The sequence below is a fragment of the Thalassotalea sp. SU-HH00458 genome (assembly GCF_040362795.1).
GTDB classification, from domain to species: Bacteria; Pseudomonadota; Gammaproteobacteria; order Enterobacterales; family Alteromonadaceae; genus Thalassotalea_H; species Thalassotalea_H castellviae.
Genome location: NZ_BAABWW010000007.1, coordinates 57,672 through 115,342, shown reverse-complemented (window position 1 = coordinate 115,342; position 57,671 = coordinate 57,672). Strand labels below are relative to the sequence as shown.

The following is a 57,671-nucleotide window of genomic DNA, read 5'->3' as shown; positions in this document are numbered from 1 at the left end:
TGATACAATCAATCACCATTGCAGATCAGCGGTTTGATTACTACAAAAATAATGTAGATTTTATCCAAAGATATATATTCCCTGGCGGCTTTTTACCTTCGGTTAATGTTTTAACTGAGCACATCACTAAGCATAGTGAATTAGTTATAGAAACATTAGACGATATAGGGTTGGACTATGCTAAAACACTCGATGACTGGCGGAAAAACTTCTTAGCTTCATGGTCAGAATTAACATCACTAGGTTACGATGAAACATTTAAACGATTATGGCTGTATTATTTTGCTTATTGTGAAGGGGCATTTTTAGAACGATCAACCAGTACCATTCATTTAGTGGCAAGAAAGTAACATTTCATACATATAAACAGTCTCATAATTGAGGCTGTTTTAAATTCAACATTTTATTTTTCGTTAAACCCAGTTAAAACTGACAATGAAGCTGATAAAAACAATTTAATTAACTGCTAACCACCCTCCTAAAATCAATAAAACGTAATTCATCACTTTTTCAAATAATTGCTTATCTAAGTTTTGATTGATTTTTAAACCTAACCAATTACCCACCAAAGCCAACGGGAAAAACGCCAGCGCAGTAATAACGGTTTCAATAGATAATAATCCTAATGACAATACCCCCATTAGTTTTATGATATTCATCACTGCGAAAAATGCGGCAGCAGTTGCAACAAATTGGGTTCGAGGCAAACCTATTGCAGTAAAATATATGATTAATGGTGGGCCTCCAGCATGGACTAAGGTACTTGAAATCCCAGAACATGCAGACATAAAATAAGCCCCGACACGATTTTGTATAAAACTAAGTTGTAACCGTTGAAAGAAAATATTTTTAAGCGCAAATATTATACAAATATAGGCAATTATATTTCGTAAATACCCTGAATTTATATAATCTATCAGTAAATTGGCAATAACTATTCCGACGACCGCCCCTGGGATAAGTAAAGCCAACAACTCTTTATCCCATTTTTTCCAAAAGCTTTTTATGCTCATCGTATCGGCGATAATCAACAAAGGTAACATCAAAGTAATCGCTTCAATTGCCGTGAACTTAAACATTAATAATGGCACAGCAAATACACCTAATGCGCCTGCAAAAGCTGATTTTGAAATACCAATAAGTAAAACAACAATCGCGATAAGCAATGCCGCAGAAGGTTCCATGACTACTTCACCTAAATTTATCTTTCTCTTGGTGCCATATAACTTAACGTTTTTAACTACCACGAAAAACAGCTTAAGAATTACAGCAAGAAGTTACTATGTTTCAGTCAAGTAAGAGATAATAAATTCGAGCCTGTTGTTACGAGGCTCGAATTTTACATGCTACTTTTTGACCTTGCTTTGATTGGACATGTGGGAGGATAAATAAGTCGGTCCTATATATGCTCTGCATCCAGCCTCCCAGTAACTTACTTATGATGGATTAAAAAAAATAAGTTGGTCCTAGCAATATATTTAACTAAATGTAGCTGGATAATTAAGTCAGTCCTAACAAACCACTCTAACTTTTCAAACCCCATAACCTCATCAGATTCTCATCTAACCTATTAATAAATAATATGAATTATTAAGTACGTGATTTGAAATGAGTAAATTTAGTTAGCCTTTTTTTGTTATTGTGACTTCAATCTCTTTGGCATCTCCAGCATACCACTTTTGAACATAGATACTTCCTATTACTGGCGGCATATCACCTTTAGGCACTTCTTTGTACCTAACGCTATTCTTATTCTGTTTTTCAAATTCAAACTTGACTGTTTGTTCACCCATATCATTGCCTCATTAACTAAAGTTCATTTTATTTAGCTAATCTTATTATGAAATCAAAAGAACACATTCAAAGATAGATGTACCTTAAATAATAGGTGTCCTTAGCATATATACCCTATCTCGGTTTCGCCCCCAATATAACTTCAATTGTCTACATAACAGTCAATTACTATAATGTGTAGACATGCACTCATTTTGTACGAATCGTGCCCCTAAACACTCGATGTTTTTCGCTTTGCTTTCGACATTATGAGTGTCTCAAACTCATTAACGAATACTCAGGGCTTGCTTAAACCGCTCATTATATTGCTTTCGAAGAGTTTGGGAGCGCATGTATAAATGAATCAGGAGATTGGCATGAACTCACATTTAAATAGCATTAACTATAAGGCATTTGTTGGCATTGATTGGGCAAATGATAAACATGACCTCTGCATTCAGGATCCCCTCACTGGTAAACGCGAGTTTTCTGTTATTAAGCATGACGTCGATGAAATTGATAAATGGATCAAAGGGCTTAATAAAAGGTTTGGCTCACCAATTGCCGTTGCCGTTGAGTTAACAAAAGGACCTATTGTATATGCCCTACAACGGTATGAATTTGTTGTAATAGTCCCTATTAACCCGACAACAATTGCAAAATACCGAACAGCTTTTAAACCCAGTAAAGCAAAAGATGATCCTACTGATGCAGAGTTTGCATTAGATCTTATGCTTCGTTACCCAAATCATTTCCCTCCTTTAAGCCAACAAAGTGTCAATATGCGTAAATTGATGTTTTTAGTGGAGCACCGTAGAAAAGTAGTTGATGATAAACAGCGAGTGGTGAATCAAATGATTAATACAATCAAGCAGTATTACCCTCAAGCTAATGAATGGTTTTGTAAAAAAGATACGCATATCTTTTGTGATTTCATTGCTCGATGGCCAACCATTCAGCACGCTAAAAAAAGCCAAACCTCTCACGGATGATAAAGCAGTTATTGATAGCCATACCAAGCTAGTGATTTTCTATGTAGAACGCATAGTAAATTCAATGAAGTGCATTCAAGAATACAATAAGTCGATATCAAAATTGATGGATAAGCTACCGGACGCTCCTATATTCAATAGTTTACCTGGCGCAGGTGCAGCCCTATCCTCACGGTTACTTGCAGCATTCGGAGAACAAAGAGGTAGATTTAAATCAGCCAACGAAGTTCAACAATATGCAGGTATAGCACCTGTAACAGAACGAAGTGGTCAAAAATCTTGGGTTCATTGGCGTTGGCAGTGCTCCACCTTTTTACGACAAACGTTTATTGAATGGGCAAGCCATTCTCGCCTAAAGTCTTACTGGGCTAATTTATATTATTTACAACAAAGAGAAAAAGGTAGCTCCCACCAAGCAGCTATACGAGCACTCGCGTTCAAGTGGATAAGGATCGTCTACAAGTGCTGGCAAGATGGAAAACCATATGATGAAACTCAATACTTACGCGTTTTAAAAGATAGAGGTTCGCTATTGATTTCAGGTTAAATTTAACTTGATCTCAGGCTCAGGGCGTGAAGTGAGATAGAAATTATATTATCGTTCTTTAAATATAGTTTTTTGCTTTAAGTTCGTTGCACCTTGAAGCTACATAACTTTTGTCTATAGATTGCAAAAGACTTATTGCTATTAATCCCCTTAAAAGTATCAGAAGATAAAGCCCTCAATAACGTTATATGGAATAAACATGAACATAAGCCACTCCCAAGATGCCGAATTGACATTAGATGAAAATTTCAATTACATCACATTAAGAACAGCTATCCAGAAAAATAATAAAGACAATAACGTCCAATTAGATTCAACTTTACTTTATGATACAAAAACAAATGAAGATACATCAAGTTTCATTTTGGGGTATAACTAAAGCTAAAGCTAAGTTGAACTACTGAACAATTGATGTAACATTCATTTCCGCATAATGATTCAGACGGATGTTTAGAAAGTCTTTATTATTAACTACATCCTCTACTATTTGCTCTAGCTCACCTAATCGTACATTTAAAGCTGAACTTTTTGAAATCGCAATATAATGTCGTATTTCTATATTAGGTTGGTAAACGGATTTAACTACCTCATCACTTAAACCCAATTTATCTAATAAAGGTGTAGTACTTTCTTCATAATGCATGAAAGCATCAATTCGGTTACGTTTTAATAATTCAATATTTTGCAACACTCCACGGGCTTTAAACTTTACTACGGACTCATTGTTGTCAAAGGTTTTAAAATATTTAGAGTTACGGTTCACTCCAATTATTTTTCCAGATAAATCCTGATATGTTTGAATGAGGGCTCTTTTATTTTTTAATGTGAAAATTCTATATGAAAGTAACTCATAATGAGGAAATATATATATAAATTCATCTTGACGATCTTCTGTTTTTTGAATGCCTACAATTAGATCTAATTGCCCATTTCTAATTTGCAACAAACGGCGGGCAAATGACATAGTAGATAACTCAAGAGTTAAATTTAATTTACCTGCCAAATACTATAAATATTTGCTATGTAAGCCATGACTAAACTCTTCTGCTACTGCGACTTTCATTACAGTTTGCTTTATTTTCTCACCATATGTTTGCCCACAGAATAATAGAACTAAGACAAAAATCAAACATTTCATAAGATTTAAAATTCCTCTCGAGAGACCTTAAATAGTTTACTATGAGTGATATTGGCAATTTTACAACTTTAATTAATGAACAAACTTACCTGCAAGTTTTTGTTGATACTTACCATCTTTAATAACATTTTGCCCATTAAGCCAAACTTGTTCAATGCCTGATGAATATTTATTCCAGTTGGAAAAATCAGCATTTGGGGAAAAATTGTCGGCATCAAAAATGATAATATCGGCTTTATAGCCTTCGGTTAGTTGGCCACGATTCTTCAAACCCAATAGATTTGCAGTTTGCCCTGAGCTTTTATTGATAAATTCACCTAAAGTTAATAGGCCTTTTTTAATAGCATATTGCTGGTATTTTTGTGGAAAGCTAGCAAACTTTCGAGGGTGCCCATTAGTTCCATCTGATGAAGTTACTACCCATGGCTGTATCATAAAAGCTTCAACATCTGTAGGTGACATATTAAATGACGCCACGCGCACTTCACCTTCTTGTACAAGCTCAATAGCTGTAGTTACTGCATCTTGTTGTCGCATTTTGGCCACTTCAGCCAAGTTTAATCCAACCAATTCTGAGTCTTTAAATGCCGTGATCAACAGTGACGTTGGCCCACCACGGCGACGAACATTTTCTTGAATCTCCGCTCTTAGCTTATCAGCCAAGCTAACATCATTTAAACGTTGATGAAAAGCTTGTTTAGAATCTGCCATTACCCATTTCGGCATTACTGCACTGCGTAACTTAGTGCCGGAGGCTAGCCACGGATATTGATCAGCAGAAATGCTAACCCCCTTCGCCTGTGCTTGATTTATTTTTTCAATCGCTTGACTACTTTGCCCCCAAACATCCACACCAAGAGCTTTAATATGCGCAAGATGTAAGTGAATATCAGCAGTATCAGCGATATGAATTGCTTCATCTAAAGCAGCTAGAAAACCAATATTAAAAGTGCTTTCATCACGCAAATGGGTGTCATAGATGCCATTATATTTGCTAGCAATTTTTGCCAAAGTAATAACTTCTTCGGTGTTGGCAAAGCTGCCGGGAACATAATACAAACCGCTTGATAAACCTAATGCGCCAGCTTCCATTGCTTGTGTTAGTAATTGTGACATTTCCTTTAGTTCTTCAGCACTAGCATAGCGCTGAGCTCGCCCCATTACTTGTTCACGTATACTGCCATGCCCCACTAACAAGGCGACATTAGTACCTATACCATTTGCTTCAAGCTCTAGCGCCGTTTTCGCAACATCAACAGGCCCTTCGCCGTCATTACCATTTACAACGCTAGTCACTCCTTGCGTTAAATAATTAAGATTATGGTTTTTGTCGTTACTATATAATTCTTCTAATGTGTGAGTATGAGGGTCGATAAATCCTGGGCTGACAATTTTACCCCTGGCATCAATTATATTTTTCGCTTGTACGTTATGCTGACCTTGTCGATAAATACCACATATGTCGCTACCACATATAGCTACATCGATTGTCTGAGCTTCAAGATTAATACCGTCATAAGCAGTGCCGTTAATTATTAAGGTATCAATCGGCGTTGGCTTTTTTGTTACTGCTTTAGGCTTATGCTCAGAACAAGCATTCAACATTGATAACCCCAGCATTGTTAGGCCTATAACGACAGCCCTATTAAAATATCTCATCGACAAATTTACTCTTTATTATGATCAGCACCTGACATCATTGTTTGCATTAATGTTATAGCTGCATTATTAGCAATTACTTTAATAATATCACGATTAGTTTCATCACCCATTTCGTAAGTGATGGCATGCACTTGATAATTGTCAGCAAAATATTGTTTTGAAACACCATTATTAGGCTTGTTTCCTGGCTTTTGAACTACCTCAAAATTTGGCATAGCTTGATTTAGTGCGCCTAGCCAGTGTTTTACAAAGTAGGGCTCTTCAACGCCGTAATATACAGGCATAGTATAAAAAACATCATGTTGTGTAGAGTGAAAATCAACAGCAAACTTTACCTTTTCGCCATTGGCAACAAGCGCTTGCAAGTATTGATGTACTTGGGTAGTTTCAGGTTGTTTAAAGGTAATCCAATCACGATTTAAATCAACACCGTTAGCATTATGACGCCAATTGCCCATGGCAACTCCATCAGGGTTTAAATTGGGAATAATAAGTAGGTTATATTTTTTGCGAAAACTCTCGGCGAATGAATTATTCGCTAAAAGTGTTTCTACAAATGGAAACAAAGCTAATGCTCCTGTTATTTCTGGCGGGTGCAAACGGCCAAGAATCACCAACCACTCATCACTATTGCCTTTACTTTCAATCTTGTAAATTGGCCTACCCAGAATTGATTCGCCTAATTTACTTTGCTTCACTTGGCTAATAGCTTCTAAGTGTTTTGCCCAATCAACGTAATATTGGTTGTTAATCACCTCTTGAGCAGCAATATATGTTGGTTTTGGGGCTGCATTAACATTAATAGTTAAGGTTTTTTTACGGTACCTATAATCATGTACCCGCCAAGATTTCATATCGTCACTAATTTTTGGTAAGTAGCGATTATCTCTTTTACCAGCTATCCGTATGGAGATCCGTACTGCTGTCGGCTTTTCTGCCAATACTTTAAAGGCATACCATGGGCTTAAGTTTATTGGTGAATTTTCGGGCTTTATTACAATTTGGAAATTATTAGCACCTACATTCTTGCACTCGTCCATTCTGCTAGCTTCAAAGTCGGCAAGCAAACGCACAGGACCAATATTACACGCTTGCGCATTGTTACTTTTCGTAGCAACAACCGTTCCTGCACACGAGGTAAGAAATATAGTTGAAAATAACCATGAGCAAATTAATAGTGATTTTTTCATAACAGCATCTTAAAAATTAAATAAATTTTAGAAAAATAAGGCTCGGCTAGCATTGCAGTCGAGCCTTCGATGTCAACTAATGTCATGATGAGCTTAAAAAGCTTTTCTTAAACTCATGTAGAAATAACGACCACGATTCGAATGTAAAGCTCCAAAATAACCATGTGCCAATTCATCTGCTAATGGCGGCTCTTCATCGGCAATATTTCTAATACCAAAACGGATCTTAGTACCATCTAAGGCGCTATCATCAGCAAAGCGATAATCAGCATAAACATTTACTCGAGTGAAGCTATCTACTGGCAACATAATGACTTCGTCATTAACCGTAGCTGTAGTACTAGTATCAATGACTTCACTCACATAATTTGCATTAATACCTGCCCCCCATTGGTCGTAATCCCAATCAAGTGAAACTCTTGCCCGCCATTCTGGACGACCATTTTGCTTGATTAAGTCACCTGCTCCTGCAACTGTTCTGTCAGCTGGTACGGCTGAGTTTCCTGATTCTTGAGCAGCAATGAGTTGTGCTGAAATTGAATCGGCTTCTTGTTCGAATTTATTCAATTTCGCGGCATTGGCAGTAAATTCAAACTCACCAAAATCTGTTTCCCAATCATAGATTAGGCTAAAGTCGATACCTTCAATATTACGAACACCTAAATTCAAATAGTCATTATTTATTTGTATCACTTCATTGGTATTAGGATCTCGAATAACAGCACTATTGCTTGAACCTTCACTTCTCAATAATGAATCATAAAGTAAGTGGGATGAGCCAGGTAAAATACCCACAAGATCTTTCTGCTTAATCTTCCAAGTATCTAATGTAAACGTTAAGTTTTCGGTTGGTTCAAATATTAAACCAAATGAAGTATTTTCATCATCTTCTGGTTTTAAGTCTGTGGTACCACTACGAATATCAACAATGCCATAGGTTGAATCGAGTACTGGGTCATACAAACTATTTGAACGCGGTACACCTTCTGCTGATACTTGTGGTAAACCTGGTGCTCGGAAGCCTCCAGCATAAGAAGCTCGGAAACTTATCCATCCTGCTGGTTCCCAAAATAAAGCAACCTTAGGTTTAACTGCACTACCAACATCTGAAAAGTTTTCATAACGACCGGCAACTTGTAATTCAACATAATGAGAATCAGAATCGATCAAAGGCACTAAAAATTCTGCATAAGCTGAAGTAACATTGCGAGAGGCTTTTGAATCCGGCGTTGGACTACTACCCAAAACATCACTTCCTGATAATTCAGCCCCTGTTATTGCATCAACAAAAGGATTGCTGCCATCAAGTAATGGGTCACGATCATCTTCAAAAGTTTCACGTCTAAACTCTACGCCCATAGCAATACCTACATCACCTGCTGGTAATGTCCAAAGCGCGCCATTACTCACTTTAAAGTCAACCGAAGCTAAGCTAGTTTTGGAATCACGATTAACGTTCACCATAAATTGGTCAATCACACTTTGTGGATTTAACGTTGAATCACCACTATTTGGATTATTGACGTCACCGCCAGTAAAGATGTTATAGGCTAATGTTGGATCTGTGCTATTGATTGATGCTTGAAATTTGCTTGCTTGAATACGATTCGCAGAATCATTAGTTTCCGCAGCGGTATAAAATGCTGCGGATTCCCAATCCCAATCGTTATATGCACCTTTTAAGCCACCTAATACACGATAGCTAGTATCATCAACTTCGACATTTCGAGGACCAGTATCAATTGCTCGGTAACTACGTAATAGAACTTCTTCACCAAATGGATTATGCGCAGCATCGGCAGAAATACGGAAACGTTGTGCCGTTAGGTTATGTGTTTGTTCTCGAGTTCGCTCAGCTTTCGCATTGTAATAGGTAACTTCTGAGAAAAAATCTAAATCACTGTTAATCTCATGCGTAAAATAGCTGTAAAAATTTAGCCGCCTTACATCCGAAACTAATGAGCGAGTAGTGCCTCGATCAAAGCGCTGGTCTCTTGGGAAGCTACCACTATCAGCACAAATACCACCATCTAAATTCACAACACAACCTGAGTTGGTATCTGGCTGTAAATGGAAACGACCTAAAGCGTCTGATTGAAAATCCCCCCATGGCGTTGCCGTAGAACGATTATCTAATTGAGTATCACCAATAAATTCTTCAGGTAAGCCTGAATATTCACGTAAGTCATGGCTTGCTGAATAGGGGCGTTCGCTTGCCATCATGCCATTGCGATCATAGTAGCTAAATGACGCTGTTAAGTGAGAGCGACCTTCATTTAAATCAAACCCCGTTAAATAACTAAAAGTAGTTTCATCTAATGATGTTCCTTCAGAGCCGCCATACGATAATTTAACCTGATTGCCTTCAAAGTCATCTTTAAGTTGGTAGTTGACTACGCCGGCTACGGCATCAGAGCCGTAAATAGCTGCAGCGCCATCGCGTAATACTTGCAAAGATCGTAAGCCAGAAACCGGCAGAGTATTAGAATTTGATGTTGAAACAGGAACAAAGTTTTCTGACTGTGTACCCGGGTGAGTTACCAGTCGGCGTCCATTTAACAAAGTTAGGGTATTCCCTGAGCCTACGCCACGTAAGTTAATTGAAGCAACGTCACCACGAGCATCATTTACGCCACCATTACCTGTTGCAGCACCGAAGTTCACAGCGCCAATTTGTGGTATTGAACGTAACAACTCATCGCCTGACATTGCTGCGGTATTTTCAATATCTTTTTCTGTTAATGCGGTAACAGGTAAGGCGCCAATATCTGAGGCACGTTTAATATTCGAACCAACAATGCTAATTCTTTCTATCTCTTCTTCTTTTGCTGTCGTTTCTTCAGCATTAGCTTGTTGAATAATAGTTGATTGGGCTGTTAAGGCGGCTAATACACATAGACTTAGGCGCTTTAACTTATGCTTATACATCGCTTGTTGTTTCATCACTCTCACCATCATAAGTTGCATTTATTATGTTATATTTATCGAATATTTTTATATTCATTTTTGTTGTTAGGTTCACCATGCCGAATTAACAAACGCAATACCATTGACTGTTCGTTTACAACCCATAACCTAAAGTTATAGCAAAGTTACAAATTCAGCCAATTTTTAATGGCAATCAGCTAATACCCGATATTTCTATTCTAAGCTCCAACGCACTTTCGCTCGGTACAAAGGCAATACATCCAGCGAGCATGTAAAACCTTTGGTTATGACTCACTTAAAATTTTGAACTGCTGATCGAATGATTATCTCTTTACAATCGAATTACGATGCATTGTCCATATAAGAATCATGCGATGACGAACAAACGCCAAATAGAAAAAGGTTAAATGCTCATATGAATATTGAAATATCTACCGCTGAAACTCTGCTAGTTTCACTTGTCATTCTTTTTTCTGGTTATTACTTAAATAGCAAAGTTGCTTTTCTAAAAAATAACAACATTCCAGAACCTGTGGTTGGTGGTATAGCTTTTTCTATACTCTCTGCAATAGCACATATCTATTTTGATGTGAACTTTCAATTTGATATGGCGTTTAAAAATCCATTAATGACCATGTTTTTTACTACTGTCGGTTTAGGGGCAAGCTTTACCTTATTACTTAAAGGTGGCCCGAAAGTAGCCCTCTTTTTAGGTGTTGCAACCTTGTACTTGCTTCTACAAAATGCCGTAGGTGTTTCCATTGCCGCAGCGACTGGCATGGAACCCTTGATGGGGCTCATTGGTGGTTCAGTGACACTTTCTGGTGGACACGGCAATGGTGCAACTTATGCCGACCTATTTATTAATGAATACGGTATGCACAGCAGCGTTTTTGAATTAGCCATGGCAGCAGCAACTTTAGGGCTAATTTTAGGTGGTTTAGCGGGCGGACCTGTCAGTAAAAAATTGATCACGAAATATAACCTCAAAGCGGATACTTCTTACCATGAAGAATTAGATGACACCATTACCTTTGACCCAGAAGATCACGACTTAGTTACCCCAAAGAAAATGATGGAAACCTTGTTTGTAATTCTACTATGTATGTATTTAGGACGTATGGGTTATGAAGCCTTAAAAGTCATAGAAGTAGTGTTGCCAGCTTTTCTAATTCCATTGCTGTTTGGTGTTGTCATTACCAACCTGACAGAATTTACTAAAATTTATAAAGTCAGCCGAGCGTGTGTCGATTTGTGGGGTACTATGTCTCTATCAATATTTCTTGCTATGGCGCTGATGTCATTAAAAATATGGGAGCTGGTGAGTTTAGCTGGCCCAATGATTTTTATGATTTTAATACAAGCAGTCACGCTGATGTTATTTGCTTATTTCATTACCTTTAGAGTGATGGGTAAAAACTATAATGCCGCAATTATGGCAGGTGGACATTGTGGTTTTGGCTTAGGTGCCACACCAACAGCGGTTGCTAATATGGAATCACTCGTTTCTCGCCACGGTCCGTCACCACAAGCATTTTTAGTAGTGCCATTAGTTGGGGCATTTTTTATTGATATCACCAATGCTTTGATTATACAGTTATATTTAAGCTTGCCATTTCTGAGTGATTAACTCACTTTAGCTAACAAACTTTACTGAGGACGTAAAATGCGCTTACGACACATTGAAATTTTTCACGCCATTTACACTACGGGTTCAATTACTAATGCAGCCAAAATACTGCATGTATCGCAACCATCGGTCAGTAAAGTATTGTCACATGCCGAGCTACAACTCGGCTTCAATTTATTTGAACGTGTTAAAGGTCGGCTTATTCCAACCGATGAAGCAGAGATGCTTTTTGACGAAGTTGATAAGATTTATCAGCAAATGCGTTCAATTAAAAATACCGCACAAAATATTAAAAAATCAGAGTTTGGCAGTATCGCTTTAGGCGTAACACCAGCGTTAGGATTTGATGCCATTCCAAATGTTATCGCTAATTATCATCAAGATTATCCAAATGTCACTTTCGATATTCAAACCATTCATAACGATGCTGTCATGCAGTCATTGCTTGAGCATAAGTGCGACTTAGCGATTTTATTCTCGCCACATAGCATGCCAGGTATTACCTCAATTCCTTTAGCAGAATCTGAACTAGTAATTGTTTATCCAAAAGACAAGTTTCCTGATTGCCCAGATAAATTAACCTTATCCCAAGTTTGCGATTTAGAGTTTATCGACATAAGCGACAGCGGTCCCTTGGCTGATATGTTGTGGGCACGGGTGATGGAAGAAAATATTGGTATTATGTCATCGATCAAGGTGCAAACCTACTTTATTGCTGCTAGATTAGTCGCCAGAGGACTTGGGGTCTGTGTTGTTGATCGCTACACCGCAGAAGGAAATTTGTCTGACAATGTTGCTATCGCCTCGTTTGAGCCTGCGCTTACTTTTAACATTAATGCCGTACAATTAGAAAACAGAGCTAAATCTAAAGTAATTGATGAATTCATACCATATTTAACCCAAGGAATTTCAAATAGTTAAATAGAATCATAACCACAGGTTATGATCGATAAAAGCCTTCTCACTTTTAATGTTTGCTCACTAAGTTAAGCTCGGAATTAGAAAAACTCTGCTATCCCAGCATTTAAATTTAGGAACTTCATTATGAAAATTGCTTCTCCTTATCTGTTATTTATTGGTGACGCCACCGACCAGCTTTCAATTAAAATGGCACGTGGTGCAGCAGATTGGCGCCCTGAACTTTGTGTTGGTGAATACAGCGTTAACGGTTGTACGGTTAGCACCGGCATTGATAAAATGGACATTGCACAAGCAGCAGCTAAAGGGGCTAAGTCATTCATATTAGGTTTTGCCAACAGTGGCGGTGTACTTGATCAGAAATGGTTACCTTATATTCTAGAAGCAATGAACAACGGCATGGATATCGTTTCAGGTTTACACGATAAATTAAGTGATTTTCCAGAAGTCGTTGAAAAGGCACAACAAACCCAGCAGCGATTGCTCGACATTCGTCATCCTAAAGCCGAATTTGTTACCGGTACCGGCGTAAAGCGCACGGGTAAACGCTTACTTACTGTTGGTACTGACTGCTCGGTGGGTAAAATGTACACCTCATTAAGCCTTGAAAAATCGATGAAAAAGCTTGGTTTTGATGTCGATTTTCGTGCTACGGGACAATGCGGTATTTTAATTGCTGGGCAAGGTGTCGCAATTGATTGTGTTATTTCTGACTTTTTATCCGGGGCTACAGAATCACTTTCTCCTGATCATGATAGCGAACATTGGGACATTATTGAAGGTCAAGGCTCATTATCACACCCTGCTTTTGCTGGTGTAAGTTTAGGCTTATTACATGGTTCACAACCTGATGCTTTAGTAGTTTGTCATGATATAAACCGTAATCACATGCGTGGCCTACCTAATAGTCAATTTCCAAGTATAGAGGAGACTATATCGTTGAACTTGCAAGCAGCTAAACTCACTAATCCTAATGCAAAAGTTGTAGGTATTACAGTGAATACTTCAAGCGTTAGTATTGAGGAAGGGTTACGAATTTGTACCAAACTAAGCGAAGAATTTTCTCTGCCGTGTGTTGACCCATTACGTGATGGTACTGACAGTATCGTCTCAACTTTGAAATAGGCAAAAATCAATGAACTTAACTATTCGTGTTGTTCATCAACAACTGCCTTTAAAAAATGTTTTCCGCATCGCCCGAGGTGCCAAAACACAAGCAGACGTTGTTGTAGTCACCATTAGTGACGGTAAAAATACCGGTTGGGCTGAAGCAGTACCTTATGCACGCTATCAAGAATCTGTAGATAGTGTTAGTCAGCAGGTTCGCTCTTTGCCTGAAAAAAGTATCAGTAGTGACAATATCAATGAATATATAGAGGCTTTACCTTCAGGAGCAGCGCGTAATGCACTTGATTGTGCTTGGTGGGACTTACAGGCGAAACAACAGCAAACCTCAGTAGCAAAACTACTACAACTTCCACAAGCAAAGCCTTGTGTTACGGCGCAAACATTAAGTATTGATATCCCAGAAGCAATGGCAAATGCGGTGGCTAAACTCAATAATCCGCCACTCGTTAAAGTTAAACTTGATAATCAAGATATCATCAAGAAGATGACTGCAATTCAACAAGCAGCCCCTAACAGTGAGTTTATTGTTGATGCTAACGAAGGTTGGAGCATTGAAGATTTAACTCAATGTTGCCTGCAATTAAAAGCACTAAATGTGGTACTTATTGAGCAACCATTGCCAGCTGGTAAAGATCAGGAGTTAATTAATTTTTCGTCGCCTGTACCGCTATGTGCCGATGAATCATGTCATACCCGGGCAGAACTCGAATATTTAATAAACCGTTATCAAGTTGTAAATATTAAGTTAGATAAAACCGGCGGTTTAACAGAAGCAGTTTTATTAGCTCAAGCAGCCAAAAAACAAGGTTTTGAGCTTATGTTAGGCTGCATGGTTGGTAGTTCATTAGCCATGGCACCTGCCGCACTATTAGTAAATGAAGCCAAATTTGTTGATTTAGATGGCCCACTCTTAATTAGTGATGATCGTCAACATGGCTTTGAGTTTGAAAAAGGTGTTATGCAACCGTTATCTGAAAAACTTTGGGGTGGCAACAACACACTTTTAGCTGCGACTACGATTACCTGCTAACCACATTTCCCCCTGTTTCCTTGACATTATGTCATAAATGTCTTGCCCTGCTTGCAGGGCTTTTTATATGAATATTTCCAAATAAATATTTGGAACGTTAAGCTACTAATCATCAAAGATTAACATCCAAGTATTCAATAATCGTGTTAGTTATTTGCTGAATTTGATCAATCTCTGTAGGAATAATTAAAATGGTATTGTCGCTAGACATACAGCCTAATATACCAGCCTGCTCACCAAGATTTTCAATCATTTTAGAGATTAAAATAGCCGCACCAATCACTGTTTTAATAATAATATGCATATTATTATGCTTTATATCAAGAATTACAGAATCAATTGCTTGTTGTCCTGTTGGAACCTGTTGTTTTTCTGGTAATGTATAGATAACATCGTTCCTGTGATTACGAATTTTTATTGCTCCGATTTTATGGAGTAAACGCGAAACACGGGTCTGTGTAACGTTTTCAAAGCCATGCAACGATAAAGCTTTAACTAATTGTGATTGCGATCCAAACACCTTTCTTCGGATCAATGATTTTAGGGTGCATATCAATTCAGGTTCGGTAACAATCATTTACTTAATCACTTCTAAAGACTTATTTATTAAGATTAAAATGTCAGTATTATTGGCTTCGAAACATTTTTATCAACACCCAAATATGAAGCTTGATAACTCAAAATATTATAAAAATTAGGCTTTACTTGCTTACTAAATGCGCTTTGCCATTCAATTAAGGCAAAATCGTCAATATTTACTTTAGTCACTTTTCCATCTAATGACTCCATCTCAGCTAAAACTCGAAAACTTTTATAGCCTATACGTGGTGAATTGAAATCTATCTCAACGTTTTGCCAGTCATTATTTGGTGATAACTCAACAGCTCTGATTAAATGTTTAGGACTATTTTCGAAGGCATCAAACAGCTTTTGACGATTTTTTCGGCCTTGCCAGTAAAAATTAATTTTTACTGGTGTTTCTACCTTGAATTTTGCTTTAATCGTCATAACACTACTAGCTTTATAAACTCGTCTAAAACTTTGCATGCCAAAATTACTCTGCGACTTCGGTTCAATTTTTATTGCTAAGCTATGGCTACCACTAGCACCAAAGTTATTCAATGTCGTTGCACTATGATCAAATAACCAACCACGTTCAGGACTATCGAATAATGCAAAACTTTCAAAATCACTACCGTTAATTAAATTGGTACCTAAACGGTATGCAACACTTGAATTCGGCATTTGCACATGGGTAATACTACGATTCCATGGCAATTGATAAAGCGGGATAGTTTTTTCATTGCTAGCAATAGCAAGTTGCATTTTTCCCGCCGGCTTTTCTTGCTCTGCTAATTGCTGACTATGTGATTTGATAACACCATGGCCGCCTGAAATTGAGATAGTAGTATTTCGTTTTTTTGAAAGCTCCGTTAGTCTTTTCATTACGGTATAGCGATGCATGCCTGTTGCAGGTGTTGGCTTGTAACCTTTGACGTATAAAGGAACGATTTCTGCACGATGAAATTCTCCATCATCAAGCCAGACATAAAGAATAAGACTATGCTGAGTGGCGCTAAAATTTTGATCAAAAATAAAATTACCCATTGAGTAAGCAATTAACTTATTATCATATAACTCAAGTCCTTGAGTAACATGAGGGTGATGAGCTATTGCAAGTGATGCTCCTGCATCGAGAGCTGATTTTAAACGCTGCTCTGTAACACCAGTAGGGTTGTTGGCGTATTCTTGGCTGCCATGATATTGCACAATAGTTACCCTATCTTCTACTACTTGTTTAACAACAGATTTATGGATATTTTCCATTGAGCCGTAAGCAGCACCACCATGTTGATAATTTGCAGTTTGAGTGGGATTAGCACTCCCTTCCCAGCCAACATAGCCTAGCATAGAAAATTTAATACCTTTTATGATTTCTGTATGTGCCTTAAGTGCTGTTTCTTCGTTAATGCCGGCCCCAGAATATGCTAAAGCGCTATCATCTAAATACGCTAATGTAGAATGTAAACCCGAGTCCAAATAATCATAAGTATGATTATTACCTAAAGACACATAATCAATACCAGCCCAAGCTAACGCATCTAATGTTTCCGGCTGAGAGTAAAAAGTAACTGATTTAGGTGCTCGCTCAGTTGGCTTTTCCTTTGCAATTTGTGTTTCTAAATTAACTGCGGCGTAATCTGCCAAACTCATGTATGGTTTTATGTGCTCTACAATAGCTTTACTACCAGCAAGTTTATCATCTGACTCAATAAGCACATCATCACCAAAGTAAGGTTTATAGTAGCGACGCCCCATCATTACATCACCAGCAAATGCCATCATGACTCTACCTTTTTGTTTTTCAACTAAATAGATGTCATTAACACTTGTAGATGCAGAATTAGTTGGAGTTAACTCATAATGGCTAAATGTTTGAATACTCGGATAGTAATGTGGGTGAGCCAATTTAAGTTGATATATTTCAGTAATCGAAGTTGTTAATTTAAAATTACCTCTTTCATCTGTTTTAGACTTTGTATCTAACAAAGAGATTACAACACCATCAATAGGGTGACCTTTTGCATTCAGTATTTTCCCTTTAATTGTAAATAATTCGCTTGCTTGACAAGCTACGCTACCAAGAATAAACGTTATCACCCAGAGTAACTTCATAAATCCCTATCTATATTGATTTTTTATACAATTATTATAATAGATAATTTCAAATACCATTTATTCTTATATTTTGCCGTAACATAACCTATAGCTATACAAAATATATACACTACTTTAATTGTATTTCCACTCTAAGGTATGTTGATAAAAATTCTAAGGCGCTAAGTACCCCATAACGAGTTAGTGCTAACTATCATTTTTACCACAAAGCCGACCCTTTTCATGAGCCAAAACCATCGTTCCTAATGATCACTTTGATACGAAAGCGGAAGTTAGCTTTGGCCTGTCTAAGGACAAATGTTGCGACAAAGCAGTCATGACTATTAGTTATATTGTTAAATATAATCTTTGTTCTAGCGCATATGCACACGACTAATCCCACGCTAAACGTGACTTTAGCGTGGGGTTAGAGGTCTCAGTTATTTTATCTGGATAGCTCTTCTATTTTTTTCCTTGAAAACCAGCTATATAAAACAGGTAATACGAACAGTGTTAACAGCGTGGCCGTTACCAAGCCACCTACAATAACACTGGCAAGTGGACGTTGTATTTCTGCACCTACACCATTCGACATTAGCATTGGGATTAAGCCTAATGCAGATGTTATAGCAGTCATTAGTACAGGTCTTAATCTTGAAGTAGCACCTTCAAAAACGGCTTTAGATGCGTCAAGTCCGTCTTTAATACGTTGGTTGATACTTTCTACCATAACGACCCCATTCAATACCGCTACACCAAATAAGGTAATAAAGCCAACGGAGCTTGGTACGGATAGATATTGTCCTGATATGTACAAAGAAAATACGCCACCAATAACGGCAAGTGGCACATTAACTAAAATCAGCATAGCTTGACCAACAGAGCTAAAAGCAAAGTAAAGTAACAATGCAATTAGCGCTAAAGATAAAGGTACAACGATAGCTAGTCTTTTTTGAGCACGCTGTTGGCTTTCGAATTGTCCACCTATTGCTACCGAGTAGCCTGAAGGTAGGTCAACTTTCTCAGCAATAACTTTTCTGATGTCGGCTACTACACTACCCATATCTCTATTCTGAACGTTTGCTTGAATAACGACACGCCTTTGAACATCATCGCGCCTTACTTGAGGAGGACCTGATTCAAATGAAACAGTTGCAACATCACCTAAGCGTACCCAGGCGCCTGTTGGTGACTGAATTCGAATATCTGAAATAGCTTCCTTATTTTGTCGGTACTCTTCTTCAATACGCACGTAAATATCATAACGTTCATTGCCTTTGATGATTTGTCCAGCTTCAACCCCTCCAATACCATCTCGCACAACTTCCATTATATCAACAACTGAAAGTCCAAAGCGCGATAGCTCTTGCCTATTAGGTTTTACGACAAGTTGCGCTTCACCTGCAATTTGCTCAAGAGCAACATCTCTTGCACCATCAACACTCTTTATAGCCGCTTCGATCTCTTGTCCTTTAGCTGCTAAAACGTCTAACTCAGGGCCAAATAACTTTATCGCCAACTGAGCTTTTACGCCAGATAGTAACTCATCAACACGAGTCGCAATAGGTTGAGAAAAGTTTAGTAGTAAGCCAGGAAACTCCTCTAAAGATCTCTCCATTTTCCCTTGAAGTTCATATCGATTAGATGCACTGGTCCACTCAGAAACAGGCTTCAACCCTATGTAAATTTCTATGTTATTCACAGGCTCTGGATCTCCACCTATTTCGGCTCGACCAATTCGGCTTAATGCATAGGTTACTTCAGGAAAAGCCATTAGTTTTTCTTCTAGAATTGGTGCCACAGTGAGCGCGGTATCTAAACTGGAAGAAGGTGCCAGCGTTGCTCTTAAGTTTATCGTCCCTTCTTCTAACTCAGGTACAAATTCAGTACCAATTAATGGAACTAATGCAAAGGCAGAGAAAACTAATATAAGTGCGGCTGAAATGACTAACTTGGTGCGTTTTAGTGCGAATGTAAGCCCTTTTCTGTAGAGTTTGTCTAATGGCCTAAGAACAAAGCTTTCCCTCTCTTTTACACCTGACTTAAATAAATAAGTTGCCAGTGCAGGTACGATAAACAACGCAACCACAATCGCAGATACAACGGCTAAGATGATGCTTATTGCCATAGGTTGGAATAACTTTGCTTCAACCCCTTCAAAGCTGAACAATGGCGCAAATACGACTAAAATAATCGAGGCAGCAAAAAAGACGGGACGAGCCACTTCTTTACCTGCATTTTGCAGACGTAATTTAATGCCGTGCTCATCGTGTTCTACATCGTGCGGATCTGCGTCAGAAGTTGGAACACGTTCCTTTACCGATTTCGAATGTGTCGCGTCAGGTCTATTTAAATGTTTAAACATATTTTCAACCATAACCACTGAGCCATCTACAAGCATACCAATAGCGACCGCTATGCCACCCAGTGACATAAGGTTTGCAGAAATGCCCCACCAAGCCATGATCATTAACGCGATACCAATTGAAATTGGAATAGATATTAATACCAAGAAGGTTGCACGTAAATTCATTAAAAATAGTGCTAATACAATACAGATGAAAATAAATGCTAGTAATAGTGCATCAACCACTGTATTTACCGCTTTTTCAATCAAATCAGCCTGATCATAAAAAGGCTCAAAGCGAACACCTTTTGGCAATGCTTGACTAATTAATGGAATTCTTGCATTGATACCATCAATGGTGGCTTTAGTATTTGAACCCATGCGTTTTAAGACAATGCCAGAGACAACTTCGCCTAAATTTTCGACTTTACCGTCTTCGGTTTTGCGCGTCATGGTGACAGCACCTTGACGAATTTCACTGCCCATTTCAACTTTAGCAATATCTGAAACCGTAACAACCGTACCATCGACTGTTTTAACGGGAACTTGTTTGATATTACTGATGCCAGCCTCACCACTCTCAAACCAGCCTGTGCCTCTAATCACAAGCTGCTCTTGCCCACGGTTCATGTACCATCCGCCAACATTCGCATTGTTGTTATCTAGGGCACCAACAACGTCTTCTTGCGTTAGTTCATATGCTAAGAGCTTAGATGGATCGACATTGACTTGGTATTGCCTAACATTACCACCAAAAGATAATACATCAGTGACTCCATCGACAGGCATAACGAGTAACTTAACAATCCAATCGTTAAGGCTTCGAAGCGCCATAGCATCATAACCTGCACCTTTATCTGAAATAAGAAGATACTGAAATACTTGGCCCAGCCCAGAGGTGTTTGGTCCCATTTCGGGTGTCCCAACACCTTCTGGTATCAGTTCTTTTGCGGCTTGAAGACGCTCAAATACGAGTTGTCTTGCAAAGTAAATGTCGGTGCCTTCTTTGAAAACAACCGTAACGCCAGACAAGCCTGTTTTAGAAATTGAGCGCACTTGTTCTACATCAGGTAGGGCATACATTACCGCTTCAATGGGGTACGTAATGAGTTGTTCAACTTCTTCAGCAGCCAGTCCTGGCGCTTCAGTATTTACAGCAACTTGAACATTAGTAACATCAGGAAAGGCATCCAAATTTAATTTTGGAATCACCATAACTGCACCAACCATAGTGGCAAACAGCGCAATCAAAATCAGGAGTCTATTATTAACAGACCAATCTATTATTTTATTAAACATAGTCTTGCTCCCTAGTGGTTGTGCGGATCAAATCCGCCTTTAGCGATTTCAGACGCAACAAAAAATGCGCCTTTAGTTACAATTCGCGTTCCACTATCAAGGCCAATGATTTCTCTAAAACCACCTAAGGCTCGGCCTAGTTCTATTTCTACAGCTTTAAATTCTCCAGGGTGGTCTTCGACAAATACTGTCCAATCACCATCTGCGCTGCGGATCAATGCTTCTTCTGGCACAGCCATCACTTTCTGCTTTGTGGCAAACTGAAAGTAAACTTTTACAAACATGCCTGAATGAAGATTATCATCCGAATTATCTACTCCTAACCTAATAATTCGAGTACGAGTAATAGGGTCAATTGTATGGGCTTCTTGGATAACTTTGGCATTGTAACTCTGGCCTTCTAATTTAAGTACCGCAGGAGAATCAATTGATAAATTCAGCTTTTTATTTGGAGAAACTTTTGCTTCAACCCATAGTTGTTTTTCATCTGCTAACAACATTACTGAATCACCAGCATCAACACGTTGCCCTTGGATAAAATCGTCTTGAAGTACAACCCCTTCACGCTGAGCAATTAATGTATATTGCCCAAACGCTTTTATGTCTTTGTTAGAAATGCCATCTATTGCTTTTTCAGTTAACCCTAAAGCAATAAGCTTCCCGTAACTCGCATTGTATGTAGTCTCTGCTTGTAATAATCTACTTTCACTCACCGTCTTGTTACCCAGCTTTTTCACACGTTGCCATTCGGTTGAAGCGATTAAATAGTCAGCCTGTGCTTGTGCCATTGCTTCACTAAATAATGTAACTAACTTCTGACCTATTTCTACATGCTCTCCAAGCGCTGCATGGCGACTAATAATGACTGACTCTGTACGTGGCGATACCACATAACTTTTATAGCCATTAGCTTTTATTTCGCCTGGTGCATATACGGTGCTAAATTGATATTCAGGCTTAACACTTTCCACTTTAATGTTAGCAAGCGACATCTTCTTTGGATCAATAGTGATACCTTCTTCATGCTCTTCATCTTTTCCTTCCTTATTTACTTTTTCGTGATCATGTTCGTCATGGTCATCTTTTTCTTCTTTATGTCCTTTATCGTGACCATGTTCGCCATGATCATCTTTATGTTCTTTTACATCTTGCTTCGAAACTTTTGTGACAGAGCCAGTACCATCTGACGACTGTGCAAAAGCGTCATGATTTGTAGTAAACCCAACTAACAGGCTGCTAATTACTACGGCTAATAATTTTTTACTAAATATTGTATTCATTTTTGTAACCTATATTTTTTATAAATTTAAGATTTCGCTTCTTTTGCTAATGAAAAATTAGCGCGTTCAAATCTCAAATTTTGATAACTGACCCATACTTAAAACGAAGGATATTTCTGCAAGCTTGAATTGATTTTCCAAACGTATTCCTGCATGAAGCCCTTCCGCACGTTGATTTAATGCGAGTAAATAATCAGAAGTATTTATGTCACCAGCTTCCCAGCGCCTATTTAATAAATTTGCGCTACTATCTAATCTGCCTCGTGTGAGTTTTTGCCATTGCTCATAGTATTTTTTACTTACATTAAGCGATTCATAATTAGCTTTTGCTTCAAAAGACTGCTTTCGATATACCGACCGAAAGTTCGCCTCGGCTGCAATTGCTTCTGAATAAGCGGCTTTAACAGTATCTGAATAGTTATTTCTGATGTTTAAAGGAATTGAGAAAGTCACACCAACCAAGTCTTCATCTCCACTTTTACCTGCGCTAACTCCAATGGTTGGATTAGGTTTAGATTCCATAGTGGTTAGTTGAGCTTTAGATTGTTGCCCCTTCCATTGCGCTCTTGCGAGTTTAACTTTTGGATGATCCTCAACCCACTGTGAATCAAATGAATAGCTTGTTGCTCCAAAAGTAAATGAGGGTAAATTGGCGGTATTAGGCGTCCAATCTGGCAATAACTCCTGAACCTTTACCTCTGTATTTTTCAAAGCAATTTGAGACTCAGATATTTCACTAAAAATTTGCGACAAGTTTAAATAGACTAGCTCAGCGTCAAGTGGCTCTAGAAGTCCAGCTTTTCGTTTGTCTTCAACAATTCCAACGAGCGTTTGCAATTGCTCTTCTCTTTCTGAAAGTAACTGAGCAGCTTTTTTTGCTGCTTGCCAATTAACTAATGCAGTTAAGGCATTAGCCTTTTTAGAATCGAGTAGAGATAACAATTGTTGCTGGTTTGCATAAACATCAATTTCACCAATGGTTTTATTTGTTGATTGCTTATCCCAGAAATCAATTGTTTGGCTGATACCAATGGAGTAATTATCAAAATCACCTTCTTTTTCATAACTAGCTTCTAGCTCTGGGTTATAAACGGCTTGAGTTAAACCATTGGCTCTATGACTACTTGCATTGAGTAACTCTTTCGCTGCTATAACTTCGGGATCTTTATTTATTTGACTATCAAGCCATGAAATATTTTTCTCTTTGCCATAACTGGCAGCTGAAAAACTCACAACCATGCATAAAGACAGGACTAAACCTGTATTTTTTAAATATATATACATAAAAAATCTTAATTTTAAAATTAATAAACACGAACCCTTTATCCATTATTAAAGGATAAATAGGTCATTAAAAATTAATCTAATTAAGAAATAGGCGGACGAAGTATAGCTTCAAGAAAGGTACTTGTTTGATCAATTTGATAAGGCGTTTTATTGATAATATTTAGCTTACCATCGACATTGGAATTACTGACTAAAATCCAAGATAAGTGGCTGCCACTGCAATGACCACAGTGATGACAATCCTTTACATCGTGCTGTTCATCATCTGTATTATCATTTAAGGCATTTCGATCATCTGCATGATCATGTTGAGTTTGAAGGTGCTCTATATCTATTTGGTGATTCTCAGATGTTGAAGATGCAACAGCAGTTAACGATTGTAAAACAATCGAAAAGACTAAGAGCATTTTTAGTACAACATTAAGGTTCAAAGTTATCACCAGTTAAATATAGTATTTAAAATACTAGCAGAAACTATTTTCTTAAACTAGCTTTTCAATTCAGTTTCCACGCTTTTACATTAAATAATTTTTATATTTGACTCTATAGCCACTATAGATTTTATACTTATTTTAATATTATTACGGAATGTTAAATATGTCAGAAAAATGTAGTGGTCAGTGTCAATCATCTTCTACCAATGAAGATGTAAAAATTGATGCGCAATTAGATAACTATAGTGGCGGGTTTGTCAGTACATATAAAGTGCCTCAAATGGACTGTCCTTCAGAAGAAAGGTTGATCAGGTTAGCACTAGATGGTGTGGAACCTTCTGTTGGCTTGCAATTTGATATTCCTAATCGCTTAGTGAAAGTTTTTCATGATGAAAATTTAGATGAAATAACAAAAAAGTTACAACAACTTAAACTCGGTGCAGAGTTAGCATCAACTAAAGAAAGTTGCAGCACAGAAGCTGCAAAAGCAAAAGATCTAGCCCAAAAAAATGAGATGAAAGAAGCATCAACACTAAAATGGTTGTTGGCTATTAACGGAGTCATGTTTTTTGTAGAGATAATTGCCGGGATTATTGCGCAGTCTGCTGGCCTTATTGCCGACTCATTAGATATGTTTGCTGATGCTGCGGTGTATGGTTTAGCTATTTATGCCGTAGGTAAAAGTATCAGCATGAAACTTAGAGCGGCACATATATCTGGTGTACTTCAAATTATTCTAGCGCTAGGTGCTTTGAGTGAAGTCGTAAGACGCTTTATTTATGGTAGTGAGCCTATGTCATCTTTAATGATGATATTTGGTGGAATAGCACTAATCGCTAACATTGCTTGTCTGTTTTTAATATTTGGCAACAAAGAAGACGGCGCTCATATGAAAGCGAGCTGGATTTTTTCCGCAAATGACGTTATCGCAAACGTTGGCGTAATCTTAGCTGGTTTATTAGTTACAGTAACAAGCAGCCGTTATCCAGATTTAGTGATTGGTTTGATAATTGCCCTTGTCGTTTTAAACGGTGCTCGCCGCATCTTACAGCTAAAGTATTAAGCAGAGAAATGAAAATAGTGCACTCCTCGTATATAAAATCAAATATATCATACGTGATAATGATTTTAATCGCGGTGCAGTCTGTATTTTTTTCGCTAGAAGAACTTGAAATAAACTTAAACGAGAGTTCTTTTAACACATCACTAACTGAGTCAATTACCCCATTAAAAGCTTCAGAAACCTCCAATGTATTTGAAGTAAATAATAGCTACACTTCAATTGATGATTGTAATTTTTGTTGCTGTTGTCACCTATTTTTAAATGCAGATTCTTCTTGTAATGTTTTACAAGCAATAGATCAATTTCCCACCTACGCCTTAGTTTCTCCTGAGCTAAAAGGCTATATCTCGGTGCCATTTCGTCCCCCTAAACACGCCTAATTTTATATCAAATTTAAAGAGGTCAACATTATTGGCCTAAATAACAATATAAATTTATAGGAAAGTATACATGGCACTTAATACCTGTGCGCATCGCAAGATAGTAATTTTGAGGTGTGTAACACCTCGGCTTAAATATATCGCGTTTCTCGCTTTGTCACTTTTTACATTTAATGTTTATGCCTTTGAAAAGCAGTTAAATCTTCAAGAGGCAATTCAGCAGACGCTTAAACACAACCCTGAACTCAAAATATTTAATTTCAAACAAACCGCATTAACAGGACGAGAACAAACAGCAAGTTTAAATCCCTCTTATGAACTAGAACTTGAAGCCGAGAACTTTGCAGGCTCAGGTGAATTCTCTGCATTCGACAGCGCAGAATTAACCATCGCTCTATCTTCGGTTATTGAAATGGGGGATAAACGCTCAGCGCGAATTGGGCTTGTTTCAAATTCAAGAGCACTACTCACTGCTGAAAAAGAGGTAATAGCGCTAAACTTGATGGCTCAAGTCACTGAGAAGTACGTAGAAGTACTTGCTGCCCAACAAAGAGTGATATTGGCAGATAATGCATTGAAGTTAGCACAAGAAACGTTAGAGATTGTATCTCAGCGTAACCGCGCAGGTGCTACCCCTGAGGCTGAAGTGAAACGTTCAAAAGCAGTTATTGCTCAGGCAAATTTAACCGTTCAATCTGAACAAAAGCGTTTGGAATATTTAAAACTTTCTTTAGCAGCTTTCTGGGGAGAAAACTCTGTAACTTTCTCTGAAGTACAAGGTGATCTTTTTCAGTTTGGCAATGATAGTGACTTTAACACTCTCTTTGCGAAGTTAGAAAAAAATCCAGCAATTCAAATCTATGCAAGCGAACAGCGACTAAAAGAGGCTGAAATACGTTTAGCGAAAACAGAGGTCAATGCCAATATAAAATGGTCTGTTGGTGTTAGGCGTTCTCAAGAAGCCAATGATACTGCACTGGTCGCTGGCTTTAGCTTACCTTTGTTTGCTGAAAAGCGAAATTCTGGTGCAATCGCTAGTGCGCTAGCAGAGCGTGACCAAGTTGCCATAGAGAAAGAGGCGACTAAGTTGAGGTTTAGAAATCACTTACTACGAGCATACTCCAATAGAAAACAAGCCATATTAACAGTTAATTCATTAAAGCAGTCGGTTATCCCAATGCTTGAAGATGCACTGGAAGATACTCAAGACGCCTATCAAAAAGGTCGATATGGATATCTTGATTATGTATCGGCTAGACAAGAGCTGTTAAATGCTCGGCGAACCCTCATTGATGCGGCATCTGCTGCCCTAATTTATGGCGCAGAGATAGAAAAACTAACAAACGAAGCGCTGTCACTCTAAAAAAAGCATCACTTTAAGCTTAATAACAATTTATTGATTCAGTGATTAACTGAATCGTTTAGGAATTCAAAATGAAAAACTATTTACTCGCACTATTGATTTTTATTGGGTATTTGTCACCCATTCAAAGTGGTTTCGCTAGTGAAGATGAACATGAAGGCGAAGAAGGCATAAGCAAAATCGACAATAACATGGCAAAAAAGGTTGGTGTTGAAACAGCCTATTTAGCTTCAAAAACGTTGAACCAAACTATCCCTGTATACGGCTCTACGACGATAGGCGCTGAACAATTATTTCAAGTTGGCGCTAGATATAACGGCGTTATAAAGACAATAAACTCCACTGTTGGTGATAACGTAAAAAAAGGCGATCTATTAGCCGTTATTGAATCTAATGAGAGCTTAAATACTTATAAAATAACATCGCCTGTTTCTGGGACTGTTTTACAGCGAAATGGAAATATTGGCGGTATCACGCAAAACACCAGCTTGTTTGAAATCGTAAATTTTGACACCTTGTGGGCTGAATTTAAGGTGTTTACCAGCCAATATAATCAAATCAAAGTCGGTCAGCATGTTGATATTGAGCATGGTGAACACGCATTCAACTCCGTTATCACTAATATTATTCCAGCTAAAGATCAACCTTATGTATTAGCGCGGGTACGTTTAAACAATGCTGAGTTAAGCCTAACGTCAGGTCAATTATTAAAAGGCAACGTTAAAATAAATCAATTTGAGGTGGATTTAGCCGTTGAGAAAGTTGCTATACAAGAACTAGGTGGACAATTAGGTGTATTTGTTAAAGAAGGTGAAGAGTACGAATTTGCGCCGCTTGTATTAGGGCGTTCAGATAAGAACTATATAGAGGTCATTGATGGCCTCAGTAAAGGCGCTGAATATGTGAGCAAAAACAGTTATCTGATCAAAGCAGATATTTTGAAATCTGAAGTAGAAGACGACGATTAGGAGACGCAATATGATTGAATCAATTTTGCGTCTAGCAATAAATAGACGCTATTTAATACTAAGTCTGCTGATGGTAATCATCGGCATTGGCATGTGGAGTTATCAAAAACTTCCTATTGATGCTGTTCCAGATATAACAAACGTGCAGGTACAAATAAATACCTCTGCCCCCGGTTATTCACCTTTAGAAGCAGAGCAAAGGGTAACCTTTCCTGTAGAAACCGCCTTAGCTGGATTGCCAAGGCTGTCTCACACCCGCTCCCTGTCAAGATATGGATTATCTCAAGTAACCGTTATCTTTGAAGAGGGAACCGATATTTATTTTGCTCGCAACTTAATCAATGCAAGATTAGCTGCGATAAAAGGCGTTATTCCCTCTGGCTTAGAGCCAGAAATGGGTCCTATTTCCACAGGGCTTGGCGAAATATTTATGTATACCGTACAAGCTTCTCCTGACGCTAAAATGCCTAATGGAGAGCCTTACACCGCTATTGCCCTGAGGGAAATTCAAGACTGGATCATTAAACCGCAATTGGCTCAAGTTAAAGGCGTCATTGAGGTCAACAGTATCGGCGGCTACAACAAGCAATATCATATAACACCGAAACCTGAAAAATTACTTTTTCATCAGGTAAGCTTTGAAGAAATATCTGATGCATTACGTAAAAACAATGACAACCGTGGCGCAGGTTATATCGAACAAAACGGACAGCAAGTGTTAGTGCGCTCCATTGGGCAACTTGCGACAATAGATGAGATCCTCAATGTCATCATCAAAAAGAACGATGGTATTCCTGTAAAAATAAGTGATGTTGCCAATGTTGCTATTGGCAAAGAACTTAGAACAGGGGCTGCTACTCGTAATGGCATTGAGACAGTGCTTGGTACAACCATGATGCTGATTGGTGAGAATTCTCGTACTGTTGCCTTAGCAGTGGAACAGAAGCTCAGCGAAATACAAAAATCTCTGCCAAAGGGCATTACCGCAGAGCCTGTTTACGACAGAACAACGTTAGTAGATAAAGCGATTACAACCGTTACCAAAAACCTCGTTGAAGGTGCGCTATTAGTTATCGTTGTACTTTTCTTATTGCTTGGAAATTTACGCGCTGCATTAATAACCGCCGCTGTAATACCACTATCAATGTTAATGACAATCACAGGTATGGTACAAGCGGGAGTATCTGCCAACTTAATGAGTCTCGGCGCATTGGACTTTGGTTTGATAGTGGACGGGGCTGTCATCATCGTTGAAAACTCTGTTCGTCGGTTAGCAGAGGCGCAACACAACGGCCATAGGCAAGACTTAAGGGAGCGACTAAATACTGTTTTTGAAGCCACTTCAGAAGTCATACGCCCAAGCCTGTTTGGTGTAGCTATTATCACAGTTGTTTACATACCTATTTTTACTTTAACTGGTGTTGAAGGGAAAATGTTCCACCCTATGGCGGCAACAGTCGTTATGGCGTTAATATCGGCCATGATCCTTTCAGTTACACTGGTTCCTGCTGCTGTTGCGATATTTATGAAAGGTAAAATCAGCGAAAAAGAAAGTGTAGTTATTCGTTCAACCAAGTCTATTTATGAACCATTGTTAAAAATGGCGATGAAATTTCGTTGGATTATTGTTTCATTTTCAACGCTGTTAATGGGGTATAGCCTTTGGTTAGCAACTACGCTTGGGACAGAATTTGTTCCACAATTAAATGAAGGTGATATTGCACTACAGGCATTAAGAATTCCATCGACTGGCCTAGAGCAATCAGTAGAAATGCAAGAAGTACTTGAGCAACGTATTAAAGCGTTTCCTGAAGTTGATAAAGTATTCTCGCGCATCGGCACACCAGAAGTAGCAACTGATCCAATGCCACCGAGTATTGCTGATATCTTTGTTATTTTAAAACCACGTAAAGATTGGGCCGAACCTTCAAAGCCAAAGAGTGAATTAGTTGAAGAAATGGAAGAGGTACTGAAAAACATTCCGGGCAACAACTATGAATTCACTCAGCCTATTCAAATGCGTTTCAACGAATTGATTTCTGGTGTTAGAGCTGACGTGGGTATCAAAGTATTTGGTGATGATTTGGATCGGTTATTACTTACCGCAAAAGATATTCTAAATATTGTGAAAACCGTGGACGGTGCTGCTGATGCCCGAATGGAACAGGTCACAGGTGTTCCATCTTTATCAGTAATTCCTAAACGAGAAGCGCTTGGTAGGTATGGATTGAACGTTACCGAATTGCAAGACTGGGTTGCTACTGCGATTGGCGGTGAATCAGCGGGGATCATTTATGAAGGTGACAGACGATTTGAGTTAGTTGTTCGCCTACCAGAGCAAACAAGAACAGATATCGATGGCTTGAAGCACCTGCCGCTTCCACTTGAGGGCGGTAACTATGTGCCACTTGAAGAAGTTGCAGAGCTTAAATCAGAGTCTTTACCTGCTCAAATTAGCCGTGAGAACGGAAAAAGAAGAGTTGTGGTTACCGTCAATGTTCGTGGCAGAGATTTAGGCGGCTTTGTAAAAGAAGTGAAAGCTAAAATTAATCAGGAAGGAGAAGTCCCAGCAGGATACTGGCTTGATTATGGTGGAACGTTTGAACAACTAGAGTCAGCAAGTAAGCGATTAAGCCTAGTTGTACCGATAACATTGGTTGTTATCTTAGGTATTTTGATTATAGCATTTGGTTCATTAAAAGATGCATTAATCATTTTCAGTGGCGTACCGTTAGCATTAACTGGGGGCGTATTTTCACTTTATTTAAGAGACATGCCCTTATCAATTTCGGCAGGTGTCGGCTTCATAGCATTGTCAGGTGTCGCCGTATTAAATGGCTTGGTTATGTTGGCTTTTATTCGAGATCTTTGGCATGAAAAAGGCGACCTTTACGTAGCAATCATTGAAGGTGCCATCATTCGTTTAAGACCTATTTTAATGACGGCACTGGTTGCTAGTTTAGGTTTTATTCCAATGGCGTTAAACACTGGAATTGGTGCAGAAGTACAAAGACCACTAGCAACAGTTGTTATTGGCGGTATTGTATCTTCTACAATTTTAACTTTGTTTGTATTGCCTATTTTATATCAATGGGCGCATGGCTCTGAGAGTAGCAAACAGCAGTCCGACGAAATTTAAAAACAATAAAGCAGCTTAATTTATGTTTAAGCTGCTTTTATATTTAATCTTTTTATTTTAATTTTTAAAGTTTAATTCGTATCATCTCGGCAACTTTCATTTAGAAACTCAAACTCTATCGTCGTATGCGATAAATGATAGGAAGCTAATTTAGTTGCAACTTCTTGTTTAAGTCTAATTAGGTCTTCAACTTCAAAGTTGTCTCTAAGCTCAAGATGCGCTGTTAAAACGTGACTTTCACCATCTAGTGACCAAAAGTGCATGTGGTGGATACCATTAACTTCTGGAAATTCCAGTAATGATTGTTTAATTCGTTCTTGGGTCTCTCTATCTGGTGCCGCTTGAAGAAAAAGCACCAACGTTGATTTCAAGTTTCTAAAAACGTTAAATAAGATAAATAGCGTGAAGCCAATTGATAATAAAGGGTCTAAAATTGGCAGTTCAACAAAAAGAAGTACGACAGAAACAATAAGAACAGCAACCCAGCCAAGTACATCTTCAAGTAGATGCCATGTCAGTACTTTTTCATTTAATGTTTCACCCGCTTTTAATTTGAAAACTGCATATCCATTCACGGCAACACCGAGTATGGCAAGTCCCAGCATCCCCTCAACTACAGGCATTTCAGGATTGGACAACCTTGGAATGGCTTCAAATAAAACCCAAATAGAACCAATAATCAAAACAATACTATTTACCAATGCACCAAAAAGTGTAAGACGGCGATAACCATAGCTGAATTTGTCTGATGCTTCTTTATCTGAAAAACGACTTAAAATCCATGCAAAGCCGATAGACAGGCTATCACCTAAATCATGTACAGCATCTGCCATTATCGCGGTACTGTTGGTAAGCCATCCACCAATAAACTCGATAATAGTAAATGTCACATTCAGAAAAAATGCCCAACCAATACGATCGCCTTTACCATGCTGATGACTGTGACTATGGTTGTGCATTTTGTACCTCTAGTACTTTTTTATTTCTTAGTCTTGATACATTCATATTAATCAAGTGACGTATCACGCGTTGATATATCCAACGTTTTACTCCCGACAAATTAGTACCCTTTTCAAGATAAAACTCATCAGGGGAATCATAAAGCCCAAAGTCGTCATGAATACCTTCTTTTTGAATATAGGTATCCTCTCCACGCCAATCCGTACCGGGTGAAGATAAGCACTTTGTTGCAACACCATAACCACAAAACTCACCTTTTGCTTGGTCAAATTTTTGCTGTAGTGAGCTTAAGTATTGCTCATCCAATATAAAGCCCTCTAAGTTTATCCAGCGTCCATCGAAATAAACTTCCACCCAACTATGGATGATGTATTTAGGCGCTAACCAAAACACATAGGTTGGAATAGCACCTTTTTGTAATTGCTGATCAATAGTAAAACCGTGAAAACGACATTGAATGCCTAACCCTCGCAACAATGCCATCAGCAAGTTGCCTTTGGTATTACATTGTCCGTAACCATCGGATAAAACACTGCTTGCTGAAATATCATCACTCTCATTGTAACCAAATAATATTTCATCTTTAACGAATTGGTAGGCTGCACCAATTTTGTTGAAGTTATCCAAGTTTTTCCACCCTCGTTGATTAATGAGAGATTGGATATTCTTATGTTCAAAATTAACAATTGTCGTATTATTTAAATATTTTTTTGTCATTTTATTCTCCATTCAACTTGTATACTAACACTATAGAATCTATAGTAACTATAGAGTCAATAGCGTTAAGGAATTTTATGAAAATAGGTGAGTTCTCAAAAAAATCAGGCTGTTCAATACAGACAATTAGATATTATGAAAGAGAAGGATTGCTATTAAATCCAAACCGTTCAGAAGGTAATTTCAGGCTGTATGATAGTAAAGCACTAAAACAATTGGAATTCGTAAAACATTGTCGCAGCCTAGATATATCACTCAATGATATTAAACGTCTTATCGAACTAAAAAATACCCCCGAAGAAAGCTGCTCTAGCGTTAACGCATTAATTGATCAGCAACTTGCACTAGTGAATAAACGCATGAAAGAATTAAGGGCGCTTAAAGCTGAATTACAACAGATGGCAAGTGCTTGTGGGTCAGATAATACAATTGAAGCCTGCGGGATCATTAAAACATTGGATAGTTAAACTAAATATAACTTTAGATTATTAGTATTCACAAAGGCAATAATGAAAACCATTGGCAAATTAGCACAATCATTAAATTTAAATGTAGAAACCATTCGTTTTTATGAACGAGAAGGGCTGATTACACAACCTGAAAAACCAATATCTGGTTATAGACAATATGACGAAACAATAGCAGGACAACTTAGGTTTATCACAAAAGCCAAAGCGCTCGGCTTTACGTTAAGAGAAATAAAATCGCTAATGTCTATGGACAGCAACTGCGCTCAAGTTGAGCTATTAAGCCGACAAAAGTTAGCAATCATTCGAGACAAAATTAATGACCTTCAACGTTTAGAGAAAGTAATTGTGGATATGACAAATACCTGTATGCAAAACGAAGATCCAACACATTGCCCCATAATTGATTCATTAAAATGATTGACTCCGTACTTATATACGGAGTTTAAAGTGCTGGTAATATCAACCAATAGACTTTCAAATGATAAATAAAATTTTAGATAAAGTTGGCTCAGGCGGGGTTTGGCTTGCAGCACTTAGTTGTACAGGGTGTTTCCCTGCACTCGGTTCATTAGCATCAGCGTTGGGGTTAGGTTTTCTTTCTCACTTTGAGGGATTAGCTGTAAATACGCTTTTACCTATTTTTGCATCGTTGGCACTATTGGTAAACTTATACAACTGGCACAAAAATAAAAGCCATACTAGAGCTGTCTTCAGCATTTTAGGGTCTGTAGTAGTGCTATTAACGCTTTATCCTCTTTGGCAATATGATTGGAGCACATACCTCTTTTACTTTGGTATTTGTTTAATGGTCGTTATGTCTGTGTTAGATATCGTCAAACCTGTAAGGGAACAAACATGCAAAATATAGAGCTTAAATCGACTATTACATGTCCTGAATGTGGGCATAGTAAAATAGAAGAAATGCCGACAAACGCTTGTCAGTGGTATTATGAATGTGAATCGTGCAAAGTTTTGTTAAAGCCTTTAAAGGGTGACTGCTGTGTTTATTGTTCGTTCGGAACAGTTAAGTGTCCTCCTATTCAGGAAGGGCAAAATTGCTGCTCTGGCTAATAAATCATTAAAATCTTAATGTTTAGTGCTAAATTACAACCGTTAAGATTACAGCAACACTTTAAAACCAATAAGAATTAGCACAATGCCACCTAATAGCTCAGCCTTACTTTCAAGTAAAGTTCCGCTTTTAGCACCTATTTTCACACCCAGCCAACTAAAAGCAGCTGTGGTCACACCGATAGTCAAACAAGCTATTAGTACATTTACGTCCATTAAAGTGATTGCATAACCTGCGGCCATAGCATCAATGCTCGTTGCAATAGCTAAAGTCAGTAAAACGCGGTGAGTGACTTGAGATATGTCTTCTTCAATACCTTCAGCAAATGATTCATAAATCATTTTTCCCCCGATGAAGATCAACAAAGCAAATGCTATCCAAGGCGCATAATCGTTTACCCATGATGATATCCCTTTGCCACTAAAATAACCGAATAGCGGCATTACTCCTTGAAAAAAGCCAAAGTAGAAAGCAGCCTTAAAAGCTAGTTTATTTAAACTAGTTGCCTGTTTAGAGCCTAAGCCGATCGACACAGCAAAGGCATCCATACTTAAGGCAATAGCAAGAATTAACACTTCAAACAATCAACTTTCCTCAAGGTTTTATCAAAAAAATTCAGAAAGTCTAACCCACTAAATACAACGATATCAAACCAATAATGAAATGCTCTGGTTACTCTTTGTCTAGTATTGTACCTAAACAATTTTCATTGAGAATTGTTTAGGTACATTAGAATAAACTTTTCGTTGAATAATGTTAATCTCATAAATTGGCTATGAGTGATTGTTTATAACTCAAAAGCTAATGTCTGCTATTGGCTAGGAGCTGAAGTATAGATTAAGTCACGCGAAGCTTCCCTTTTGCGAACAGAGCGGTCATTTTTCTTATCTCAGTGTGATGTGATGGACGCCCCTCCCCATTGGCGTTTAATGAGCCATACTTTAATTGATTAAATTCAATTGATAGGAGAGTAATCATGAGCATCAAAGTTGTCGGTATTGATTTAGCAAAACACTATTTCCAAGTCTGTGTTTTATCCAATGAAAACAAAGTTACTTCGAATAAAAAGGTTACCCGAGCAAAGCTTTTAGACGTGGTGCGTCAATTTCCAGAAAATACACTTATTGCCATGGAGGCTTGTGGTAGCTCTAACTATTGGGCTAGAACAATTGAAAAAATGGGGTTTTCAATTAGGTTAATCCCACCTCAACACGTTAAACCTTTTGTGGGTCATCAGAAAAATGATGCTAACGATGCTCGTGCAATTTGTGAGGCGGCCTCACGACCAAACTTACATAGCGTGCCAATAAAAACAATCGAGCTACAAGATATCAAGTCGCTACGCTGTGTTAGACAAAGGTTAGTTGTTCAAAGAATTGCAATATCTAACCAGTTACGTGGTTTAGCAAGTGAATATGGCATTACTATCGCTAAAAGTTTCAAGTCTCTACGAGAACAGGTTCCCGAGGTTTTGGAAGATGCTGACAATGAACTATCGGGTGTAATGCGAAAACTGATCTATAGCCTATGGCAAGAAGTAAATAGCTTAACTGAAGACATCAAATCAATCTCAAGTGAGCTAGAAGCTTTATGTAAGCAACAACCAAGATACCAAGCGTTACTTGCTATCCCTGGGTTTGGTCCAATTGTCACCGCTGCATTTTTAAGTCAGGTTGGTACGGGAAAACAATTTTCAAATGGAAGACAATTATCTGCTTGGTGTGGCTTAGTTCCTCGACAAGCAAGCTCTGGTGGTAAGCCAAAGTTAGGCCGTATAACAAAAAATGGCAATAACGAATTAAGGGCCTTATTGATTCATGGCGCAAGATCCGTTTCGAAATATACACCAGATCGAACAGATGCACTCAGCCGCTGGTTCAATGCACTTGTTATACGAAGTGGCAAAGCAAAAGCCATTGTTGCTCTTACCAACAAGTTAACACGAATTGCTTGGGTTATTGTAACAAGTAAGGATGAATTTAAAGCTACTTGTGCATTTAAAGCAGCATAATTTTATAAAGTAGTAGAAAACAAAGTAAGTATTTTAAACCTAGTTTAAGTTTGCAATGCTTGATGAAAAACGGTCAACCGTTCCTGTAAAAACCTGCCTTGGGGCTTGTCATTTTAAATGTCGACTTTGTGATTAGGAGACAGGATTCGGATTACATCATGGCGCTGGCTATAAACAGCCAATTTAGACGTCGGATATATGACAGCAGACTGTATCTTCATTAAACCTTGCATTAACCGGGGCGTCCATATATGCCCCAAACCGCCATAGAAGTAATAAGTTTATTTCGGTATATTCTTCAAAAACAACCCTTCATATTAGAAAGGTTGCCACTTAACTTTTTAAACCCTAAGAGTCTTCATCCAAAGGATGCTGCTGCATCTCCTTCCATTTTTGTATGAAACTCACAAGGAGAAAAGCCCTGAGTTTCTAATTCTTCCTTAATTTCAGATAGTTGGAACTGATCCTCACAATATATTAACCAACTTTCGCCTTCTGAGTAATTTTCAACGATTGTTTTTATAGCGTAAGGAACCTTTGCCTCAGCTTTTTTGGCAATTCTAGCTCTCTGAATTAGCATGTTCTGCAACCTTGCAGAGGGGATGGGAGAGCCACTGTCATCTCTTTTTGAGCGAGCAAATTCTCTTGAGATATCTTTTGTGGCAATTTCCCATTGTTCAGATTCTTCAGCAGTAAATCTAATGGCTTGAGGTAAGTATTCATACTTGACCAACCTACCGCTCTCAATAGCATCAACTAGAGTAAATGGTGGTTGAACAATAGGACCAAAGTAGTCAATTATTTTTTGGGTGCCTATAGGATCACTATATCTAACAGGAGTGGCGCTTAAGCCCAGTTTTTTACCTGCTATTATCGTTAATGCCTTTGAGTTTTCATTACTTCCAATTTCATGAACTTCATCAGCGACCACCATTAAATGATCACCACCTGGTATAGCACCTAAAAATTCAGCTTTATAAGCCGTTCCCATTGTTACCAACACTATACGCTTGCCAAACCCTTCACCTTTCTGTACAAAGTTTTGAAGTCTACGGTTTTTACGCCACCGATTATGACCATCACCAGCTTAAAGTATCGTAACCTCTGGTATTTATTTCTTCAGCCCATTGCTTATGCAGCAAACGATCATGAGCTAAAACAATAGCAACGCCATCTTCGGCTAAGTGATCTTTTAAAGCTGTTAAAGCTGTAAATGTTTTACCACTACCTGTGGCATGCTCAAAGATTCCTTTGTATCCCTGATTTTTCCATGCCTCTAAAGCTTCTTTTTGGTGGGGTAAAGGACTTCTTTTATTAGGTGAATTTGAAGTTTTTTTCTTTTCTTGCTCATTACCTATGGAGAAATAGTCTGTAAGCGCTTCTAGTGCAATTTCATCTATTGAATTTAAAGCTCTTTCTTCCAACCTGTTTTTCGCGACAGAAGGGAAATCAATAATTTCTAATTCTTCAATTTGGTTTGACCAGAGTCTTTTAAAATATTGATTGTGGCGCTTTACCTGACATTCATCTCTCCCATTTTTCCAACTACAAAAGACATCCTGGGATTCATAATTTCCCCGTTCATGCCAACCACTCCATGTTTCATTTACTGAACCTTTAAAGGAAACGGAACAATTTCCTCCTGTTAAAATACCCAATTTTTCATGATAAATACCTGCGGAATTTTTTCTGAACGCTATTTTGACTTCCATTATTTTTAACTTTATTAATGTCGCTAAAGCTTCAGTATTCTTAATAGCCTTACCATCACTTAATAAGGTATCAACAGTATGGAGTATTTCTTGATTGGCTTTATGAACATCACAGTCATAACCTTGGTCCAATGCGTCAATGTCGGCAGCAGATAAAGAAGGTGAACAGACAAGTTGAATTTTTCCACCTCTTTTGGCGAAATTGATAATTTCAGGTCCAATAAGAAGAAAAATTGTTGAGCTAAAGTAACCAACAGAACGTTGGTAAATTTCACTTTTATTTAAGCAAGGAAGATAGAAGTCTTTTACAAGGTTTGCTTCACCTGTTCGATATTCTTCCTTAAGAATCAGTTCACTTAAACTCATTCTAAATCCTTAAATTGAGAGTAAATACTTCCCTTACTAGCCATATATAACCTCCTTATCCTATTTGAAGACACCTGTACTATTAGAGTTCGTTAGCGTTTTCCTTGCTATTTTTTTTGTAACCAGGAGCCAGCATATTTGTAGAAAGCCCTACTAGTATTTCTCTATTTTTAAGGCATAAATGGTAACTAGAAGCAGGTAGTCTATAAGCTTCGCTACAATCTACATTCCAGTACTTCAAAAAATATCCTGCTAAAGCTTTTCTTATTGAAACAACTTTGACTCCGTCGATCATGTCATAATCAAGTTCAATTGGACGTTTAAAGGTCAGCTCGGGATGGGGTATCAAAATCAAGTCAATGGATTCACACCAACTTATATCTGATTCAGGCAATTCAGTTAAAGATGGTTTGGTTTTATGCTGTTTAAAATTTTCAATTCGAGAGCAAACAAAGTCTCTAAATTCACCAGATTTATAATCAAACCCTCTCACATGCCAGCGATGACCTGTATTCACTATCACATGCGGAGCGACCACTCTTTCAGACATTCCAGAGCTTAAAGATTGATATACGATTTCAACGTTCAAATTGCCAACAATAGCACGCATTAAGCTTGCCACTATTTGCGGCCTTGGATGGGTTAAATGGACAGCATCGGAACAATGAGGGTTTGCAGGAAATTGTGAAGCCATACCATCACCAAACCCATTTGCTAAGTTTTTAAGAGCAGATTCAGCATTATGTTGAAATAGCGGCTGAAAACTATTTGTTCTTATGTAATGTTTGCCAGAATGACGAAAATCTAAATTATTTTCTGCAAGCTTTCTATAAGTGGCAAAATCTCGAGAGCAAGAAGTAACTCCTACATCAAAGTGCTCTGATAATTCTATTCGGCTTATTCGTCCAAAGTATTCAAGACAAAAATCAATATAAGCTAAGCGCTGTCTTTGAGCGCTAGATAACTTATTAATATTTTTATCTATTTCCATCAGATATTTAACATTTTTGTTGTAATTATAGTCAATACTAGCGCAAAAACTTATTAGATGCTACCAAAATGGTATTTTCTTTTTGGTGCTTTCTTAAAAAGATCCTACACTTTTGGTAGTATCTTTTTATTGAATAACTCAGGAAGTAATAACATGCCCATAAAAGCACTGGCACCAAAACCATATGAGCACATTTATTCTTACTTAGTTCGTATGTGTATTTCTAATAGATTTTCCTCTTTGCCTGATATGTATTCGTATCTTGGATTAAGTGGCGAGTTTAGAAGAAACTCTTCCTGTTTTTTAACTGATTTCTCATCTTTAAAGTCAATAGCTAGCAGTATGGGAATTGATGAGGAGCTTTTAATTAATTTACTTCCGAAAAGTAATAAAGAAATGACTACATATTGCAGCCATTCGGTACCAACAGATATTCTTTGTCATGAACATTTCCGTTGTTGCCCGAAATGTTTATTGGAGGATGGTTACATCCCTGCATATCAAGCTTTTAAGCCGATTACTTTTTGTATAAAGCACTCATCTTCTATTGTAGATAAATGGGACGATGGCGATATTTATATAGATTGGAATGATCAAAACTTGTTTGAGCGGATATCAAACTCGGAATATCGCAAAGAATGTATTACCTCTTCAGAAGAAGTGTTAGCCAAGCAATTATACCTCGTGCTTCAACGTCCTTTTGTAGATGATTTACCTGAAGTATTTGGCATGATGGACACTTCAAACTTTCTTCTGCTATACCTTTTCTATTATAAACACAGCTATCGCGAATACGATAAACCAGACTCTAGAGCATGGTTTGATTGCTACCAAAACATTTGTTGTTATCCTTTCGCAGTTTTTGATTTTATTGAAACTTTCCACGAACTGGAGCAAGAGTTTTCATTCAAAGACTTTTCTGTCATTTATCCTGACATATATAGAGATTTATACCGTGGACCATACAGCTCATCATATGCATACATGAAATTGAAAGCACTTTTAGAAATGCAACTAACTGGAGACCACCATGATTGAAGTCAATATCAAGGTTAATTCTATGCAAATATGGTTGGGGGAGTTAATTTCTTCCAAACAACTAATGGAAAGCCAAAACCTTCGACGTAGACAATTGGCTGGAGAATTAAATCACGATAGTTTTCTTTATAACCATAGTATTCAAGGGGAGAAAGGCTTTATTCCTCTCGAAAATATTGAGCAACAAGCTTTTTGTCAAACATTGGCTCACTATGGGTGTATTCCGTCAGCATTATTATTTGGCTATAGCCTTTCAACTGCTTACAGTAAGACACGGCGAGCGTACTGCGACATAAATGCTTATGAGTATTGTTTTATAGGTATAGAAATGATTATGAACCAACATTTAGAAAATGGTTTTATACCTGCTGCAAATTTACTTACCTCTAGCGAAACACTATATAAAATTTGTGATTATTTAATAACAAGTTATTCCACTTTAGGCTTTAACCATAAAAATCATCCCGTAATAGATTTTGCGCTCATTTGCATGGCTGGCCTAAAAAATGAACTCAGGTTTGACGCCTAACAGGAGATAAATATGCAATCATTAATTCCAATACCTTCTGATCAGATAAATCAATTTACAGAGATGCTGGTTGATCCTAACAAGCTATTGCACCAATACGGCTTCAGTGGTGGATATAGAGTATTAAAAACAGAAATATTTACATCATGTAAAGAGTGGGAGATTCAAATAGTAACAGGTCACAGTGTTAGAACTATCTTTTCGTCAGACCAAATAGGGAAAAACAACAAGTGTTCTTCTCCTTTTAATTTAGCTAAGCTTTTAGGCCATGGCATAAGTATAATGCCATGGCAAAAACTTCAGGTTAGATTTAATAACGGCTATGGTTCAGCTATTTCATATATTGAAGATAATTGAAAATTTTGACTGTTACCTAAAGGCTACAATGCTTAAGCGTATCTTCACAACCTTCTTGGTAAAGAACCTTAGCAATATATATTGAAGTTTCAGGTCTAACCCTATCCTTACTTAGCTTTGAAAAACGGAGTAACTTCCATTCAGCTACACTTTCATCTGCCAGTTTAAGTTCACTTAACGTTTTATTTACGCGTCTGATCTGAAAATCTGAAGTTGATTCCGTATATTGATTAAAAAGACTGATTAAAATTGGGAGTTTTTCTAGATTTTTTTCTATCATGGGCTTACACCCCAACAAATTCATCATCCAAGACCTAGTTATTTGTCTATCAATAAAGACAAGGTCATATTTAGATAACTTTTGCTTTAAAGCTTCACAAAGTTCATTGTCTCGTTGTTGCCAGTCTACCCGGTTATTTGGTCGATATTTCGGTAATGAGTTAACTTTACTATGCTCTTTATACCAATCAGTGTCGTGACGATATAACCACATTTGTAAAGCTACATGCCCACTTTTTTTAGCTCCATTAATGCCATGATTTTTAACGACAATGTCCCATTCTTTACGCTTTTTCAGATCGACCTTTTGATATTCGACCTTTTTCACTTTTTGGGGTGCGGAGGGATATCTTTTTACAACTGACAATAGCTTTTTCCAAGACCAACCAGATACTAATGCATCCAACACTACAATGTGTTGTAAAAAGCTAAATGATTTCCTGTGTTTGCGAAATATGTTTGTTAGCCACTGAATTTCTTTAGGATCTTCAACTAGACCAATGTCTCTCAAAAAGCCTTCGCCCCAATGAGAAAGAACAGTAGCGCTGATTATACTGTGATCCACTTGTTTCCCACGAGTTACGCCATACTTGATGCCTAGGTCATTGTAATAACAAGACCATTGATTAAATGTCGGTGAACTAGTTTCAGGAAGTAATAAGAGTTTATCAACTGCACCACATATAATCTGGTGCTTTGTACTAACTTTGCTGTTCTTTGTAATATTGCACGCAAGTTCGATTGGTAAAGGTTTAAATGCATGCCTTGCATCTTTACCTAGTTCAATTCCAGTATGAAAAAGATCTCCATGCTTCAAGCAATGTCTTATACCCGGAACCATCCACGATCGCTTCAAGAATACAGTTCCTTTTTCCACCAATTGCTCTTGCAAGCAACCTGGACAAACCATTAATTCTTTTTTTGCTTTAACAATAGATGCACACCGGCCAGTAGCTGTTTGCGCTGCTCCAGAGTTACTATATTTCATCCACTCGATTACTTTTTTACGAGTTTGTTCCTCAATAAATGGCGCGTAGATTGGAAACAAAGTGTGTTTATATATCAAGTCATTTGACGGTAGATTACAGGATTCATGATAATTTTTTGCAATTGTTTCAATATTTGAAGGCAAATCAACAGTTGCAATGAGTTTATGGTGACCAAAAACCATTTTTAATAATGGTATTGAGTCAAGTTCACCGGCTATTACGCCTGCTCTTGCGATGACACTGTAAAGCAATTCTTCGTTTTCAGGTGTGGGGAAATTAAACATGCTCTGTTCCTTCTATGCAAACTTATATATCAATTCATGTTCTTCTAACTCACCATGAATGTCACAAGTATTGGTTGCATGAATAAATCTTAAGTCTTTTCCATCCAATGATTTCCACATTTTTTCTGGTAAAGCCTTAACTGTAGTCTTCTTACTCTTTGCATTAACGTGTTTTTTCTCAGCTTGGTAGGAAAGAGCAATTCTTACGAGCTCTTTAACCTCAACCTTATCAGGATGATCATTTATAACCATTTTTACTATAGTTTGAGCTTCATTCCCATCAACACCTAAATCTAAAAGGAATTCATTCAGTTCCAAAGCTAATTTGTTGCCACTAAACTTTCTAGCTTTCTTTTTTCGCTCCTCTTCCATTTTTCTGAAGAGCTTTTCTTTCTCCGTCAAAAAGTTAATCGTATTTCCCATGTATAAATCCGAATACTCTGTTATGCGATCAGGATCTCCAGATCTTAACGCGTCTATCATAGGGTGGATTGGCCTAAACTCATCCTCATACACTTTTCGCATAAGACGCGAGGTAATTCTCTCTTTCTTAGTTACGATCGCCCTAATCTGTGTAAACACGAATAACTTAATTACAATGTCAATTATGCCCTGTGTGCAGTCATGCCAGGTTACTCTGATATCATCAGTCAAATCATCGGTTGCTTCATGCAGAAACTGTTTCTTCCAAAGTCTGTCTGTAAAAGCCCTCCATTCACTTTTATTTTTTTTATTCGAAGTATTTTGAACTGAAGTCTTAAGGGGTCCCCATTCTATAGAGCCAACTCCTGTGCACCTTCTCGCGTACATGAAAAGCTTCATCATTATTTCTTTGGCTTTGGGCGTTCCCACAAAGAGAACAGGCAAATTAATAACATCGACCAATGTCGAAAGAAAACTTAGTATTCTTTCTTTGCCGCCGCCTTTAGCAAGCAATAAATTTTGAATTTCATCTATTACCAGCACGCCTGTAGAGTATTTTGATACTGTTTGAGCAATATAAGCCGCTCTTCTAGCAATACTCCAACCTTGCCTTAAATTACTTTGGTAATTAGTTCCTAAAACCCTATCAAGCTCCTCTAATACATTGCTGCAAAGAACATTCAAAGATCCATCGTGGGGGCAATTTACTTTTAGGTAGGTTAGCTGGACATGGTTATACTTAGGATGAAAAATTATTTGCGGGTAGGAAGCTAACAATAAATTTAAACCTGAAGTTTTACCTAAACCACTTCCTCCGATAAAAAGCGTACTCTGAGCTGTCGACTGGTTATTACCAAACTGCACCATTTCCCCACCAGCTTGAATATTTTCATATCCTTTTTGCAATATTCGATTTAGATCTCCTGTCGCAATATTACGACCTACGTACCCTTTTCTAATAATCAATGAAAGCTTTTGCTCGAGCAGTATGTGGTTTGAAAGTGGCTGGAACCAGCCGTCAATAAGGCTAACTATTTTATGAAAACGAGTAAGATCATCATCCTCATCTGGCAAAAACTCCTCACAAGTATCCCGAGTTAAGTATTCTTTAAGCTTCACTTGTGAATTAATAGGTGGTAGAGCTTCGATGAAGGGATTTCCTCTATATGATTTCTCCTTAGCATCGATATATATCGCTTTTATTGCCGTATCAGGTAATTTCATAATTTAATCCTCATCATCAAATAAAAAATCAACGTCATCTGGTAAATCAAATTCGTCATCAAACTCTGCGGTAGGTAGTAAATGAATATCGGCTGACTCATTTGAAGGACTGTCATCATTTTCAATTAAACGCTCTTTTCTAGCTTCATCTACTTCTTTTTTCTTGTTACCGTCAATGGCACTAATCTTTGCTTGTTTACTTTTGCAAGGTAGTTGTAATCGGCGTTCAAGTGCTTTTTTAGTTAGTTCTTCTACAAAATCTTCAGATTCACGGATATATTTGTTTTCAATCTGTTTGCTTTTTGCAGTAATTTTTCTTCTTTCCTTGTTAATCAGAAAAACGTCCCAAAAGCTCCTACCTAAAAACTCTCGTGAGTGTGGAGCTAAATTGCACTCCCAAACTTCAAGTTGTTTCATATTTACATACAAATATACTTTGTTAGCATTAGCAGGATCATATGCTGCTTCCAAATTTTTAGGGCGTTTAGCAGATGCATGGCGATGTAACCAGCCAATTCGAAATAGCTCTTGGCATGTGTAATAAACACCAAATAGTTTTATTCCACGATCATCAAAAGTTACTTTCTGACGAGGTAATAACGCTATTTTGAATTGTTTTGAAATTGGCTGCCTAAGGCGCCCAGTTCGATTCTGAAGCCCCCAGTTCCATAAGACCTTAGGAATAGGTGGTAAGGCTCGAGGCATATCTTCAGCTCTTACATATTTACCTATTTCGTGGAAATTATTGTGAATTAAAATAGATGAAAAGATCATTTGCTTAAATTCAGTTAAGTTGCATGCAGCATCTAATCGATAGTCTTTACCTCCACGCTTTTTTACAGTTACACCTTCAACAACGCCTGGCACGAATGGTTTGAATTTGGCCTGTAATGTCCTGAAATATCGCTCAACTATACCTTTGGATATAGCGTGATATGGTGGGGCATATTCAATAATCACCGAATTGACACTAGACATCATTTCAATCTGATGCCCTAATAGCTCTCCTCTATCAGCATGCAGTGTATCTGGAAGACCTGCTTCAATTAAGCTATCCGACGGTATATCCAAATCAATACTCGAAGCATATACTTGCCAGTTCATAAATATTGAACCAATAGCTCTCATTGCAACAACATACGAAGGTGATTCCATACCAATGTAAAAGCCAACCACCATACGACTAAAGGTATCGATGACAGTATATAAAGTTGGTCTACCGATAATTAAAGATGGATCTTTATCAGAAACTAGATATACGTCAGCTATAGTTGCATCAATTTCAAAGCGAGAACCAGGACCCATTGCTTTTTCAATAGAGCTGCCGATTAAAGGTGCAATATTGTTATCAAAGTCATGTCTTGAGGTCTGTTTTCTTAACTTTTCAGCTATATCAATTTCTCGCTGAAGAAAATACTTATATTGAGATAAGGTAGGTAGGTTTTTCTCTTCTGAATCAGGATATAAATCCTTATATTTGGATTGAACTCGTCGAAGAGCATAAGATGGTCCAGGGGCTTTTTTTGTCAGTAGATATTGATCAGTAACTATTCTAAAGAGTTTTAAGACAACCCCTTTTATTTCAGGTGCTCTACCTTGATTCTCACAATCACTTCCAATTCTAGGCCGCCCTATAGTTGAAGTGTCTTTGCGCTTTTGCCCTTTACCTCCGCATTTGTGTGAATTAGGAAATAAAGCAAATAGTGATTGCCCTTTTTGCCAATATTGCCTTACCCAATTGTATAAGTTTTTAGTCGATACACCTGTTCTTTCGCTTGCAGCCTTAACTAGTTTAAGGCGACTTGTCCTATATAGACATTCAGGAGTATTAACAATGTCAGTAATGCAATCTAGTCGACGCTTAGCCTTGGTAAGTTTTTTTTCATTAATTTCTTGTTCTGTGAATAAGTATGGATCTTCAGCTCTCCTTGCTTCATCGCTAAGTATTTTTTCTTGTAATTCACTAATTAAAAGAGAAAAAGGCATTTCTCTTGGTTTTGCATCGAGATGAAAAAATACTACTAAATCGCCAGAACAATATAAAACTCGAACTAAGCGCTGATGAAGGCTAAATACATCGTTAACATACAATTGCATTATCTTCACCTCCTGAGATAACAGCCCCATCAACAAAGTCTTTCACAGTGAGATAATTAATCTTTTTAGTTAAATCAACATTAATATGTCGCCAAGCTATTAATTGCCTTATCTCCGATAAAGTTTCCCCGATTTCAAGTCCATAGGCAGAATCAATCTGTTTTGAAAAATCAACTATTGTTTCAGATAAGTCGACCTTTTTAGAAAAGCTTAAAAGAAACTCAAGTTTTTCTTCTAAGTTAGGTATTTGGGTAATTTCACATAACGTTGATTGGAGCCATTTGACGTTGTTGGTTAACGTTTCCGGTATTTCACGCTCTGTAACAACAAACCAAGGAATATTTTTTCTTGCCCAATAGCGTCGTTCAATTTCGAGCTTCTCAATAACTCTTGGTTCTTTTAGTTTTTCATGCGGTTTTATTTGAAGAGCAAATTTGGATTGTGGTTCGTTAGTCTCAACCACAAAGTCCGATGACATAATGGCAAGCTCTCCTTTGAACGAAGGGTGTTTTATTTTGGCTTCATTAGCAATTTGCTCTGTAACAACAGGGTCGAGCGCATATTGCTCTTTTATGTCTTTAACACTAGTTTGCCAATCGAGAAGTAAAAATGTGCTCGTCTCAATGCCTGATAGCGTGTGGTGATTTCTTCCAGTCGAAAAACCTCGAATGATTGATGAAACACCAGTAGAAGATAAGTCAGTAACTTTTATGAAGGGGTAATAGGTAGAATCTTTTAATTGATTCCACTTTTCAAACTTTTTGATTTGTTTTTCATTGAACAACATAAGCGCCTGCCACAAACAATGCATTAAACTCCACACACTTTCATTACGTAGCTCATTTATTTAACAAAGCTTCTAATGTTTAGTGCTCGAAGTCAGACATTGCTCTATGTCAGACACTTATATGTATACTGTGATTTTTGAAAAATTCAAGCCTTTTTAATCAATAGGACTAAAATATTTATCCTTAGGACCAGTTTATTTATTACTAGGACCATTATAATTATCCATAGGACTGACTTATTTATCCTTCCACAGGACAAAAATGTGGGAGAGTAATAATTATTCAACCGTAACACTTTTGGCTAAATTACGCGGTTGGTCAACATCAGTGCCTTTAATGATAGCCACGTAATAAGATAACAACTGTAATGGCAATGTATAAACGATAGGCGCTATTAAATCATCGCAATGAGGCACGTTGATCACTTTCATGGTGTCATCACTTTCAAATTTTGCATCGGCATCGGCAAAGACATACATCAAACCACCACGTGCGCGTACTTCTTCAACGTTTGATTTTAGTTTTTCAATGAGGTCATTTTGCGGTGCTACGACAATTACTGGCATTTCAGCATCAATAAGCGCTAAAGGACCATGCTTTAATTCACCGGCAGCATATGCTTCAGCATGAATATATGAAATTTCTTTTAACTTAAGCGCACCTTCCATTGCGATAGGATATTGATCACCACGGCCTAAAAATAAAGCGTGATTTTTATCAGCAAAATCTTCCGCTAAATCTTCAATAGAACTGGCTAACGCGAGCACTTCATCCAATTTATTTGGCAAGGTAAGCAGTGATTGTGCAATATCATGTTGGATATTTTCACTCATGCCATTATGTTGGCCAATAGCTAATGTCATCATCAACAAGCCAACAAGTTGCGTGGTGAATGCTTTCGTTGAAGCAACGCCAATTTCAGCGCCGGCTTTGGTCATAAAGGCTAAATCAGATTCACGCACTAATGATGAACCCGTTACATTACAAATAGTTAAACTAGCGCGATAACCTAATTCTTTTGCTAAACGCAATGCAGCTAACGTATCTGCGGTTTCACCCGATTGCGAGATAGTAACGATCATGGCATTTTTCGGCACATGCGATTTACGGTAACGAAATTCACTAGCAATTTCGATATTACAAGACACACCGGCTAACGACTCTAACCAATAACGTGCCACCATGCCTGAGTGGTAACTGGTGCCACATGCAATAATTTGCACATGTTCGATGTCTTTAAAAATGGTATCAGCACCATCGCCAAAAGTATTGATGTCTAACGTGTTACCAAGTAAACGGCCTTCTAAGGTATTTCGAATAGCAGTTGGCTGTTCATAGGTTTCTTTAAGCATGTAATGACGATATTCACCTTTGTCACCACTGTCTTGCGCGACTTCACGCTCTTTTGCTTCACGCTCTACAACATTGCCATCGATATCATAAATATTAACTGAAAAGCGGGTAATTTCTGCTACATCACCTTCTTCTAAGAAAGAAAATTTACGCGTAACAGGCAATAATGCCAACATATCTGAGGCAATAAAGTTTTCACCAACCCCGTAACCTATCACTAATGGGCTCCCTGAACGAGCGACCACAAGTCGATCTTTATCTTGGCTATCCATGACTACGGTACCGTATGCACCATCAAGCTGAAGCGCTGTTTTTTGCACGGCTTGAACGAGTGAATCTGCGGTCTTTAATTCATGATGTACAAGATGTGCAATCACCTCAGTATCTGTTTCAGAAACAAACACATAACCTAACGTTTGTAGCTTTTCTTTGAGTTCTTTATGGTTCTCAATAATGCCATTGTGTACTACCGCAATATTCTCGCTTGAAATATGAGGGTGAGCATTTACTTCACTTGGTGCACCATGCGTTGCCCAACGTGTATGCGCAATACCCGTTCCTCCACTAAGCGGTTGTGTAGTTAATGCATCAGCAAGTTCTTGTACTTTACCTAAACGACGAGATCGCTGTAACTGTTTATCATTATCAATAATAGCTACACCAGCTGAATCATAGCCTCGGTACTCTAGACGTTTAAGCCCCTCTACTAATATATCTGCCACATCACGTTGTGCTACTGCACCGACGATTCCACACATATTTATTTCCTTTTATATCTTACTTAGCACAAATTAAATTAATGCCTTGTTTTATTAGTTTATTTCTTACTTCTTCAGATAAGTCATCATCAGTAATAAGCGTGTGCACTTGCTGCCAAGGTATTTCCAGATTAGGTATTTTGCGATTAATTTTCTCAGATTCGATCATCACAATCACTTCTCGAGAAACTTCCGCCATCACTTGGCTTAAACCTAATAACTCATTAAAAGTAGTGGTACCACGCTCAATATCAATGCCGTCTGCACCAATAAATAACTGATCAAAATCATAAGATCTTAAAACACTTTCCGCGATTTTTCCTTGGAATGATTCTGACAGTGGGTCCCATGTACCACCAGTCATCAATAGCGTGGGTTCATTTTCTAAAGCCTGAATTTCAGATGCTATCGATAGTGAATTTGTCATCACTACTAAGCCAGATTTCTTACTCAACTCATTCACGAGTGCGGATGTTGTACTTCCGCTATCTAAAATAATTCTATTATGATCACGGATGAGAGTGGCTGCTTTTTTTGCGATACTAAGCTTTCGTTTTGAAAGTTTTTCACACTTTGGCTCAATTAATTCACTCGGTAATGAAACAGCACCGCCATAACGGCGAAGCAATAAGCCACTATTTTCAAGGGCAGCTAAGTCTTTTCTTATCGTAACTTCTGAGGTATCAAATTTCTTAGAAAGTTGATCAACGCTAACTTCACCCAAACTGTTTAATTCGGTAATGATAATATGGCGACGTTGCTTAGTATTTCTTTTTGTCATAACTTTCGATTTACTCAATTAAGTTTCGTTTTAAAACTTATCTATTTAAGCAAAAGTTGTGATAAAAAACAATCAGAATTTGGATTTATAGCCTAGTTACAAATTATTTGGCTATTTAAGGGCATTAATGATGATTTAATGCCCTATTTAACAGAGGGTAGTTATTTTTTTTCCGGTTTTTTCCAACCCGAAATATTACGTTGCTTACCACGAGCCACGGCTAATTCTTCGGCTTCTACATCCTTAGCAATAACAGATCCCGCACCAACGGTAGCTCCAGAACCTATAAATACAGGCGCAACAAGTGAACTATTAGAGCCAATAAAAGCATTATCATCAATTGTGGTTTGCGACTTATTTACGCCATCATAATTACAGGTGATTGTTCCCGCACCGATATTTACGTTATTACCGACGGTAGTATTACCTAAATAGGTTAAATGACCTGACTTACTACCACTCCCTAAAGTTGTTTTTTTCATTTCAACAAAATTACCAATATGGGAGTTCTCATTCATCACACTATCAGGTCGTATCCGAGCAAATGGCCCCGCAGAACAATGATCACCAATCACAGCACCTTCGATGATAGTATTGGGTTTTATTTCGGTATTTTCACCAATGGAGCAGTCTTTCAATATACAGTTAGCGCCAATTTTTGCACCATGGGCGATTACAACTTCCCCTTCAAAGATACAATTAACGTCTATTTGAACTTCTTGTCCAACCATCATAGTGCCGCGAACATCTATTCTATTGGGATCTCGAAGACTCGCTCCTGCTATCATTAAAGCTTCAGCTTTGCGTAATTGATATGCCCGCTCTAATGCCGCAAGTTGTACTCGGTTATTTGCTCCTTCAACTTCAATTTCTGTTTCAGGGTGTGCTGTTGCTATTGTTTTTCCTTCGCTATGACACGCGGCAATAACATCAGTTAAATAATATTCTCCTTGAGCATTATCATTTGATAATTGACTTAACCATCGCTTCAGGTCTCCACCATTAGCGAGCAGTATTCCGGTGTTACATTCATTAATTTTTAGCTGTTCTTCATTAGCATCTTTTTGTTCAATAATGCCAACCACAGCATTATTTTCTCGAATGATCCTTCCGTAACCAGTTGGGTTATTGAGGTTAACACTTAATAACCCCATACCATTTTCCGGTTTGACATCGATCAAACTTTCTAATGTTGTAACTTTAGTTAACGGTACATCACCGTACAAAACCAGCACGTCTTCATCATCCTTCAAGTATGATGCTGTAACGGCTACGGCATGGCCTGTACCTAATTGCTCTTTTTGCTCAACAAACGTTAAATCATCGCCAGCACTTTTTTCATTAATCGTCGCTTTTAGTATTTCGCCACCAAAACCATAAACAAGATAAATGTTTTCAGCATTTAATTTACGTGCGGCATCTATAACATGACTAACCATAGGTTTGTCTGCTATTGGGTGAAGTACTTTTGGTAAAGATGAACGCATACGGGTGCCTTTACCCGCAGCAAGAATGACAACTGACAATGACATAATTATTCCGTTTATTGTTTTTTGGTTATTCTAACGCGTTATTCTAACGATTTTCCAATAAAAACTAATACTAGCTTTCTATTTACCGTATCTGAATAAAATATAATGTATAGATTAATATTCTTTGATGAGTAATGTCATATATTGTTAGGGTAAAAAACACAAAAGTTTACAAAAATGATTGTAACTAACTAAAATATTTATGTTTTTAGATTGTAATTAATTCACCATTTTGTAACATCCTCCCGAGTCAATTATCTAAATAAATAACAATAATGAAAATACATTTAATAGTACTATTAATTCTACTAGCCGGTTGTGGTGGTGGTGACAGCAACAAGACCAAACAAACAAAAGTTTCACAATCTAATACCATTACCATTCAAGACAGTTATATTGAAATAAAAAAAGGGACAACGTTTTCCGGAAAACTGACTGCAAAACACAACAACAACTTACCAATTAGCTTCGAATTAGTTTCAGCGCCAAATATTGGTGAATTCGAATTATCTTCTACAGGAGAGTTCACATTTTCGGTCAATAAATTTGAAAGCAAAGACCAAACAAAATTTACATTTAACGTGGTTGCAGATAGTACGCTTGAACAATCAGCTTCTGTCGAGATCACTTTATTGGCACCCGATAATATCGCACCACTTGCTGAGCAGTCTCAGATAAATATTTCCTTAGATAACGTTTACGTTGGTAATTTAATCGGTACGGATATTGATGGCGATACGTTAAGTTTCGAATTAATTGACGATGTTTTAATTGGCTCTCTTACGTTTAATAATACTACGGGTGAATTTGTTTATATTGCCCCAAGACAAACAACCGAACTTAAAACACACTTCACTTATAAAGTATTTGATGGGTTAGTTTGGTCTGAGCCTAGTGATGTTGTTATCAACCTTTTACCAAACAGTTCTGAAATTTCCCGTTTTAGTTATCAGCTGTTCGGAAATTCACAAGATGCAATGTCAGGTGTTTTTATCTTACCGGCAGCAGAATTAAACACAGATGAAGTATTTTCAGATAATATTGTTGTATTAGCTGAGCCTAGATTTGGCTCTTTTAGTTACACTAACCAACAATTTACTTATCAACCCAACACAACCAGCATTGAAGAATTAAATGTCAGTGATGATAGAGTTATCGTTTCAATAATCGATAGCCTTGGTAATACTCACTTAATCAAATATGAATTCAAATTTGCCGATCATGCTATCGTATATAACGGCAACCTAACCGAACCGTTAGCACCCAGCTGGCAATCAGACTCCGATTTCCCTGAATTACTTAATGATATATTTAGTGGTCAAGACCCTTTCTCTTCAGACTTTGTACATAACGAAGAAAAGTTTAATAATGCCATCAAAGCATTAGACGCTTTGGCACTTAGAGATAATATTACCGACGAAAGGTTATATAATTTAACTTATTACATTCGAGCACATATCTTTCACTTAGACAGTGAAAAATTAACCGATAACCAATTAAATAACCTTAATACCGCTGGCCTGAGGTTAACTCAAATGTCTGGTTTTTATGGTTTATCAGAATCAGCAACCAAACTCCACACTGGTTATACCGATACCGTTTATTCACTGAGTAGGTTTGACCATAAGCATGAGCTACTTACAAAGTTTTTTGACATCAACTTAGCTCTAATCAACTTATATAGTAGATTTGATGGTCAAGGTGATACTTACAATTTACAAACTGGAATTTACAATGTTTTCGATCTAATAGATCGTACTGCCTATGCCTTTAAGTTCAGTGAAAATAGAGATTTTGTAGCACGTTACTATAATGAATCACTTTTAACAGCACTGACTAATTTCTCTCAAAGTAAACTAGTGCCTATTAATGGCGACTACTACCTTTTATACAATATATATTCATTAGGATATGAGTTTTGGCTCGATGACGATGCAGAATGGCAAACCATGTTAGAGCAAAGCATGGTTTCACTTACCAGAGCAGTCATTGAACATACCAGTGCAGAAGATAGCAAAAATATACAAATTGCTTTTTACGGTTATTATTTATCGGATGCTGTTGGTTATCATAATCCAGATTTAGCAATCAATCTTTGTGGGAATGAATACCAAGATATTTGCTATATAGTTTCGGAACAAGAAATACTTCCAAAGGTAACAAGTTGTAATGATTTTGCTGAGCTGCGTTTTGATGATTTAACGATAGATCAGCAAGATAGCCTATGCCAATCATTAATAACTACTTCCGATACATTTCATCAGGTACTGGCAACAAATAACGTTTCAGTAGAAGATGACTTTAATGATGCTGTATACGCTAGCATATTCAACTCCTCGCAAGATTATGGGGCATATGGTTATTCTCTTTATCAAATTCCAACAGATAACGGTGGGTTCTATCTCGAGGGTACTCCTTCTCAAGAAGATAATATTGCGCGATTATTTGTTTATCAACAAGGCGAAGAGGATGCGTGGTGGGTATGGAACTGGGAGCATGAGTTTACGCATTATCTAGATGGTCGCTATGTCAAATATGGTGAGTTTGGTCACTTATCTCTCGATGAAACTACCTGGTGGTCAGAGGGCCTAGCTGAATATATAGCTTGGGTAGATGAATTTCCTCGAGGTAACTATGTTCTTACCTCTACTCCGGAAGATAAATGGCCTACTATCGAAGAGATTAGTACGGTAAATTACAATTCAAGTAGTGATTTGATTTATATCTGGAGTTACACACTGCATCGATTTTTAGTTGAAAATCACCAAGAATTACATCAAGGATTTAAACAATGCCTAATTTCTGGCGATATAGACTGTTATCGAGAGAAAACTACGACTATGTATTCTCTAGAAGCTTCTTATAAAGCTTGGTTACAAAATCTTGCTCAATCACTAAATAGCAGAGCCAAACGTTTAATATATTCAGCTAAACACTACGCAGAAGACTCAAAACATTATCGTATGCATAGTCAAAGTCAGTTAAAGGCGCGTAATAAATAACTTAGCTTATTGTCAACAATAGCCACTGTGTATTGCATATTGTGTTTAAAAATTAAGAACGACTTTTAACTATATAAAAGTCGTTTTTTAAATCACTAAACCTTAATAAGTACGCATTAGAAGGATTGTATATTTTGCTTGTCACTTATCTTACATGTAATTATGCAACAGATCGTACTCATTAAAATAACTATAGCTCCTCAGAGCTCGCTGACAGAAATACCAATTAATGGTGATGATCGTTAGCTAATTGATTACCTTGCGCATCATAAAAACCACTACCAGCGTGGTCAATAAAGCCCAAACGTATCATTTTCCTTAAAAAGGGATCCGATTCATTATCGCCAATATCGGCATAATCCGTCATTTTATAATGCTCTGTTCTTTTAAAGACGCTTTCTATCTTGTCTGTTGAAAATATCGTTTTATTTAATTGCCAAACGGTTATCGTTTCTTTTTCGTTAGTAATAACTTTTTGTGCAAGTTGCAACTCCGGCTGCCACCAAAGTTCTATCGTTTGCTCTTTGCTTTCAAATTTATAATATTCAATTCGGCTACAATCCTGACCTTTGGTTGATATTAAGGTCATGTTAGCCAATTGAGCTTCTGTCACTAATTGAAATTTCGACTGCCAGTGATGTTTATTTGAAGCAACAGGTTCAAACTCAATACCTTTTTGGTAGTGATCAAAATAGCTTACTTTACGGACACTGTTATTTTTTAAGGTATGCCATTGATTCGTAGTTTGTTTCAATTGGTTGATATGTAAAACATCTTGACCTTTTCGCCATAACTCAAAGTTACTTTTTATTTTTGTAGTTTCAGAGTTTAACCCTGAAGTTTCAATTGTGTAAATAGCCCCTAATTGCTCAACTTTTTTTGGACAAGACTCACTTGCATAGCTTTTAAAACTTATTAACTGACTAGCGATAAAACAAAAAACAATTACCAAATTTTTCATTAGTTTTCCCATAAAAATAGGGGAACAATGTTCCCCTATATATTGATATTACAATATTAATTCATCGAATTTTCGTTACTTAGGTCTGCTGCAAAGTCCATGATATGAAATATTAAACTTTGCTCATTCGTACCTGTCACTAAGTGTGCTCCAGGACCCATCGCATACACAGCTACATCTTCACCAGCATGTGTTTCAGATGATAAAGGCACTAGTGCTTCTTGATGAAAACCTGGGGTTTGTGTTTCAACATTTGTTAAATCAACACGACCAGTTACTGCTGCTTCCATGTACGAAGCGTCAGCATTGGTTTCATCACCTAAGTCTCTATATCCTAATCCGTTGGTATAGCCTAATGTGGTGTAAGGCATGCCATCACTTGCTAACGAAGGCTCTTCTGAGCCAATACCAACAACTTTGCCCAAAATCGGGTTCCCACGTTTAGGGTAACCAGCAATGGTAAATACATGACTATGATCGGCCGTCACTATGATTAATGTATCTTCATCATCTGTGGCATCTACAGCAACTTGTACTGCTTTTGAAAATTCAATCGCATCATTTAACGCATTGTAAGCATTACCTGCATGATGAGCATGATCTATACGACCTGATTCAACAGTTAAAAAGAACCCTTTTTCATTGTTTTCAAGTACTCCAATTGCTTTAGCTGTCATTTCCGCCAAACTTGGTTCACCAGCAATATCATTTTCACGATCCGCTTCATATTGCATATGTGATTCTTTAAACAAGCCAAAAATACGTTCGGTTGTTGCAGGATCAATAGCATTAAAGCTGTCTTCATTCCAAATATACGAACCATTCGGATATGCAGTTTTCCACTCGGTAATTAAGTCTCGACCATCCGTTCGATCTCCCTCTACACCACTTACTGCATCTGCACTGTTAAATGCAGCATCTTTAGGTAAAAAGTGACGGCGACCACCACCCATCACTACTTCAATGCCATTAACATTAGTGCCGGTATAACGGGCTTCTAAATTGGCTTCAAAGTTCACTAATTGAGATGCGATATCTTCACAGCCACCATCAATAGCAGATTGCGGCATATCTGAAACATCTTCCCAATTTCGATTGGCTGATTTTGCAAAAGTCGCAGCAGGCGTCGCATGAGTTATACGTGCCGTTGAAATAATACCTGTCGATTTACCGGCTATTTCGGCTAATTCTAATACAGTTATCATTTCATTACCTGCGACAGTAGAGCAATCGCCATAAGCAATATCTTCATCGACACCGATAACACCAACATCTGTTTTTATACCTGACATCATAGCAGTCATTGTACCGGCTGAATCTGGCGTTTGAGCATCAACATTATAAGTTTTTGCAAATCCCGAAAATGGAAATTTATCAAAGCTTAATTGATTCTCTTCACCCATTAATCCTTTACTTTGACCGTCTAAAATACGTGCAGCCGTTACCGTTGAAACTCCCATACCATCGCCGACAAAAAGTATCACGTTCTTTGCCGTACCTCTCAGGCTTTCAATATCAGCTGTTGTTTTTGCAAAAGCTACCTTAGTAGCTGGGGCAGTCGCATTTACCTGCTCGGTTACCTCTTGCCAAATAGCTTCAGCGGTTGCTATTTCAGAAGCACCAGCAACAAACCACGAGTTATAACTGTTCGTTGCAATATCTGCTGAACCGACTTCATTAATCGTAGGTGCACAAACAAATTGGCTTTCACTAAATTCGCTTTCTTCTAAAACACCATCACTATTCGCATCAATACCAGAATCAATTCTAACGCCACTGTTTAAACAATTTTCATCACCTACCGGTAATTCTGTTTGTTTAAT

The 57,671-nt window shown here is 37.6% G+C and carries 47 protein-coding genes and 1 pseudogene (2 of these 48 cut by a window edge); 21 read left to right on the top strand and 27 right to left on the bottom strand.

Going from position 1 to position 57,671, the window contains the following annotated elements; genetic code table 11:
* Positions 1 to 350: the end of a class I SAM-dependent methyltransferase gene (locus ABXH06_RS12180; RefSeq protein WP_353518394.1), read on the top strand. It extends 877 nt beyond the left edge of the window; only the last 350 of its 1,227 coding nucleotides appear in the window; its start codon lies off the left edge, out of view; it ends in the stop codon at positions 348 to 350.
* A 105-nt stretch (positions 351 to 455) separates the two neighbouring features.
* On the opposite strand, the gene ABXH06_RS12175 is transcribed toward ABXH06_RS12180, so the two are convergent.
* Together ABXH06_RS12175 and ABXH06_RS12170 are read right to left on the bottom strand one after the other, a co-directional pair.
* Complete coding sequence (locus ABXH06_RS12175; RefSeq protein ID WP_353518393.1) at positions 456 to 1,247, bottom strand: sulfite exporter TauE/SafE family protein; 792 nt, start codon at positions 1,245 to 1,247, stop codon at positions 456 to 458.
* Positions 1,248 to 1,622: 375 nt separating this feature from the next.
* The gene (locus ABXH06_RS12170; protein ID WP_353518392.1) at positions 1,623 to 1,793 is read right to left on the bottom strand and encodes a hypothetical protein; all 171 of its coding nucleotides are present in this window, start codon (positions 1,791 to 1,793) and stop codon (positions 1,623 to 1,625) included.
* A gap of 357 nt (positions 1,794 to 2,150) precedes the next feature.
* Here ABXH06_RS12170 and ABXH06_RS12165 point away from each other — a divergent pair.
* Positions 2,151 to 3,312: pseudogene (locus ABXH06_RS12165) on the top strand (IS110 family RNA-guided transposase).
* Between the two features lie 199 nt (positions 3,313 to 3,511).
* Complete coding sequence (locus tag ABXH06_RS12160) at positions 3,512 to 3,691, top strand: hypothetical protein (RefSeq protein WP_353518391.1); 180 nt, start codon at positions 3,512 to 3,514, stop codon at positions 3,689 to 3,691.
* 18 nt (positions 3,692 to 3,709) lie between these two features.
* On the opposite strand, the gene ABXH06_RS12155 is transcribed toward ABXH06_RS12160, so the two are convergent.
* From ABXH06_RS12155 to ABXH06_RS12140, 4 genes are all read right to left on the bottom strand, one after another.
* Complete coding sequence (locus ABXH06_RS12155; protein ID WP_353518390.1) at positions 3,710 to 4,315, bottom strand: substrate-binding periplasmic protein; 606 nt, start codon at positions 4,313 to 4,315, stop codon at positions 3,710 to 3,712.
* A 207-nt stretch (positions 4,316 to 4,522) separates the two neighbouring features.
* On the bottom strand, positions 4,523 to 6,055 hold the full coding sequence (locus tag ABXH06_RS12150; protein WP_353518389.1) for an N-acyl-D-amino-acid deacylase family protein: 1,533 nt from the start codon (positions 6,053 to 6,055) through the stop codon (positions 4,523 to 4,525).
* 62 nt (positions 6,056 to 6,117) lie between these two features.
* Positions 6,118 to 7,302, bottom strand: a complete 1,185-nt coding sequence (locus ABXH06_RS12145) for a M14 family metallopeptidase (protein WP_353518388.1) — start codon at positions 7,300 to 7,302, stop codon at positions 6,118 to 6,120.
* A 93-nt stretch (positions 7,303 to 7,395) separates the two neighbouring features.
* Entirely contained in the window at positions 7,396 to 10,245 is a 2,850-nt protein-coding gene (locus ABXH06_RS12140; RefSeq protein WP_353518387.1) for a TonB-dependent receptor domain-containing protein, read from the bottom strand.
* A gap of 400 nt (positions 10,246 to 10,645) precedes the next feature.
* Between ABXH06_RS12140 and gltS the strand changes: the two genes are divergently transcribed.
* The 4 genes from gltS to dgcA all read left to right on the top strand — a co-directional run bounded on the left by gltS (position 10,646) and on the right by dgcA (position 14,936).
* On the top strand, positions 10,646 to 11,860 hold the full coding sequence (gene gltS / locus ABXH06_RS12135) for a sodium/glutamate symporter (RefSeq protein WP_353518386.1): 1,215 nt from the start codon (positions 10,646 to 10,648) through the stop codon (positions 11,858 to 11,860).
* Positions 11,861 to 11,896: 36 nt separating this feature from the next.
* A complete protein-coding gene (locus ABXH06_RS12130; protein WP_353518385.1) occupies positions 11,897 to 12,781 on the top strand; it encodes a LysR family transcriptional regulator in 885 nt (294 codons plus the stop codon).
* A gap of 123 nt (positions 12,782 to 12,904) precedes the next feature.
* The gene (dgcN, locus tag ABXH06_RS12125) at positions 12,905 to 13,903 is read left to right on the top strand and encodes an N-acetyltransferase DgcN (RefSeq protein WP_353518384.1); all 999 of its coding nucleotides are present in this window, start codon (positions 12,905 to 12,907) and stop codon (positions 13,901 to 13,903) included.
* A 10-nt stretch (positions 13,904 to 13,913) separates the two neighbouring features.
* Positions 13,914 to 14,936, top strand: a complete 1,023-nt coding sequence (gene dgcA / locus ABXH06_RS12120; RefSeq protein WP_353518383.1) for an N-acetyl-D-Glu racemase DgcA — start codon at positions 13,914 to 13,916, stop codon at positions 14,934 to 14,936.
* Positions 14,937 to 15,048: 112 nt separating this feature from the next.
* On the opposite strand, the gene ABXH06_RS12115 is transcribed toward dgcA, so the two are convergent.
* From ABXH06_RS12115 to ABXH06_RS12090, 6 genes are all read right to left on the bottom strand, one after another.
* On the bottom strand, positions 15,049 to 15,513 hold the full coding sequence (locus ABXH06_RS12115; protein WP_353518382.1) for an arginine repressor: 465 nt from the start codon (positions 15,511 to 15,513) through the stop codon (positions 15,049 to 15,051).
* Between the two features lie 35 nt (positions 15,514 to 15,548).
* Complete coding sequence (locus tag ABXH06_RS12110) at positions 15,549 to 17,612, bottom strand: CapA family protein (RefSeq protein ID WP_353518381.1); 2,064 nt, start codon at positions 17,610 to 17,612, stop codon at positions 15,549 to 15,551.
* 427 nt (positions 17,613 to 18,039) lie between these two features.
* On the bottom strand, positions 18,040 to 21,240 hold the full coding sequence (locus ABXH06_RS12105; protein WP_311578976.1) for an efflux RND transporter permease subunit: 3,201 nt from the start codon (positions 21,238 to 21,240) through the stop codon (positions 18,040 to 18,042).
* Positions 21,241 to 21,251: 11 nt separating this feature from the next.
* Positions 21,252 to 22,520 carry an efflux RND transporter periplasmic adaptor subunit gene (locus ABXH06_RS12100; RefSeq protein WP_353518380.1) on the bottom strand — a complete coding sequence of 423 codons (1,269 nt, stop codon included), beginning with the start codon at positions 22,518 to 22,520 and terminating at the stop codon, positions 21,252 to 21,254.
* Positions 22,521 to 22,586: 66 nt separating this feature from the next.
* Positions 22,587 to 23,804 carry a TolC family protein gene (locus tag ABXH06_RS12095; protein WP_353518379.1) on the bottom strand — a complete coding sequence of 406 codons (1,218 nt, stop codon included), beginning with the start codon at positions 23,802 to 23,804 and terminating at the stop codon, positions 22,587 to 22,589.
* Between the two features lie 83 nt (positions 23,805 to 23,887).
* The gene (locus tag ABXH06_RS12090) at positions 23,888 to 24,247 is read right to left on the bottom strand and encodes a hypothetical protein (protein ID WP_254849561.1); all 360 of its coding nucleotides are present in this window, start codon (positions 24,245 to 24,247) and stop codon (positions 23,888 to 23,890) included.
* A 157-nt stretch (positions 24,248 to 24,404) separates the two neighbouring features.
* On the opposite strand from ABXH06_RS12090, the gene ABXH06_RS12085 reads away from it, so the two are divergent.
* The 5 genes from ABXH06_RS12085 to ABXH06_RS12065 all read left to right on the top strand — a co-directional run bounded on the left by ABXH06_RS12085 (position 24,405) and on the right by ABXH06_RS12065 (position 31,154).
* Positions 24,405 to 25,304 carry a cation efflux transmembrane domain-containing protein gene (locus ABXH06_RS12085; protein ID WP_074498707.1) on the top strand — a complete coding sequence of 300 codons (900 nt, stop codon included), beginning with the start codon at positions 24,405 to 24,407 and terminating at the stop codon, positions 25,302 to 25,304.
* 59 nt (positions 25,305 to 25,363) lie between these two features.
* Positions 25,364 to 25,684 (top strand): hypothetical protein, encoded by a 321-nt coding sequence (locus ABXH06_RS12080; RefSeq protein WP_353518378.1) that lies wholly within the window; start codon positions 25,364 to 25,366, stop codon positions 25,682 to 25,684.
* Positions 25,685 to 25,754: 70 nt separating this feature from the next.
* Complete coding sequence (locus ABXH06_RS12075) at positions 25,755 to 27,047, top strand: TolC family protein (protein ID WP_353518377.1); 1,293 nt, start codon at positions 25,755 to 25,757, stop codon at positions 27,045 to 27,047.
* A 71-nt stretch (positions 27,048 to 27,118) separates the two neighbouring features.
* A complete protein-coding gene (locus tag ABXH06_RS12070) occupies positions 27,119 to 28,015 on the top strand; it encodes an efflux RND transporter periplasmic adaptor subunit (RefSeq protein WP_353518376.1) in 897 nt (298 codons plus the stop codon).
* 10 nt (positions 28,016 to 28,025) lie between these two features.
* Positions 28,026 to 31,154, top strand: a complete 3,129-nt coding sequence (locus ABXH06_RS12065; RefSeq protein ID WP_074498703.1) for an efflux RND transporter permease subunit — start codon at positions 28,026 to 28,028, stop codon at positions 31,152 to 31,154.
* Positions 31,155 to 31,225: 71 nt separating this feature from the next.
* On the opposite strand, the gene ABXH06_RS12060 is transcribed toward ABXH06_RS12065, so the two are convergent.
* A complete protein-coding gene (locus ABXH06_RS12060; RefSeq protein ID WP_074498702.1) occupies positions 31,226 to 32,113 on the bottom strand; it encodes a cation diffusion facilitator family transporter in 888 nt (295 codons plus the stop codon).
* The gene (locus ABXH06_RS12055) at positions 32,100 to 32,831 is read right to left on the bottom strand and encodes a transglutaminase-like domain-containing protein (RefSeq protein ID WP_074498701.1); all 732 of its coding nucleotides are present in this window, start codon (positions 32,829 to 32,831) and stop codon (positions 32,100 to 32,102) included. Before ABXH06_RS12055 ends, ABXH06_RS12060 begins: the two co-directional genes overlap by 14 nt.
* A gap of 77 nt (positions 32,832 to 32,908) precedes the next feature.
* Here ABXH06_RS12055 and cadR point away from each other — a divergent pair, with 77 nt between their 5' ends.
* The 4 genes from cadR (at position 32,909) to ABXH06_RS12035 (ending at position 34,372) form a co-directional block, all read left to right on the top strand.
* Positions 32,909 to 33,298, top strand: coding sequence for a Cd(II)/Pb(II)-responsive transcriptional regulator (gene cadR / locus ABXH06_RS12050; RefSeq protein WP_074498700.1), 390 nt, complete (start codon positions 32,909 to 32,911; stop codon positions 33,296 to 33,298).
* Positions 33,299 to 33,340: 42 nt separating this feature from the next.
* Positions 33,341 to 33,718 carry a MerR family transcriptional regulator gene (locus ABXH06_RS12045; RefSeq protein ID WP_074498699.1) on the top strand — a complete coding sequence of 126 codons (378 nt, stop codon included), beginning with the start codon at positions 33,341 to 33,343 and terminating at the stop codon, positions 33,716 to 33,718.
* A gap of 61 nt (positions 33,719 to 33,779) precedes the next feature.
* Positions 33,780 to 34,169: an organomercurial transporter MerC gene (merC, locus tag ABXH06_RS12040; RefSeq protein ID WP_074498698.1), complete on the top strand. Its 390-nt coding sequence runs from the start codon at positions 33,780 to 33,782 to the stop codon at positions 34,167 to 34,169.
* Complete coding sequence (locus tag ABXH06_RS12035) at positions 34,157 to 34,372, top strand: GDCCVxC domain-containing (seleno)protein (RefSeq protein ID WP_074498697.1); 216 nt, start codon at positions 34,157 to 34,159, stop codon at positions 34,370 to 34,372. The genes merC and ABXH06_RS12035 overlap by 13 nt, the downstream gene beginning before the upstream one ends.
* Positions 34,373 to 34,420: 48 nt before the next feature.
* On the opposite strand, the gene ABXH06_RS12030 is transcribed toward ABXH06_RS12035, so the two are convergent.
* Complete coding sequence (locus ABXH06_RS12030; protein ID WP_074498696.1) at positions 34,421 to 34,957, bottom strand: manganese efflux pump MntP; 537 nt, start codon at positions 34,955 to 34,957, stop codon at positions 34,421 to 34,423.
* 392 nt (positions 34,958 to 35,349) lie between these two features.
* Here ABXH06_RS12030 and ABXH06_RS12025 point away from each other — a divergent pair, with 392 nt between their 5' ends.
* Complete coding sequence (locus ABXH06_RS12025; protein ID WP_353518375.1) at positions 35,350 to 36,384, top strand: IS110 family RNA-guided transposase; 1,035 nt, start codon at positions 35,350 to 35,352, stop codon at positions 36,382 to 36,384.
* Positions 36,385 to 36,742: 358 nt separating this feature from the next.
* Here the strand turns inward: ABXH06_RS12025 and ABXH06_RS12020 are convergent, their stop codons facing one another.
* From ABXH06_RS12020 to ABXH06_RS12010, 3 genes are all read right to left on the bottom strand, one after another.
* Positions 36,743 to 37,375: a DEAD/DEAH box helicase gene (locus tag ABXH06_RS12020; protein ID WP_353518374.1), complete on the bottom strand. Its 633-nt coding sequence runs from the start codon at positions 37,373 to 37,375 to the stop codon at positions 36,743 to 36,745.
* An 88-nt stretch (positions 37,376 to 37,463) separates the two neighbouring features.
* Positions 37,464 to 38,462, bottom strand: coding sequence for a DEAD/DEAH box helicase family protein (locus ABXH06_RS12015; protein WP_353518373.1), 999 nt, complete (start codon positions 38,460 to 38,462; stop codon positions 37,464 to 37,466).
* Positions 38,463 to 38,544: 82 nt separating this feature from the next.
* Entirely contained in the window at positions 38,545 to 39,453 is a 909-nt protein-coding gene (locus tag ABXH06_RS12010; RefSeq protein ID WP_353518372.1) for a helix-turn-helix transcriptional regulator, read from the bottom strand.
* A gap of 57 nt (positions 39,454 to 39,510) precedes the next feature.
* On the opposite strand from ABXH06_RS12010, the gene ABXH06_RS12005 reads away from it, so the two are divergent.
* The 3 genes from ABXH06_RS12005 to ABXH06_RS11995 are packed head-to-tail and all read left to right on the top strand — an operon-like array spanning position 39,511 to position 41,377.
* Positions 39,511 to 40,491 carry a TniQ family protein gene (locus tag ABXH06_RS12005; protein WP_353518371.1) on the top strand — a complete coding sequence of 327 codons (981 nt, stop codon included), beginning with the start codon at positions 39,511 to 39,513 and terminating at the stop codon, positions 40,489 to 40,491.
* Positions 40,484 to 41,020 (top strand): hypothetical protein, encoded by a 537-nt coding sequence (locus tag ABXH06_RS12000; protein WP_353518370.1) that lies wholly within the window; start codon positions 40,484 to 40,486, stop codon positions 41,018 to 41,020. Before ABXH06_RS12005 ends, ABXH06_RS12000 begins: the two co-directional genes overlap by 8 nt.
* A 12-nt stretch (positions 41,021 to 41,032) precedes the next feature.
* Positions 41,033 to 41,377, top strand: coding sequence for a hypothetical protein (locus ABXH06_RS11995; RefSeq protein ID WP_353518369.1), 345 nt, complete (start codon positions 41,033 to 41,035; stop codon positions 41,375 to 41,377).
* A 16-nt stretch (positions 41,378 to 41,393) separates the two neighbouring features.
* On the opposite strand, the gene ABXH06_RS11990 is transcribed toward ABXH06_RS11995, so the two are convergent.
* The 7 genes from ABXH06_RS11990 to glmU all read right to left on the bottom strand — a co-directional run bounded on the left by ABXH06_RS11990 (position 41,394) and on the right by glmU (position 51,885).
* Positions 41,394 to 42,929 (bottom strand): TnsD family Tn7-like transposition protein, encoded by a 1,536-nt coding sequence (locus tag ABXH06_RS11990; RefSeq protein ID WP_353518368.1) that lies wholly within the window; start codon positions 42,927 to 42,929, stop codon positions 41,394 to 41,396.
* Between the two features lie 12 nt (positions 42,930 to 42,941).
* Positions 42,942 to 44,576: an ATP-binding protein gene (locus ABXH06_RS11985; protein ID WP_353518367.1), complete on the bottom strand. Its 1,635-nt coding sequence runs from the start codon at positions 44,574 to 44,576 to the stop codon at positions 42,942 to 42,944.
* Positions 44,577 to 44,579: 3 nt separating this feature from the next.
* Positions 44,580 to 46,673 (bottom strand): TnsB C-terminal domain-containing protein, encoded by a 2,094-nt coding sequence (locus ABXH06_RS11980; protein ID WP_353518366.1) that lies wholly within the window; start codon positions 46,671 to 46,673, stop codon positions 44,580 to 44,582.
* Positions 46,657 to 47,460: a TnsA endonuclease N-terminal domain-containing protein gene (locus ABXH06_RS11975; RefSeq protein WP_353518365.1), complete on the bottom strand. Its 804-nt coding sequence runs from the start codon at positions 47,458 to 47,460 to the stop codon at positions 46,657 to 46,659. Before ABXH06_RS11975 ends, ABXH06_RS11980 begins: the two co-directional genes overlap by 17 nt.
* A 279-nt stretch (positions 47,461 to 47,739) precedes the next feature.
* The gene (gene glmS, locus ABXH06_RS11970; protein WP_311582065.1) at positions 47,740 to 49,572 is read right to left on the bottom strand and encodes a glutamine--fructose-6-phosphate transaminase (isomerizing); all 1,833 of its coding nucleotides are present in this window, start codon (positions 49,570 to 49,572) and stop codon (positions 47,740 to 47,742) included.
* Positions 49,573 to 49,591: 19 nt separating this feature from the next.
* Entirely contained in the window at positions 49,592 to 50,353 is a 762-nt protein-coding gene (locus ABXH06_RS11965) for a DeoR/GlpR family DNA-binding transcription regulator (RefSeq protein ID WP_311582062.1), read from the bottom strand.
* Positions 50,354 to 50,514: 161 nt separating this feature from the next.
* Positions 50,515 to 51,885: a bifunctional UDP-N-acetylglucosamine diphosphorylase/glucosamine-1-phosphate N-acetyltransferase GlmU gene (gene glmU / locus ABXH06_RS11960; protein ID WP_311582059.1), complete on the bottom strand. Its 1,371-nt coding sequence runs from the start codon at positions 51,883 to 51,885 to the stop codon at positions 50,515 to 50,517.
* 275 nt (positions 51,886 to 52,160) lie between these two features.
* On the opposite strand from glmU, the gene ABXH06_RS11955 reads away from it, so the two are divergent.
* Entirely contained in the window at positions 52,161 to 54,887 is a 2,727-nt protein-coding gene (locus tag ABXH06_RS11955; RefSeq protein WP_353518364.1) for a collagenase, read from the top strand.
* A gap of 226 nt (positions 54,888 to 55,113) precedes the next feature.
* On the opposite strand, the gene ABXH06_RS11950 is transcribed toward ABXH06_RS11955, so the two are convergent.
* Both ABXH06_RS11950 and ABXH06_RS11945 read right to left on the bottom strand, forming a co-directional pair.
* Entirely contained in the window at positions 55,114 to 55,848 is a 735-nt protein-coding gene (locus ABXH06_RS11950; RefSeq protein WP_311582052.1) for a hypothetical protein, read from the bottom strand.
* A 56-nt stretch (positions 55,849 to 55,904) separates the two neighbouring features.
* Positions 55,905 to 57,671, bottom strand: the 3' portion of a protein-coding gene (locus ABXH06_RS11945; RefSeq protein WP_353518363.1) for an alkaline phosphatase family protein. It continues 135 nt past the right edge of the window; only the last 1,767 of its 1,902 coding nucleotides appear in the window; its start codon lies off the right edge, out of view; its stop codon occupies positions 55,905 to 55,907.

Excerpts from the sequence above, each read along its gene's own strand:
- ABXH06_RS12170 (WP_353518392.1), bottom strand. The coding sequence starts at position 1,793 with ATGGGTGAACAAACAGTCAAGTTTGAATTTGAAAAACAGAATAAGAAT.
- ABXH06_RS12160 (WP_353518391.1), top strand. The coding sequence starts at position 3,512 with ATGAACATAAGCCACTCCCAAGATGCCGAATTGACATTAGATGAAAAT.
- ABXH06_RS12150 (WP_353518389.1), bottom strand. The coding sequence starts at position 6,055 with ATGTTGAATGCTTGTTCTGAGCATAAGCCTAAAGCAGTAACAAAAAAG.
- ABXH06_RS12145 (WP_353518388.1), bottom strand. The coding sequence starts at position 7,302 with ATGAAAAAATCACTATTAATTTGCTCATGGTTATTTTCAACTATATTT.
- ABXH06_RS12140 (WP_353518387.1), bottom strand. The coding sequence starts at position 10,245 with ATGAAACAACAAGCGATGTATAAGCATAAGTTAAAGCGCCTAAGTCTA.
- gltS (WP_353518386.1), top strand. The coding sequence starts at position 10,646 with ATGAATATTGAAATATCTACCGCTGAAACTCTGCTAGTTTCACTTGTC.
- ABXH06_RS12130 (WP_353518385.1), top strand. The coding sequence starts at position 11,897 with ATGCGCTTACGACACATTGAAATTTTTCACGCCATTTACACTACGGGT.
- dgcN (WP_353518384.1), top strand. The coding sequence starts at position 12,905 with ATGAAAATTGCTTCTCCTTATCTGTTATTTATTGGTGACGCCACCGAC.
- dgcA (WP_353518383.1), top strand. The coding sequence starts at position 13,914 with ATGAACTTAACTATTCGTGTTGTTCATCAACAACTGCCTTTAAAAAAT.
- ABXH06_RS12115 (WP_353518382.1), bottom strand. The coding sequence starts at position 15,513 with ATGATTGTTACCGAACCTGAATTGATATGCACCCTAAAATCATTGATC.
- ABXH06_RS12110 (WP_353518381.1), bottom strand. The coding sequence starts at position 17,612 with ATGAAGTTACTCTGGGTGATAACGTTTATTCTTGGTAGCGTAGCTTGT.
- ABXH06_RS12105 (WP_311578976.1), bottom strand. The coding sequence starts at position 21,240 with ATGTTTAATAAAATAATAGATTGGTCTGTTAATAATAGACTCCTGATT.
- ABXH06_RS12100 (WP_353518380.1), bottom strand. The coding sequence starts at position 22,520 with ATGAATACAATATTTAGTAAAAAATTATTAGCCGTAGTAATTAGCAGC.
- ABXH06_RS12095 (WP_353518379.1), bottom strand. The coding sequence starts at position 23,804 with ATGTATATATATTTAAAAAATACAGGTTTAGTCCTGTCTTTATGCATG.
- ABXH06_RS12085 (WP_074498707.1), top strand. The coding sequence starts at position 24,405 with ATGTCAGAAAAATGTAGTGGTCAGTGTCAATCATCTTCTACCAATGAA.
- ABXH06_RS12080 (WP_353518378.1), top strand. The coding sequence starts at position 25,364 with ATGATTTTAATCGCGGTGCAGTCTGTATTTTTTTCGCTAGAAGAACTT.
- ABXH06_RS12075 (WP_353518377.1), top strand. The coding sequence starts at position 25,755 with ATGGCACTTAATACCTGTGCGCATCGCAAGATAGTAATTTTGAGGTGT.
- ABXH06_RS12070 (WP_353518376.1), top strand. The coding sequence starts at position 27,119 with ATGAAAAACTATTTACTCGCACTATTGATTTTTATTGGGTATTTGTCA.
- ABXH06_RS12065 (WP_074498703.1), top strand. The coding sequence starts at position 28,026 with ATGATTGAATCAATTTTGCGTCTAGCAATAAATAGACGCTATTTAATA.
- ABXH06_RS12060 (WP_074498702.1), bottom strand. The coding sequence starts at position 32,113 with ATGCACAACCATAGTCACAGTCATCAGCATGGTAAAGGCGATCGTATT.
- ABXH06_RS12055 (WP_074498701.1), bottom strand. The coding sequence starts at position 32,831 with ATGACAAAAAAATATTTAAATAATACGACAATTGTTAATTTTGAACAT.
- cadR (WP_074498700.1), top strand. The coding sequence starts at position 32,909 with ATGAAAATAGGTGAGTTCTCAAAAAAATCAGGCTGTTCAATACAGACA.
- ABXH06_RS12045 (WP_074498699.1), top strand. The coding sequence starts at position 33,341 with ATGAAAACCATTGGCAAATTAGCACAATCATTAAATTTAAATGTAGAA.
- merC (WP_074498698.1), top strand. The coding sequence starts at position 33,780 with ATGATAAATAAAATTTTAGATAAAGTTGGCTCAGGCGGGGTTTGGCTT.
- ABXH06_RS12035 (WP_074498697.1), top strand. The coding sequence starts at position 34,157 with ATGCAAAATATAGAGCTTAAATCGACTATTACATGTCCTGAATGTGGG.
- ABXH06_RS12025 (WP_353518375.1), top strand. The coding sequence starts at position 35,350 with ATGAGCATCAAAGTTGTCGGTATTGATTTAGCAAAACACTATTTCCAA.
- ABXH06_RS12020 (WP_353518374.1), bottom strand. The coding sequence starts at position 37,375 with ATGGGAACGGCTTATAAAGCTGAATTTTTAGGTGCTATACCAGGTGGT.
- ABXH06_RS12015 (WP_353518373.1), bottom strand. The coding sequence starts at position 38,462 with ATGAGTTTAAGTGAACTGATTCTTAAGGAAGAATATCGAACAGGTGAA.
- ABXH06_RS12010 (WP_353518372.1), bottom strand. The coding sequence starts at position 39,453 with ATGGAAATAGATAAAAATATTAATAAGTTATCTAGCGCTCAAAGACAG.
- ABXH06_RS12005 (WP_353518371.1), top strand. The coding sequence starts at position 39,511 with ATGCTACCAAAATGGTATTTTCTTTTTGGTGCTTTCTTAAAAAGATCC.
- ABXH06_RS12000 (WP_353518370.1), top strand. The coding sequence starts at position 40,484 with ATGATTGAAGTCAATATCAAGGTTAATTCTATGCAAATATGGTTGGGG.
- ABXH06_RS11995 (WP_353518369.1), top strand. The coding sequence starts at position 41,033 with ATGCAATCATTAATTCCAATACCTTCTGATCAGATAAATCAATTTACA.
- ABXH06_RS11990 (WP_353518368.1), bottom strand. The coding sequence starts at position 42,929 with ATGTTTAATTTCCCCACACCTGAAAACGAAGAATTGCTTTACAGTGTC.
- ABXH06_RS11985 (WP_353518367.1), bottom strand. The coding sequence starts at position 44,576 with ATGAAATTACCTGATACGGCAATAAAAGCGATATATATCGATGCTAAG.
- ABXH06_RS11980 (WP_353518366.1), bottom strand. The coding sequence starts at position 46,673 with ATGCAATTGTATGTTAACGATGTATTTAGCCTTCATCAGCGCTTAGTT.
- ABXH06_RS11975 (WP_353518365.1), bottom strand. The coding sequence starts at position 47,460 with ATGTTGTTCAATGAAAAACAAATCAAAAAGTTTGAAAAGTGGAATCAA.
- glmS (WP_311582065.1), bottom strand. The coding sequence starts at position 49,572 with ATGTGTGGAATCGTCGGTGCAGTAGCACAACGTGATGTGGCAGATATA.
- ABXH06_RS11965 (WP_311582062.1), bottom strand. The coding sequence starts at position 50,353 with ATGACAAAAAGAAATACTAAGCAACGTCGCCATATTATCATTACCGAA.
- glmU (WP_311582059.1), bottom strand. The coding sequence starts at position 51,885 with ATGTCATTGTCAGTTGTCATTCTTGCTGCGGGTAAAGGCACCCGTATG.
- ABXH06_RS11955 (WP_353518364.1), top strand. The coding sequence starts at position 52,161 with ATGAAAATACATTTAATAGTACTATTAATTCTACTAGCCGGTTGTGGT.
- ABXH06_RS11950 (WP_311582052.1), bottom strand. The coding sequence starts at position 55,848 with ATGAAAAATTTGGTAATTGTTTTTTGTTTTATCGCTAGTCAGTTAATA.